Here is a 55,543-nt window from a genome sequence, read left to right as displayed (position 1 = left end):
GCCAACCGCGTGCTGCACCTGGAAACCAATCCCGGCAACGCCCGCGCACTGGTGCAGGCGCATGGCGAAGGCGCCACGGCGCGCGACGTGTGGATCACGCCGCCACCGATTCCGCTGACCATGGAAGAGATGGACTACGTCTTTGACCTGCCGTATGCCCGCTCGCCGCATCCGATCTATGCCGATGAAAACGGCAGCCACGACCACGCCACCAAGATTCCGGCGTGGGAGATGATCCGCTTTTCGGTCAACATCATGCGCGGCTGTTTTGGCGGCTGCACCTTCTGCTCCATCACCGAACACGAAGGCCGCATCATCCAGAGCCGGTCTGAGGATTCCGTGATCCGCGAGATTGAAGCCATCCGCGACAACGTCAAGGGTTTCACCGGCGCCATTTCAGATCTGGGCGGACCCACCGCCAACATGTACCGCATTGGCTGTAAAACGCCGGAGATCGAGGCCGCCTGCCGCAAGCCCAGCTGCGTGTACCCGGGCATCTGTCAGAACCTCAACACCAACCACAACCCGCTGATCAAGATGTACCGCCGCGCGCGTGCGCTCAAGGGCATCAAGAAGATTCTCATCAGCTCTGGCCTGCGCTACGACCTGGCCGTGCAAAGCCCCGAGTACGTGAAAGAGCTGGTCACCCACCATGTGGGCGGCTACCTCAAGATCGCGCCCGAGCACACCGAGCAGGGCCCGCTCACCAAGATGATGAAGCCGGGCATCGGCAGCTATGACAAGTTCAAGCAGATGTTCGACAAGTACAGTGCCGAGGCGGGTAAGAAGCAGTTTCTGATCCCGTACTTCATCGCCGCCCACCCGGGCACCAGCGACGAAGACATGATGAACCTCGCGGTCTGGCTCAAGAAAAACGGTTTCCGAGCCGACCAGGTGCAGACCTTCTACCCGAGCCCCATGGCCACGGCGACGGCGATGTATCACACCCAGCGCAACCCGCTGCGCAAGATCAGCCGCGACAGCGAAAAGGTCGACATCGTCCGTGGCGAGCGTCGCCGGCGCCTGCACAAGGCCTTTTTGCGCTACCACGACCCGAACAACTGGCCTGTGCTGCGTGAGGCATTGAAAGCGATGGGCCGGGCCGACCTGATTGGCAACGGCAAGCACCACCTGATCCCGACCTTTCAGCCGCTGACCGATGGCAGCTACCAGAGCGCACGTCGCAAGAACTCGACCACCGTCGCGCTCAAGACGACCACGCCGGTGAAAGGGCGCATCCTGACGCAACACACCGGTTTGCCGCCGCGTGATCACGGCGTGGGCAAGACACCCGGCGCCGCCGGAAAAACGGCGGGCAAACCCGTTCGGAAGCCGGGCAAACCAGGTCAGCCGCGCTGAGTCGGAGCGGCTCTACCCCTTGTCAGGGGCGAGCGTGTGCAAGGGGATGTCGTGGGCCAGCGCCAGCGCATCCAGCTGCCGTCGGGTCTTGCCGGCCAGCCAGTCGGCGATGGCTTGATGGGTCTCGGGTTTCCACATGCTTTTCATGTCAGATGCGGTGAGTCCCGCGGCCTTGCAAAGGCTGGCCGCGAAGTGGGGCTCGAGTGCAGCCAGTGCCACGCGACCGTCCTTGCAGGCGTAGATGCGGTAACCGGCGTGTCCACCACCGACCGCAGCGCTGGCCGTGGTCAGGCCCCACTGGCGCGGCAGGGCGATAAAGCCCGCCGCCGACGAGAGTGCGACTTCGAGATACACGCCCTTTTCATGGCTGCGCTGGTGCAACACCGCCTGCAGTACGGCTTCACTCGCCATCAATGACCCACCCATGTCGGCGTAGAGCGTCGCGGGCAGATCGAGCCCGGTGATGAGGTCGTTGGCCGCGAGATATGTCAGGTCATGCCCAGGCTCCTCGGCGGCCGCGCCAAGGCTGCCGACGATGGCCACCTGACTCAGCTTTGCGTACTGCTTGTGCAGCGCCTTCCAGGTGAGGCCGAGCTTGATCAGCGCCGAGGGGCGAAACGAGGTGAGCAGGATGTCGGCCCGCGCCAGTTGCCTGTGCAGCGCCTGCTGGCCTTTGTCGGATTTCAGATCGGCGGTGATGACTTTCACGCCCTCATGCAGGTCTGCATAGGCTGGCGGGCTGTAGTGACGCATCGGGTCGCCTGCGGGAGGCTCCAGCTTGATGCAGGTGGCGCCCATCTGCTGGCAGCGCATCAGCGCGGCCGGTCCGGGCAGGTTCAGCGCCAGGCTCAGCACGCGCACGCTGCGCAGGGGTTTAAGGGTTTTCGGCCGTGGTGGTGTGCGAACAGGGGGGGTGGCTGCAGCGGGCATGGCGATGGGTGTCATGGCTTGGCGGGCACCGGCGGCGCCTGCAACCAATCCAATTTACCTGAAAACCTACACAGGTAAGCCGACGTAGTTTTCTGCCAGCGATGTCGATGCGGCCTTGGAGTGAATCAGGTAATCCAGCTCGGCTTCCTGCACCTTCTGGCCGAAGCCGCCGTTATCGGGAAACTTGTGCATGAGTGAGGTGAACCACCAGGAAAAGCGCACCGCCTTCCAGACCCGGCGCAGGCAGGTGTCGGAATAGGCATTGATGCCAGCTTCGCTTCCGGCGTAAAACTCGGTGATGGCGCGCGACAGATAACGCACATCGCTCGCTGCGAGATTCAGGCCCTTGGCGCCAGTGGGCGGCACGATATGGGCCGCATCGCCCGCAAGAAACAGGCGGCCAAAGCGCATCGGCTCAGCCACAAAGCTGCGTAGCGGTGCAATACTTTTTTCAATCGATGGCCCGGTGACCAGACGCTCGGCCAACTCGGGCGCGAGGCGGCGGCGCAGCTCGTCCCAGAACGCGTTGTCACTCCAGTTCTCCACCTTGTCGTCCAGCGTGCACTGCACGTAGTAGCGACTGCGGGTGTGGCTGCGCATGCTGCACAGCGCAAAGCCGCGCTCGTGGTTGGCATACACCAGCTCATGGGAAACGGGTGGCGTGTCTGACAGCACACCCAGCCAGCCGAAGGGGTAGACCTTCTCGTAGGTCCTCAGTGCAGCCGACGGCACGCTGGCCCGACTCACGCCGTGGTAGCCATCGCAGCCGGCGATGAAGTCGCATTCAACTTCGTGCGCCACACCGTGCTGCACATAGCGCACCTTGGGGTGCGGCGTGTCGAAGTCGTGCACGCTCACGTTGTCTGCTTCATAGACCGTCGCCAGACCCTCGCGGGCGCGGGCGTCCATCAGGTCTTTGGTGACCTCGGTCTGACCGTACACCATGACCTGCTTGCCACCGGTGAGATGTTGCAGGTCGATGCGGTGGTGTGCGCCACCGAATCCGAGTGCAAAACCGCCGTGGACCAGCCCCTCCCGGCGCATGCGTTCGCCCACGCCAGCCTCGTCCAGCAGATCGGTGGTGCCTTGCTCCAGCACGCCGGCACGGATGCGCCCCAGCACGTAAGCCTGGCTGCGTTGCTCGATGACGAGAGCGTCAATGCCGGCCTTGAACAGCAGTTGGCCGAGCAGGTGTCCGGCGGGGCCTCCGCCAATGATGGCGACCTGTACGCGCATGGTGTGTCTCTGTCTGTGTGATTGAAGGAATCGCAGGCGCCGCCGATGCTTGCGTTGCGCCTTCTGTAGCAATAGTTGAGCGTGTCAGCTTAAGTGGCGCCGAATCCGGACGCCAGCGCTCGCCGTCTTCTTTTCATCACCTTTGCCCGATGATCGGTGAGCTTGTGCGATGATCGCGCAATGTCCACGCCACGACTCAACACCACCGCCAGCCCCTTCCCGATTGCCAAGGCCGACCGGATTGAAGGCATGGCCAAAGGCATGGCGGTGCTGGAGAGCTTCGACACCCAGCGCCAGCGGCTCAATGCGACCCTGGCCGCCGAGCGTGCCGGCATCACCCGGGCGGCTGCGCGGCGGCATTTGCTGACGCTGACCCATCTGGGCTACCTGGAGACCGACGGCAGCTATTTCTGGCTGGCGCCCAAGGTGCTGCGTTTTTCCGGCAGCTATCTGGCCACCGCGCGTTTGCCGCGCGCGGTGCAGCCCACGCTGAACCGGCTGGCGGCGCAAACCCAGGAGTCGTTTTCAGTGGCTGTGCTCGATGGCGATGAAGTGGTCATCATCGGGCGCAGCGGTTACGAATGGCGGACTGTGGCCGACGGCACAGGCCCGGCGCGGGTGCTGGCTTATGGCCTGCACCTCGGCGCGCGCCTGCCGGCGCATGCCACCTCCACCGGGCGCGTGCTGTTGGCTGCGTTGAGCCGCACGCAGTTCAACGAATGGCTCAATCAGCGCACCGCCACGGCGCCGTTGCCACGGCTGACCCTGCACACCACCACCGATCCGCGCAAGCTGAAGGCGGTGATGGACGAGGTTCGCACGCACGACTACTGCATCGCCAGCGAAGAGCATGAGCTGGGCGTGCAGGCACTGGCGGTGCCGCTGCGTGACATGCACGGGCGGACTGTGGCGGCGCTGAACGTCGTGGCCTCACCGCAGCGGCTGCCGGTGGCTGCCCTGCAGCGGGAGCTGTTGCCTTTGCTGCTGGATGCGGCGCATGAGTTGCGCCCCTTGCTTTAGGGATGCCTACCGCAGGGCGTTGCCACACTGGTCAGGCGTCGGGCGAGGGCAGGGTGAAGTAGAAGGTCGCGCCCATGCCGGGCGCTGACTCGGCCCATATCTTGCCGCCGTGGCGCGCGATGATGCGCGAGACGGTGGCCAGACCGATGCCTGTTCCGGCGAATTCGCTGGCGTCATGAAGTCGCTGGAAAGTGCCAAACAGCTTGTCGGCGTAGGCCATGTCAAAGCCCGCGCCGTTGTCGCGCACGAAGAACGCACCGCGTGGCTCGATACGCCCGACGGTGATCTCGGCGTGCTCCTGCTTCGCAGTGAATTTCCAGGCGTTGCCCAGCAGGTTTTCCATCACGGAGGCGAGCAGGCGGCCATCGCCCTGCACCATCAGGCCGGGTGCGACGTGGAAGGCCACCTGGCGTGTTTTCGCGGCAGCCTGAAGCCGCTCCAGCACCTCGCTGGCCAGTGCGCTCAAATCCACGGGCGACCGGCGCAGTTCCACCCGCGCCACCTGGGCGAGCGAGAGCAGGCCCTCGATCAGATGCCCCATGCGCGCCACGCCCTGCTGGATGCGGTCCAGGTAATGCTGCACCTTCTTGCTTTCATGGGCCTGCAGCTGCTTGGCCAGCAAGCGGCTGAAGCCGTCCACCGTGGTGAGCGGGGAACGCAGGTCGTGTGAGACTGAATAGGAGAAGGCTTCGAGCTCCGCATTGGACATCCGCAAGGCGTCTTCAATGGCCTTGGTTTCCGTCACGTCCACATCCAGCCCGACCCAGAAGTTGACCTTGCCGTTTTCGTCGAGCACGGGCGAGGCCTGGTAGGACATGGTGTGCCAGGCGCCGGTGCGTGAACGGATCCGCCGGATACCGGTGAACAGCGTCAGCGTCTTGCTGCAGCGTACCCAGTTCCTGCTCATCTCGGGCAGGTCGTCGGGGTGCATCACGTTGATCCAGCCCATGCCGTACCAGTCGGGCGGGGAGCCACCGGTGAGGTCATACCAGGCCTTGCTGAAGAAGGTGGCCGAACCCCTCGGGTCGACCGTCCAGATCGGCTGCGGCGCCCGCTCGGCCAATGTGCGGAACAGCGCCTCCTGCTGGATCAGTTCGCTGGTGCGCTGCGCAACTTTTTCCTCCAGACTGGTGTTGAACTCCCTGACCTGGGCCAGCAGGCGCACGTTGTCAATTGCGATGGCAGCCAGCTGGGTCAGCTCCGTCACCACGTACTCGTCTTCCTGGCTGAAGTGGCCATGCAGTTTGTCTGACAGGCGCAGTGTGCCGATGATGGATCCGGTGCGGCCCGTTAGGGGAATGGACAGCGAGCTGCCTTCTTCCAGCGAACCCGGAGCCGACGGCTCGTCGGCCTCAGAGACAGCAGACGAGCGGGCGGTATTGGCGCCGCGCCGGTTGTCGTGCAGCTCGATCACCGCCCGGCTTGCCCCGCTGATGAGACGGGTCTGTTCGGCCACCTCATGGAGCAGGCCGTCCAGACGCTGGTGCTGGGTGATGGCAACGGCCGCCTCGGCAGCGCGCTGCAAGGTCTGCAGAAAATCCTGAAGCCGCAGGTCGGTCAGCATGCGCGCCGTGATGTCCTGCTGTGCACCCTGAAGCCCTGTGATCCGACCTTCCGCATCCCGCACGGGCTGTGCAATGGAGTGAACCCAGAGCCGCCGCCCGTTCGACGACACCAGTTCCACCTCCATGTCCAGCGGGGTGCCATCGGTCAGGCAGCGATCCACCGCCTGTTCCACCACCTCGGGAGGGGGTGTCTTGCAAAGCTGGAGGATGTTGGCCAGCGTGTGGGGCTCCCCCGGCGGGAGGTTGAGGTCGGGCGCACCGTCATCTGTCCACACGATCACGCGGTCGCTGGCGCTCATCTGCCAGCCGCTGACGTTGGAGAGACGGCTGGCCAGCCGCAGCATGTCTGCCTGTGACTTGAGCTGCGCTTCGGCGGTCTTGAGGTCATCAATGTCCGTCGAGGTACCGTACCAGGAGCTGACGGTCCCGCTGCCATGGCGGTTAGGCACCGCCCGGACAAGCCGCCACCGGTAGGCGCCGTCGCTGCACAGCAGGCGATGCTCGTGCTGGATCTCAACTTCGGCCACCCGCATCTGCTGCATGCTCTCCAGCGTCTGCTGCCGGTCATCCGGGTGGATGAACCGGGCCCATCCGCCGTTCAGGGCGGCATCCACCGGCTGACCGGTCACCTTCTGCCACTGGTCGCTGATGTAGCTGACCTTGCCTTGCGGGTCGGCAATGAAGACGATCTGCGGCATGGCCTGGGCTAGCCTGTGAAAGCGGACTTCGTTGCGCCGGCGCTGGCGCGAGTAGGCATAGAGCTGCGCGGTGAGCAAGCCCACCGTTGCGGCAGCGGCCAGCCAGATCAGTCCGGCAAAGGTGGCGAAACGCCGCCAGGGGCTGAGGATGGCGTCGTTGGGGCTGCCGACCACCACAATCAGGTCCGGGTAGGCGGAAAGCGTCCGGTAGCCATTGAGCCGCTCCATGCCGTCAATCGGGCTGGTGATGGTGTAAGTGCCCTGGCGGCTTTGCGCGAGGTACTGCGTGAAAAGCGGCAGATCCAGAAACGATTTGCCCATCGCGGCATCGTCAGCCGGGCTGCGCATCATCAGCACCGCATCGCTGCGCAGCAATGCAATGGCGCCGCCGGGTCCCAGCTCGATACCGCGCCACAGCGTGTCGAAGTAGGGTGGCTCGACGGCGGCGACGATGACGCCTGTGACCTTGCCATCGGCTGCGCGAAGCGGATGCGATGCACTGATGAGCCAGTTGCCCGTGGTGCGACTGCGCACCGGTGCGCTGATGTGGAACTCGGTCGAGGGTGCGCGCTGGTAGATTTGGAAGTACTCGCGATCGCTGAGCAAAACCCCGAGGTTGCCGACGTCAGAATCGAAAACGATATGCCCCTGCGCATCCAGGATCCAGATGGCCCGAACAAAGGGTAGTGATTTGAGTTGCTCGCGCAGCAGTTCGCGGGCAGACACGACGTCAATGCTTTTCTCGGCCTGGCGTTTCTGGATCAGGCTGGCGGCCAGCAGCAGGCGCTGGTCCACCGTCTGCAAGGTCCGGCTGGTCTGCTCTTCGATCACGTGGACCAGCGACTGGGTCAGTCGCTCGCCGGCGCGCAAGGTTTCACCGCGGAAGTAGAGCAAGACGGCGATGACCGCAACGCCGGAAAGTACCACCAGCGCTGCGGTGAGCGCGACGATCAGCCGTGTGAAGGAATCCCGGCCGGTGTCAGGACCGAAGCCAGAGGGTTGGAACCGCGAATCAGGTGACCAGGGCCACGGCATGCATCAGCTCTTTCCGTAGTGCCTTTTGGGGGCCGCCGCCCGGAGAAGGGCGCAGCCTGCGATGGCAACATGATGCCATGCAGGGCGCGCGTTGTCGATTGCGCGCAGGCCCTGATGGCCCCACCTGCACCGGCTCAGACGCCCAGGTATTGCTGCAGCAGGCCGGGCTGGGCGTGCAGTTCCGGCGAGGTGCCTTCAAAGACCACTTCGCCCTTGACCAGGATCACGTTGCGGTCGGTGATCTGAGTGACGTGTTTCCAGTTCTTGTCGACGATCACGCTGCTGATGCCGGTCTCGCGCACCACCTGGCAAATGCGCCAGATTTCGCGCGCAATCAGTGGTGCCAGACCCTCGGTGGCCTCGTCAAGTATCAGTACGTCGGGGTTGGTCAGCAATGCGCGGCCGATGGTCAGCATCTGCTGCTCGCCGCCGCTCAGTTGCTGGCCGCCGTGGCCAAGCCGCTCTTTCAGGCGGGGGAAGGTGTCCAGCACGCGGTCGTACGTCCAGTCGCGCTGGCCGCGTGTGCCGGGCCGGGCCGCCATCTTGAGGTTTTCCACCACGCTCAGGTTGCCGAAAATGCCGCGCCCCTCGGGCACGTAGGCCACGCCCAGACGCGCAATCTCATAAGGCGCTGCACCCGTCATGGCACGGCCGGCAATGTGGACACTACCCGAGCGCGGCTTGACCAGGCCCATGATGCTTTTGAGCAGCGTGCTCTTGCCCATGCCGTTGCGGCCCATCAGGCCGATGGTTTCGCCACGGCCGACCGTGAAATCAATGCCGCGCAGGATGTGGCTGGCGCCGTAGTAAGTGTTCAGGTCCTGCGCGTGAATGAGTGTCTCAGCCGGGCTGTTGATGGTGCTCATGCTCAATGCTCCTCACCGAGGTACGCTGCTTGAACACCGGAGTCAGCCCGGACCTCGGCCGGTGTGCCACTGGCAATCACCTGGCCATTGACCATTACCGTCAGCCGGTCGGCGAGGGTGAATACGGCATCCATGTCGTGCTCCACCAGCAGCATGCCGTGCTGCTTCTTGATGGTCAGCAGCAGGGCCACCATGCGTTCAGCCTCAGCCACACCCATGCCGGCCAGCGGTTCGTCGAGCAGCAGCACCTGCGGCTCGGTGGCCAGTGTCATGGCAATCTCCAGCTGGCGCTGCTCGCCGTGGCTGGTGGCACCGGCCACACTGTGCCGCCGTGCAGTGAGGCCCGCCAGTTCCAGTGCTTTTTCGGCGCGCGTGTTGATGTCCTTCATGCGCGCGGCGGTCTGCAGCCAGCGCGCCGCGTGCGGGGTGCGGGACTGCGCGGCGAGCCGTACGTTCTCCCACACCGTGAAAGGCAGGAAGATATTGGTCTTCTGGTAGCTGCGGCCCAGACCCTGTGCCGATATTTTTTCCGGGCTCCAGCCGGTGATGTTGTGGCCACCGAGGTGAACGGTGCCAGAGGTCGGCGGCAGGTCGCCCGACAGCAGATTGGTCAATGTGGACTTGCCGGCACCGTTCGGTCCGATCACGGCGTGGATCTGGTCGCGCCACAGGTCCACCGACACATCGTTGACCGCTGCCAGACCGCCAAAGCGCTTCGTGAGGTTTTTGGCCGAGAGCAGAACCTCATTCATGGGGAGCTCCCCGGCGTTTCATGAATCTTTCTGCCAGACCCAGCAGACCGCGCGGTGCAAACACCACCAGCAGCACGATGAAAAAGCCCATCCACAGTTGCCAGTGCTTGCCCAGGTTGACGCTGCCAACCTGCGGCAGATCCTTGAACACGTGAAGCAGGTACTCAAACGCAAAGGCCCCGACGATGGCGCCCGCGAAGTTGCCCATGCCGCCGAGGATCACCATCATGATGGCGTGCGCGCTCATGTGAAAACCCATCAGCTCGGGGTTGATGTAGCCGGTCTGCGTGCCCCACAGGTAGCCGGCCAGCCCGGCCAGCGCGCCGGCCAGCGTAAAGGCGGTCAGCTTGTAGCCGAAGGTGCCGTAACCCATGGCACGCATGCGGTGCTCGTTCACACGAATGCCAGCCAGCGCCCGGCCGAAGGGGCTCCACAGCAGCCGGCGCAGAAAGACGTAAACCATCAAAAGGGCGCCCAGCGTGAAGTAGTACAGCGTGAGCTTGCTGTCGAGGTCAAACGGCACCCAGCCGCCAATCGCCGCGCTGGGCTTGAAGTTGATGTACAGGCCGTCCGAGCCGCCCAGGGCCTTGTTGTCGAAGAACAGGTAAAACACCATCTGCGCGAAGGCCATGGTGACCATGATGAAGTAGATGCCGTGGGTGCGCACCACGAAAAAGCCGATGACGAGCGCGGCCAGCCCGGAACCCAGAACGGCAACGGGCAGCGTCCACCACAGGCTCACGGCCTCGCCTTGAGGCGTGAGGAAGGCCAGCGCATAGCCTGCAAGGCCAAAGTAGGCGGCATGGCCCAGCGAGACCAGCCCGGTCACGCCCTGCAGCAAATCCAGGCTCATGGCAAAAATCGCCATGATCATCATGCGCGTGACCATCTGCATGTAGAAATCGCTGCCGACGAACGGGAATGCGACCAGCGCCACCAGGCCCAGCGCCAGCGTGACCTGCACGCCGCGTGGCAGCAGTTCAAGGTTTGCTTTTGTCATGCCCCAAGTCCAGAAAAAGCGGCCAGGTTGGACGAGAAGATTCCAGCCAAGCCGCGGGACTGGCTTAGCCAGACCGCAGGCGGAGCGGCCCCCTCGGGGGGCAGGGCGCTACACGCAGTGAGCAACCGTGGGGGCATCAATGCGCTCATTGTTTAAAAAGTCCCTCGGGCTTCCAGAGCAAGACTGCCGCCATCAGCATGTACACCAGCATGCCAGCCACCTGCGGCAGCAGCACCTTGCCGAAGGTATCGACCAAGCCCACCAGCAGCGCGGAGATGAGCGCGCCGCGCACCGAGCCAATGCCACCAATCACCACCACCACAAAGCACATGATCAGCACCTGCGAGCCCATGTTGGGGTAGACGCTGGCCACTGGCGCGGCGATCATGCCCGCCACCGCAGCCAGACCGACGCCGAGTGCGAACACGGTGGCGTGAATCAGCTTGATGTTGATGCCCAGCGATTCGGCCATGTCGCGGTTGAAGGCGCCGGCGCGGATCTTCATGCCCAGGCGGGTTTTCGAGATCAGAAGGTACAGACCCAGCGCCAGTGCAATGCACACGCCAGACATGAAGAGCCGGTACACCGGGTAGGAGAGATTGTCGGTCAGCGGAACAGAAGCGCTGAGCAGATCCGGGATGGTCACGCCATGCACGTCGTCGCCCCAGATGATGGAGCGCAGCTCTTCGAAGATATAGATCAGGCCAAAGGTGAGCAGCACCTGGTCGAGGTGGTCCCGTTTGTAGAAATGCCGGAACAGCAGCCACTCCAGCGCCAGACCGAATGCCACCGACAGCAGCGCGCCGACAATGATGGCCAGCGTCAGGCTGCCCAGCTGCGCGCTGAGCGACCAGGCCAGATAAGCCCCCAGCATGTAAAAGCTGCCATGGGCGAGGTTGACTACACCCATGATGCCGAAGATCAGCGTCAGGCCCGCTGCCAGCATAAACAGCAGCAGGCCGTACTGCACGCTGTTGAGCAGCTGGATCAGGAAGTTGGCGATGTCCATGGACGGTTCAGTGGGTCGATGCCAGTGGCGAGGCAGGCATCCTTCGACAGGCAAAGGACATGCCAGCGTAGTGGCGAGCAAGCGTGAGAGTCGTGAGAGTCTGGTCTTTCACCAGCATGAGCCGCGGGACTGGCTTTGCCAGACCGCAGGCGGGCGGCCCCCTCGGGGGGCAGGGCGCTACCCGAAGTGAGCAACCGTGGGGGCCACGTCTTCAGCCCATCCTGCAGCCGGCGCCGCTGTCGGCCAGTGCCTTCGCAGCCACGCCGATGACCTTGTTTTCCTTGTTCTCGACCACGCGCAGGTACATGTCCTGAATCGGGTTGTGCGACTTGCTCATGGTCCACTTGCCGCGCGGGCTGTCGATGACTGCGCCTTCCATGGACTTGTAAAGCGCTGCCTTGTTGGACAGGTCGCCCTTGACGGCATTCGCACCCTGGATCAGCAACAGGCCTGTGTCGTAGCCCTGTACCGCGTACACATCGGGCTGGGCCTTGTAGGTCTTGGCGTAGTCGAGGCGGAATTTCTTGTTGCGTGGCGTGTCCAGCGAATCGCTGTAGTGCATGGTGGTGACAATGCCATCCGCTGCAGGGCCGGCGGCTTCGAGCACGCCTTCGGTCAGGAAGCCTGAGCCGTAGAGCGGAATCTTGCCTTTCAGGCCTGCTGCAGCGTAGTCGCGGATGAACTTGGCTGCGCCGCCACCGGCAAAGAAGCAGGCCACAGCGTCAGGCTTGAGCGCAGCGATTTCGGTGAGCAGTGCCTGGAACTCGACCTGCGGGAAGGGCAGGCCCAGCTCCTTGACGATGGTGCCGCCTGCCTTGGTGTAGCTTTCCTTGAAGCCTTCGAAAGCCTCGTCGCCGGCGGCGTACTTCCAGGTGATCCAGACCGCCTTTTTGTGGCCCTTGGCGACCATGGCCTGGCCCAGTGCCAGCGTCGGCTGCGAATTGCTGAAGCTGGTGCGGAACACATTCGGTGCGCACAGGCCGCGCGTGGCGGCGTGTACACCGGCGTTGGGGATCAGGCTCAGCACGCCGCTGTCGCGGGCGACTTTCTGGATGCCCATCTGCACGCCGGAGTGCACGGTGCCGACCAGCACATCGACCTTGTCGCGCTGCACCAGCTTGTTGGCGTTCTCGATGCCTTTGGATGGCTCGGATTCGTCGTCCACCTTGAAGTATTCAATCTCGCGGCCACCGAGCTTGCCGCCTTGCTCATTGATGGCCAGGCGAAAGCCGTTTTCAATCGCCACGCCCAGCTGGGCGAATGTGCCGGTATAGGGCAGCATGAAGCCGACGCGCACCTTCCCGGACTGCGCACGCACGATTTCGGGGAGCAACAAGCCGGTGGAGGCAGCGCCAATGACGGCGGCACTGCGTGTCAGGACCAGACGGCGTGAAGTGAGGCGAGAAGTCATCGAAAGCTCCTTGGTGAACGGTGAGTGACGGCAGTGGGACAGATTGCCCGATGGTAAGGCGGCACCATGTGCAAAGCCCTAGTGTAAAACCCGAGATTGAAGATTGAATTGTTGAGATGTAAAGCAAATCCTGTACCGTCTGCGAATGGCGAAGACCTGGCGGTCATGCCTTCTGACGCAGCTTGAAGCGCTGGATTTTTCCGGTGGCGGTTTTGGGCAGCTCACCGACAAACTCGATCCACCGTGGGTATTTGTAGGGGGCCAGTTGCTGCTTGACGTGGCCCTGTAGTTCTTCTGCCGAAGCGGACTGTCCAGCCTTCAGCACCACATAGGCCTTGGGCTTGATGAGCTGGTCGGCATCGGCCACGCCAATCACTGCGACTTCCAGCACCGCCGGGTGCGTCATCAGGCTGGCCTCCACCTCGAATGGCGAGACATAAATACCGCCCACCTTGAGCATGTCGTCGCTGCGCCCGCCGTAGGTGTAGTAGCCATCGGCATCACGGATGTATTTGTCACCGCTGCGAGTCCATTCCCCGGCGAAGGTGGCCTTGGTCTTGGCGCGGTTGTTCCAGTACATGATGGCGGCACTGGGCCCCTTGATCTGCAGCTCGCCGATCTCGCCGTCGGCGCAATCCTGGCCGTCGTCGCCAACGATGCGCAGCTCATAACCGGGCACCGCCTGGCCAGTGGTGCCGTAGCGCACCTCGCCGGGCCGGTTCGACAGGAAGATGTGCAGCATCTCGGTCGAGCCAATGCCGTCGAGAATCTCGCAGCCGTATTGCGCCGTCCACTTCTTGCCGATTTCTGCGGGCAGCGCTTCGCCGGCGCTGGCGCATACGCGCAGCCGCAACTCGGCCTTCGCCGGCTTGGATGGGTCGGCGAGCAGGGCGGCGTAGAGCGTCGGAACGCCGTAGAAGATGGTCGGCTGGTATTTTTTGAGCACGCCAAACACATCGGCCGGTGTGGGCCGCGCGGGCAGCAGCACTGTGGTGGCACCCACGCTCATCGGGAAGGTGAGGGCGTTGCCGAGGCCATAGGCAAAGAACAGCTTGGCGGCCGAATACACCACATCGGTTTCGCGGATGCCGAGCACGCCGCGCCCATACAGCTCGGCGGTCTGGATCAGGTGGCTGTGCAGGTGCACCGTGCCCTTGGGCGTTCCGGTGGAGCCACTGGAGTAAAGCCAGAAACAGGCGTCATCGGCGCAGGTGTCGGCCACCTGCGGCGTGGCGGCTGCGGCGTCGATCATCCCGGCCAATGAGTGGTGCGCACCGGCATCAGCCACCCCGGCGACGATGACGGTGCGAAGCGTGGGGATCTGGCAAATCAGCGGTGCGAAGCTGGGCAGCAGCGCGCTCGACACAATCAAGCCCTGGGCACGTGAGTCGCGCAGCATGAAGTCAAAGTCGGGCGTGGTCAGCAGGGTGTTGGCCGCGACCGGCACCACACCCGCGAGGATGCAACCCAGAAACGCCACCGGCCATTGCGGTGTGTCCAGCATCGCCAGCATCACGCGGCTTTCCGGCGCAAAGCCTTGGTCGCGCAGGCTGTTGGCAAAGCGGTGGGCTCGGTCTGTCAGTTGGCCGTAGGTCAGTTGCTCGCCAGTGGTGGCGTCGATGAACGCTACTTTGTCCGGCCTCACTGCATTGCGGACCAGCAGGTCGTGCGCGGCGTTGTACTGTCTGGGAATCTCGACCCGCAGCGGGCGGGTGCTGTGGTCGGCGTGGCTGGTGGACATGCGGGCCGGCAAGCGTCAGGCGGTGGTTTGCGGGCTGGCCAGCGACTGCAGGGCACCTTCCAGCCACTGACGGCACCATTCGGTGCCTTCTGTCTCGGGCATGGTGCCGCTGCTGGCGTCGTGGCACCACACCTCGCCGATGCGTTGCGCGCCGAGGTCGGCAAGCCGCTCGTCGAATTTCTTGCCGCCAAAGCAGAAAGTCTGCAGGTAGGTGCGGTCACCCAATGCAATCACGCCGTAGCGCACATGCCCGAGAAACTGCGGGTTGGCGTCCAGCGATTCATAGAGCGCGCGGGCGTTGTCGGGCACGTCGCCAGAGCCGTAGGTGGAGGTGCAGATGAGATAAAGTGCATTTTCGGCCTGCTCAGGGCTGAACACCGTGTGGTCCAGATTGTCCATCAGCGTGACTTCGATGTCGCTCACCAGGTCGGCGCAATCCATCTGGATCGCCTGTGCCACATAGTCGGCGGTGCTGGTCATGGTACCCACCAGGATTTTGAGCTTCATCAACAAGTCTCCAGAAAAAGATGCAATAAACTGCTTGACATCGAGTTAAGCGGAAGTATACTGCAAATCGACGGAAATACAAACTGCGAAGGCAGGTGTTTTCCCGGCCCCTGGCGGTCATTGCAGGGCAGCCAGAACCCGAATCAGTTTTCACTTCAAGGTGCTTCTTGATCCACATGCCCGAACAGGACTCCAGAGCGACGGAATCCAACGCCACCCTCAGCGAGCTCGGTGCCCGCGTGCGCGCCTGGCGTGCCCGTCGCGGCATGACGCGCAAGGCGCTGGCGTCTGACTCGGGCCTTAGCGAGCGGTTTCTGGCCGACGTGGAGTCCGGCAAGGGCAATGTGTCCATCAATTCACTTGAGGCCGCAGCCCGTGCGCTCAACATCTCGATTCTGGAGCTGTTGCAGGACGCCCCCCGGCCCGCATTGGCCCGCGTGCAAGGCCTGTTGTCACGGCTGGACGATACGCAGCTCGACCAGGCTTACGGACTGCTGGGCAACACCTTCGGGCTGAGCGATGCCCAGGGCCGCGAGCAACGCATTGCGCTGATCGGGCTGCGCGGCGCTGGCAAGTCCACCCTGGGCAGCCAGCTTGCAGCCGAACGGGGCGTGCCTTTCATCGAACTGGACCGCGAGATTGAACGCGAAGCCGGCACCAGCATGAATGAAATCTTGTTGCTGCACGGGCAGGCGGGCTACCGCCGCTACGAGCGCCGCGCGCTGTTTCGCATCGCTGAAGAGAACCCGGGCGGCGTGGTCATGACCACCGGCGGCAGCATCGTCAGCGAGCGCGAAACCTTCGACCTGCTGCAAAGCCGCTTTTACTGCGTGTGGCTCAAGGCCAGCCCGGAAGAACACATGGCCCGTGTGGTCGCACAGGGCGACCTGCGGCCCTTCAATACCGGCGACTACAGCACGCGTGGTGCCACAAGCGAAGCCATGGGAGACCTGCGCCGTATTTTGGCCAGCCGCGAAAGCCTGTACGCGCGTGCCGATGCGGTGGTGGACACCGCCGCGCGCAGCATCAAGCAATCCCTGAAGGATCTTGGTCGAGCAGTGCCAACGCCCACCGTTCGGGCTGAGCCTGTCGAAGCCCTTTCTTCCCATACTCAAAATCCTCTTCGACCGGCTCAGGGCGAACGGAACCAAAAGGAGACGCTATGAACGCCATGACAGAACCCCTCTTGTTCAAGCAGGTCATCGAAGGCCAGGAGCGCGAGCTGGTCAGCTTTGCCACCCACCCCAGCAAGTACCAGCACTGGACGCTGAGCGTGGACGGTGATGTGGCGCGCCTAAAGCTCGACATCAATGAAGACGGTGGCATCAAGCCCGGCTACAAGCTCAAGCTCAACAGCTACGACCTGGGTGTGGACATCGAACTGCACGACGCCATCAACCGCATCCGTTTTGAGCACCCGTCCGTCAAGGTGGTGGTGTTTGAGTCTGCCAAGGAAAAAATCTGGTGCTCCGGTGCCAACATCTACATGCTGGGCCTCTCGACCCACGGCTGGAAGGTGAACTTCTGCAAGTTCACCAACGAAACCCGCAACGGGCTGGAAGACTCTTCGCGTCACGATGGGTTGAAGTCGGTCGCCGCCGTCACCGGCGCCTGCGCAGGCGGCGGCTATGAGCTGGCGCTGGCCTGTGACCGCATCATCATGGTGGACGACCGCTCCAGCACCGTGAGCCTGCCCGAGGTGCCGCTGCTGGGCGTGCTGCCCGGCACCGGCGGTCTGACCCGCGTGACTGACAAGCGCAAGGTGCGCCGCGACCTGGCCGACATCTTTTGCACCACCAGCGAAGGCGTGCGCGCCGACCGCGCCAAGGACTGGAAGCTGATCGACGCCCACGCCAAGCCGCAGCAGTTCGGCGCCTTGCTTGCCGCCGAGATTGAAGCGCTCCGCGCCCAGTCCACACGGGGTGCAGCGAAGGGCATTGAGCTCACGCCGCTGAAGGCGCAGATTGATGACGCGGGCTACCACTACAGCGTGGTCGATGTGCAGGTGGACCGCGAGAAGCGCATCGCCACCCTCACAGTCAAGGCGCCTTCTGCCGGCATCGAATCGACGCCAGAGACCATCGAGGCCGCAGGTGCAGCGTGGTACCCGCTCAAGCTGCAGCGTGAACTGGACGACGCCATCCTCAACCTGCGCACCAATGAGCTGGACGTCGGCACCTGGGTCATCAAGACCCAGGGTGACGCGGCACAGGTGGCCCGCATGGACCAGACGCTGGAGGCGCTCAAGAGCCACTGGCTGGTGAAAGAAACCACCGGGGCCCTGCGCCGCACGCTGGCGCGTCTCGACGTGACCAGCCGCTCGCTGATTGCGCTGGTCGAGGCGGGCTCCTGCTTCGCAGGCACCTTTTATGAACTGGCCCTGGCCTGCGACCGCATCTACATGCTGGACTTGCCCGATGCCCCCGACAGCGCACCTGCGCTGCAGCTGAGCCCGGCCAATTTCGGCTGGTTCCCGGCGGTCAACGGCCTCACGCGCCTGCAGACCCGCTTCTGCGAAGACGAGGCCACCATCGCCGAGCTGAAAAACCTGTGCGACAGCCCGCTGCGCGCTGACCAGGCGCTGGCGCTGGGCCTGGTGACCCTGACGCCAGACGATATCGACTGGGAAGACGAAATCCGCATCATGCTCGAAGAACGCGCCAGCCTGTCGCCCGACGCCATGACCGGTATGGAGGCTTCGTTGCGCTTCCCCGGCAAAGAGACGATGGAAACGCGCATCTTTGGCCGCCTGTCGGCTTGGCAAAACTGGATTTTCATTCGCCCGAATGCGGTCGGGGAAGAAGGTGCCTTGAAGCTGTTCGGCACTGGGAAGAAAGCGAAATTCGACTGGAAGAGGGTGTAACCCCCCCGAAGCGCCTGCGGCGCCTCCCCCGAGGGAGCGCCATCTGCGGCCCGGCAAAGCCGGCTCCGCGCTGGCCCTTGAAAGAGACATTCGATAAATAGAGTTGTGATGTATTGAAGGAAACAAAATGAGCAACATCGACCTGCAAGCCCTGATCCCCAACAACGTCCACCTCGGCGAAAACCGCCAGCTCCAGCGTGCGCTGGAGCACTGGCAGCCGGCCTTCCTCAATTGGTGGGACGAGATGGGCCCCAGCGATTTCAAAGCCAACGAGGTGTACCTGCGCACCGCCGTCGGCGTGGACGCGTCCGGCTGGGCGAGCTACGGCTACACCCCGATGCCCGACTACCGCTGGGGCATTTTTCTCGCCGACAAGGAAGAGGGTCGCAAGATCGGTTTTGGCGACCACATGGGGCAAGACGTCTGGCAGGAAGTGCCCGGCGAATACCGCAGCACCTTCCGCCGCCTCATCGTCACGCAGGGCGACACCGAGCCCGCCTCGGTGGAACAGCAGCGCCTGCTGGGCCACACCGCACCTTCGCTTTACGACCTGCGCAACCTGTTCCAGGTGAACGTGGAAGAAGGCCGCCACCTCTGGGCCATGGTCTACCTGCTGCACGCGCATTTCGGCCGTGACGGCCGCGAAGAGGCCGAGGAATTGCTGATGCGCCACAGCGGCGACGCCGACAAGCCGCGCATTCTGGGTACCTTCAACGAGCCCATGGACAACTGGTTGAGCTTCTTCATGTTCACCTACTTCACCGACCGTGACGGCAAGTTCCAGCTCAAATCGTTTGCCGAAAGCGCGTTCGACCCGCTGGCACGCACCACGCGCTTCATGCTGACTGAAGAGGCCCACCACATGTTCGTCGGCGAAACCGGCGTGGGCCGCGTCATCAAGCGCACGCTCGAAGTCATGAAAGAGCTGGACACCGACGACGTGGCCACGCTGCGCAAGGCCGGCGTCATCGATTTGCCCACCATCCAGAAATTCATGAACTTCTGGTTCACCTCCTCGCTGGACCTGTTCGGCTCCGAAGCCTCGTCCAACGCCGCCAACTACTTCAGTAACGGCATCAAGGGCCGTCCGGATGAAGCCAAGTTTGCCGACCATGTGGAACTCGAAACCGAGATGACGATTCAGGTGCCCGATGGCCAGGGCGGCACGAAGAACGAGACGATTTCCACCCGCAACGGCATGAACGAAATCACCCGGCTGGAATATGTGAAGGACTGCAACGTGGGCGTGACCCGCTGGAACATGGGCATCAAGCGCGCGGGCGTGGACTTCGCGCTGACGCTGCCTTCCACCCGTTTCCGCCGCAGCGTGGGCGCCTGGGCCGGTGTACACACCGATCCGCAGGGCAAGCCGATCAGCGCCGCTGAATTCGAGGCCAAGAAAGACGACTGGTTGCCGACCGAGGCCGACAAGAGTTTTGTGAAGAGCCTGATGCACCGTGTGACCGAGCCGGGCAAGATGGCCGCGTGGATTGCTCCGCCGGACCGCGGCATCAACGCGAATCCGGTGGAATACGAGTACGTCAAACTGTAAGCAGGGCCCCCACGGTCGCTCACTGCGTGTAGCTTCCTGCCCCACGAGTGGGCCGCTCCGCCTGCGGCCCTGCGAAGCCGGTTCCGCGGCTGCTGCCTGGCTTCAAATCGGATACAGCATGCAAGGAGATTTTTTACGCGGCGGCCGAGGTTTGCCCGCAGTCGGGTTAGAATAATGGTCTTCGGAGTGTGGCGCAGTCTGGTAGCGCACCTGGTTTGGGACCAGGGGGTCCAAGGTTCGAATCCTTGTACTCCGACCAAGAATCCAATCAAAAAAGCTCACTTTGTGGGCTTTTTTCATATCTGCCCGTAGCTCAGTTGGATAGAGCAACAGCCTTCTAAGCTGTGGGTCGGGGGTTCGATCCCCTCCGGGCAGGCCAGTGCCACCAGAGGTGGCAGGCCGCTGCGCAATGCAGACCGGCCCGGACAACCCCACGAACGGCTTCAGCGCTCTCAGTCTCAGCGTTTCTGGTACTGCGTCGCGCCAAACAAAATATCGCGGGTCTTGTCGTCGGTGAGCGGTCGGCGCAATCCGGCCAGCACTTCCACACCGCGCATCACGGCCGGGCGTGCGGCAATCAGGTCGAACCATTTTTTCAGATGCGGGTAGTCGGCCCAGTCGATGCCATGGTTGGCCCAGTTGCGCAGCCACGGGAAGATCGCGATGTCGGCAATGCTGTACTGGTTGCCGGCGATGAACTTGCTCTTTGAAAGTTGCTTGTCCATCACGCCATAGAGCCGCTTCGTCTCGTTGGTGTAGCGGTTAATGGCGTACTCAATCTTCTCGGGGGCGTACTGCCGGAAGTGGTGGGTTTGACCGATCATGGGGCCGACGCCGCCCATCTGGAACATCAGCCACTGCAGCACCTCGAATTTGGCGCGATCAGATTTAGGCAGGAATTTACCGGTCTTGGAGGCCAGATACAGCAGGATGGCGCCGGACTCAAAAAGCGAGATGGCTTTGCCGTCTGGACCGTTCGGGTCAATCAGCGCAGGAATCTTGTTGTTCGGGCTGATGGCGAGAAAGTCGGGCTTGAACTGGTCCCCGGTGCCGATGTTCACCGCATGGGCCTGCCAGTCGCGGCCCAGACGGTAGCCGCATTCCTCCAGCATGATGTGGACTTTGTGACCGTTGGGCGTGGGCCAGGAGTAGACGTCAATCATTGGTGTTTCCTTCACTTTCTACTACGATGTCTTGATCGCGATTTGTAACTGCTGCACTTTAAGAGAAAACGGCAAACCATGTTTGAACGCCTCAAGAAAGCATTGACGGGGGCCGCTCCCGCGGACACCACCCACTCGCGCGGTGACGCCGTCTCGGAATGGGCCGGCATGCAGGGGTTTGCCTACACCGGCTCGGGTGACGGCAAGGGCTTTGCGCTGCAGGGGCAGGTCAGTGGCCGGCCCTGGAAGCTGGAGCGTGGCGCCGCGTCGCGCCAGTACATCCGTGGCGAGGAAATCCGGGCACGCGCCGAACTCAAGGTCAATGAGGACGTGTCGGTGCTCATCATGAACCGGCCCATGAAAGACGTGCTGGAAAAGCGCGCCTACGCGATGTACACCGACACGCTGCAAACCACGGCAGACCCGAATCTGCCGGAAGAAATGCGCTGGCTCGCCATGTACGCCGAAGTGGGCTGGAGTAGTCTGCCTGACCCGTTCTGGGCCCGCTATGCGGTCATGGCCGACCAGCGTGAACACGCGCTGGCCTGGATCGACCCGAACCTGGCCAGTTTGATGCTGGCCTGGCCGGAGCCGGCGCCCCAGGCTGAGGTGCCCTTCATCCTGATGCTGATGCGCGGCAAGCTCTATTTGCGCATGCAGTACACGCCGGCCGACATGCCGACGCTGGAGCACGCGGCGACGGTGTTCACTAGTGCCTGCGAGGCGGCCATTGCCGGGCTTTCAACGGATATTCCGCTGTAATTGCCCATGAAAAAAGCGCTGGAACCCGACCAAGGGTTCCAGCGCTTTTTTGCGTGTTGATGTTGTGGTGTCGTTTAGCTGCCGCGCGTGATCGGCATCTCCACCTCACCGGGCATCAGCAGGTGCTTGGCCAGTTCCAGCTTGGCCAGAGAGGCGCGGTGCACCTCGTCGGGGCCGTCAGCCAGGCGCAGCGTGCGCTGGTGCGCGTAGGCGTAGGCCAGCGGGAAGTCGTCCGACACACCGCCGCCACCGTGGGCCTGGATCGCCCAGTCGATGATCTGGCAGGCCATGTTGGGCGCCACCACCTTGATCATCGCGATCTGCGCCTTGGCCACCTTGTTGCCTACGGTGTCCATCATGTAGGCGGCCTTCAGCGTCAGCAGGCGGGCCTGCTCGATCATGCAGCGGGCTTCAGCAATGCGCTCTTCCCACACTGACTGGCGCGCAATCGCTTTGCCGAATGCGATACGGCTGTTCAGGCGCTTGCACATCAGCTCCAGCGCGCGCTCGGCGCTGCCGATGCTGCGCATACAGTGGTGAATGCGTCCGGGGCCAAGGCGCCCCTGGGCGATCTCGAAGCCGCGGCCTTCGCCCAGCAGCAGGTTGCTGGCCGGCACGCGCACATTGGTCAGGCGCACTTCCATGTGGCCGTGCGGTGCGTCGTCGTAGCCGAACACCGACAGCGGGCGAATCACCTCGATGCCTGGCGTGTTGGCCGGCACCAGAATCATCGACTGCTGTTCGTGGCGCCCAGCATCGGGGTTGGTCTTGCCCATGACGATGTAGATGGCGCAGCGTGGATCGCCCGCGCCGGAAGACCACCATTTGGTGCCGTTGAGCACGTAGTCGTCACCATCGCGTGTGATGCTGCACTGGATGTTGGTGGCGTCGGACGAAGCCACGTCGGGCTCGGTCATCAGGAAGGCGGAGCGGATTTCACCGCGCAGCAGCGGCTCCAGCCACTGGTCCTTGTTGGCTTCCGTGCCATAGCGGGCAATGGTTTCCATGTTGCCGGTGTCGGGCGCATTGCAGTTGAACACCTCGGCCGCGAAGGGCACGCGGCCCATGATCTCGCACAGCGGCGCGTATTCGAGGTTGGACAGGCCTTCCGGCGCGCGGGGTGAGTGCGGCAGAAACAGGTTCCACAAGCCGGCAGCGCGTGCTTTGGGTTTGAGCTCTTCAATGACGGTGGTCGGAATCCACGCGTTGCCTTTGGCGCGGTTCTCTGCGATCTCGCGGAAGAAACGGGCTTCGTTCGGGTAGATGTGGTCGTCCATGAACTTCAGCAGGCGTGCCTGCATGTCCTGAACTTTGGGGGTGTAGCTGAAGTCCACGGTGTCTCCTGTGAGGGTTGTTTTGTTCGGGTGGTGTGGCGAATGCGGCGAATACGGTGCAGGGGCAGCGTCAGGTCTTGCGGGTGGCGAAGTCCCAGGCCATGCGGGCCAGGATGGGCGCGCCAGCGGCAGAGCTCACCGCCTGCGCGCTGGAGGCGGTACCCGTCTCGACCCGCTTGGCAATGCCCTGCAGGATGGCGGCAATGCGGAACAGGTTGTAGGCCATGTAGAAATTCCAGTCGGGCATCAGGGCCTCGGGGGTGGTCAGCCCGGTGCGCTGGCAGTAGCGATGGATGTATTCGGCCTCGGTGGGGATGCCCAGGCTCGCCACATCCATGCCACCAATGCCGCGGAAGGCGCCTGGCGGAATGTGCCACGCCATGCAGTGGTAGCTGAAGTCGGCCAGCGGATGACCCAGGGTGGAAAGCTCCCAGTCCAGCACCGCCAGCACACGCGGCTCGGTGGGGTGAAAGAGCAGGTTGTCGAGGCGGTAGTCACCGTGGACGATGGAGACCATGGACTCATCACGACCACTGAGCGGAATGTGCTGCGGCAGCCAATCGATCAGCCGGTCCATCTCGGGGATGGGTGTGGTGATGGAGGCGGCGTACTGCTTGCTCCAGCGTCCAATCTGGCGCTCGAAGTAATTGCCGGGCTTGCCGTAGTCGGCCAGGCCCTGGTCTGCGAAGCGGACCTTGTGCAGGGCTGAGATGACGCGGTTCATCTCATCGTAAATCTCGCCGCGCTGGGCCTGAGTCATGCCGGGCAGGGACTGGTCCCACAGCACGCGGCCCTCGACGAACTCCATCACGTAAAACGCCCGACCGATCACGGACTCGTCTTCGCATAGGCACAGCATGGCGGGAACCGGCACATCGGTGCCGGCCAGGCCACGCATCACCTTGAACTCGCGCTCAATCGCGTGGGCCGATGGCAGAAGCTTCGCCACCGGGCCGGGTTTGGCCCGCATCACGTAAGCCTTGCCAGGCGTCAGCAGCTTGTAGGTGGGATTGGATTGCCCGCCCTTGAACATTTCGGCCGTCAGCGGCCCCTTGAATCCCGGCAAATGCGCATTCAGGTAAGCCGAGAGCGCGTCGAGGTTGAAAAGATGGGCTTCTGATACGGCCCGGGTACCCACAAAGTGGTCGAAGTTGGTCATGCCGTGCGGAGGTGAGGAAGAGCGGGGTTCAAAGTTCGGCTTCTGCGATGCGCATCAGCGTCTCGCGGTTGCGCACCACCAGCCCGCCGGGCTCGATCCGGATGGCGTTCTCGCGCTCCATGGATTTGAGTTCCTGGTTCACGCGCTGGCGCGATGCACCCAGCAACTGGGCGAGCTCTTCCTGCGCCAGTTGCAGGCCGATGCGCATCTCGCCGCCATCTGCCAGGCACGGCACGCCGTAGCTGCGCACCAGATGCAGCAGCTGCTTGGCCAGACGCGCGCGCAGCGGCAGGGTGTTGAGGTCTTCCACGAGGCCGAAAAGCTGGCGGATGCGACGGGCATGCAGGCGCAGCAGGGCTTCGTACAGCTCCACATGCTGGCTGAGAATCTTGCGCAGGTCCGCGCGGGAGACGCACAGCAGCGTGGTTTCGCCATGCGCGTAGGAGTCGTGGGTACGGCGCTCGCCGTCGAAGATGGCCACATCGCCGACCCAGATGCCCGGCTCCACATAGGTCAGCGTGACCTGCTTGCCCGAGATCGACGTGGAACTGACCCGGATGGCGCCCTTGGCGCAGGACAGCCATTCTTCCGGTGCGTCGCCGCGTGCGCTGATCAGTTCGCCGTCCTTGTAGCGTTTGACGTAAGCGCATCGCAGAATGTCGTGTCTGAGGGAGGGGGACAGGGAAGAAAACCAGCGGCCGTTGTTGATCGCCTCGCGTTCTTCAATGGTAAGAATGGGATCGTCCATGGGCTGTCTTGTGAGTGACTAACGGGAAGTTGATTGTCGCTTGAGCGACCAGCCGCCACGGCCCCCGGTGTCACCTGCGGGTCGGGGATAAACCCTCATGGTTTGTCGCGGCAACCCGGGGTGAGGATCTCAGCGGTAGAGCGCCGGCCGCTTCTGCAGAAAGGCCTCTATGCCTTCGCCCCCGTTGGCATGGTGCAGGTTGCGAACGAAGTGATCGCGTTCGCTGGCCAGCTGTTGGCTCAGTGTGGCACCGGGAGCTTCATTGATGAGTTCTTTGACACTGGCCAGCGCGTTGGGTGCGCGCTCGTTCAGTCGCGCAGCCAGCTGGAGGGCTTCGCCGAGCGCCTGACCCGCCGACGTAACGCGGTTGAGTAAGCCCAGCGCGTGCAGCCGGGCTGCACCGATGCGTTCACCGCACATCAGCAACTCGCTGGCCAAGGCCCGGGGCAGGGCGCGTGCCAGTGCCCAGCTGCCCCCGCCATCGGGCGACAGCCCCACCGTGCTGTACGACATCACAAACACGGCGTTGTCGGCAGCCACGATGAAGTCACAGGCCAGTGCCAGTGAAAACCCGGCTCCGGCGGCGGCCCCTTCGACAGCGGCAATCACTGGCTTGGGGTAGGTGCGTATCGAGTCGATCCAGTTGTGCAGGCCTTCAATGCTCTGTGCCTGCACGTCGGGGTGCTCTGCGCGGTTGGCCTGCAGGCGCTGCAGGCTGCCACCGGCGCAGAACATGCTGCCTTCGCCGGTGATGATCACGCTGCGGATTTCCGGGTTGTTCTCGGCGGCATTAAGCGCCTCGATGCCCGCCGCGTAAATGTCGGGTCCCAGTGCATTGCGATGCTCGGGATTGCTGAGCGTGAGGATCAGCGTCGCGCCTTCGCTGGTGCTTTTGAGTGAGCCGGCCATGTCAGTTCTTTCCAAAATGTTGACACCCCCGTCGGATGCTCACTTCGTGTAGCACCTTCCCCCCTCGAGGGGGCGGCGCCTGCGGCCTGGCAAAGCCAGTTCCGCGGCGCCTGTTGGAGGAGAAACTGCAAAATCTCTCTTGGTATTGCTCCAGTCACTCTTCCAGGTGCATCAAGCTGAGGCCGATCGCCCCGCGGCGTCGCAGCCAGGGCGAAGGCCGGTAGCGCTGGTCGCCATACACCGTCTGCATGTTGAAGAGCACCTCCAGTACATTGGTGGGGCCGTAGCGGTCGCCCATGGCCAGAGGGCCCAACGGGTAGCCCAGACCGAGAGTGACGGCGGTTTCGAGGTCTTTCGGCGAGCAGATGCCCTGCTGGCAGATGTCGCTGGCGATGTTGACGATGGTGGCCACCACGCGCTGGGTGACGAATCCGCCGCTGTCACGGATCACGCTGACGGCCTTGCCATCGCGTGCGAACAGGGCGTGCGCCGCATCGCGCATGTCGGTGCGGGTGGCGGGGTTGGTGGCCAGCACGCGGCGCTTGGTGGCGGCATCGTCAATCAGCAGGTCGATGCCGATGGTGCGGGCCGGGTCCAGACGCTCCACCACGGCCACGGTGGTGATGTCAAAGCCCAGTGGCGCAACAATCATCAGTGCCTGCGGCGAGGCGGAGGCACCGGTTTCAATCTTGGCGCCAAGGTCCTTGAGCAGTTGCAGCAGCTCGGAGCGGCGCGAGGCGCGTGGCGACACCCAGACCGGTGGCAGGTTCTCGACCTGCGGGATGGCGGGTTCGGCAGGCGTCTGCATCGTGCCATCCACATAGCGATAAAACCCCTCGCCAGTCTTGCGGCCGAGCACGCCGCCGGCCAGCCGTTGCGCGGTGATGACGCTGGGGCGGTAACGGGCTTCTTCAAAGTACTGGTGATAAATCGATTCCATCACCGGATGCGACACATCCAGCGCGGTGAGGTCCATCAGTTCAAACGGACCCAGCTTGAAGCCGGCCTGGTCTTTCAGGATGCGGTCGATGGTGGCGAAATCGGCGATGCCTTCACTGACGATGCGCAAGGCTTCGGTGCCGTAGCCGCGCCCGGCGTGGTTGACGATGAATCCCGGCGTGTCCTGTGCCTGCACGGGCGTGTGGCCCATCTGCCGCGAATACGTGCAAAGCCCGGCGCAGACCGAAGGGTCGGTCTTCAGGCCTGCAATCACTTCCACCACCTTCATCACCGGGACCGGATTGAAGAAATGCAGGCCCGCCAGACGCTCTGGTCGCCTGAGCTTGGCGGCCATGGCCGTCACGGACAGCGACGAGGTGTTGGTGGCGAGGATGGTTGTGTCGGGCACGACCGCTTCAAGTTCGGCGAACAGGGCGCGCTTGACGTCCATTCGTTCCACCACGGCTTCGATCACCAGATCGCAGGCGGCCAGATCGGCCAGCGTGTTTCCGGCCGCCAGTGCCTTGGTGTAGCTGGCCACCTGTTCGGCCTGGAGCCGGCCTTTGCCGAGCAGCTTGTCCCACTGCGCCGTGATGTCTTTCAGGGCCTGGGAGGTGGCCATGATTTGTGAGTCAAAAAGTACTACACGGCTTCCGGCTTGTGCTGCGATTTGCGCGATGCCGCGACCCATGGCGCCGGCACCCACAACGCCGACTGTTTTATATTGTGGTTCCATGAGGTGCATTATTGCCCAGCGTCTTTCACAAGGCTGGTTCAAAATGGCGTCAGGAATCATTGCTTCCGTCCGAACAGGTTCGTCTTTCTGTGCACTATCGTTACTTTTCAACCGCTCTGCTGGCTGTCATGACGGTCACTGGGGCCCACGCCGTGACGCTGGGCTCCAATCTCCGGTCGGCTGTCAATGGTGAGCCGCTCGATCTTCTGATTCAGAGCCGGCTCGATGCCAGCGAAGATCCAGAGAAACTGTGTCTGCAGGCAGAGGTTTTTTACTCGGACCGCAAGGTAGACAGCCAGAACGTACAGCTGCAGTCGGAAAAAACCGCCGTAGCCGGAGAGGCTCTGATACGGGTCCGGACGAGTGTCCCGGTGGACGGGCCCGTGGTGACGGTTCACCTGAGCGGCGGTTGCCAGCAGAAGATGGTGCGACGCTACACCGTGCTGGCCTCTGTGGCGCCCCGGTTGGGCGGCCCCCGGTCTGACAACCCGGACCGTCTGCAGGCGCTGGAGACCAGCCTTCAGCGTGTCCAGGAACAGTTGCGTGAGAGCAATGCGGCACAGGCACAACTTCGCAATCAACTGGAGGTGGCCCGGGCTGAGCGCTACTTCAACGGCTGGGTCTTCACCTTGATGTCACTGTTGGCGCTGGCCTTGCTGGGCATTTTTTTCCTGCGTTCGCAATTGGGCAAGTTGCAGGCGGCGTCTTTGAGCGGTGCAGGAAGCAGGGCCGGAAGCAGGGCCCGAGGCCCGTCTGAAGCGGCGCCCAGTGCGGCGCAGGAATTCAGCTCCCGTTTTGGTGATCTGGTCGCGCCTGCACCGTCCAGACACACCGACTTTTCCGTTTTGTCGGCGCTTGAACCTGATGAGGATGTGTCGGTTCCTGTTCCCGCCCCTGCTGAAGCGGCACCAGAGGCCCCACGCAGCCAGACCCGCTCGAGTGGTCCGGCGACGCTGGCGCCCGGATCGCCTTTGCCGCGAAGGGACCGCAACCGGTTTTCAGTCAGCGTGCCACACGACATCGGCGGAGCCACTGCCGCCGAGCTGGTGGATTTGCAGCGTGAACTGGACCGTCTGGCCCGGCGCGGAGAGCAGGGCAGGGCGGTGGAATTGTTGCTGCGCCACCTGGCCAAGAACGTCAATACTGGCATGGTGGTGTACCTGAACCTGTTTCACCTGTACCAGCAGCTTGACCGTCCGCAGGACTACGAGAAGCTCAGGGCCGATTTCAATCAGGTCTACAACGCGTCCATTCCGCCCTTTGGCGATTTTGTGAGCAGTGGGCCGGGCATTGAGGGAGCACCCGCCCTGCTTGAAAAGATACAGGCGCTCTGGCCGCAGCCAGTCGTTCTTCAGGTGATTGAGTCCGCCTTGTTCAAGCCGGTGGATGGACAGCCCGCCATGGTGGATTTACGCACCTGCACCGACCTGCTGAGCCTCTACGAGTTCGCCAAATTCATGAGCGAGAGCGCTGTTGATCTGCTCGATGGCGTGACGGGCGTGGATGCCCTGCAGCGCGCCATGACCCCGCCCGCATCGCGCCGTTTAGGGATTGACATTGATCTCACCGAACCCGGTGAACTCAAGCGCAAACCTGCAAGCAGTCGTGTGGAAGGGGGGCGTGCCCTGGCGGGGGCTCACGGCGCTCAGTCCGGCGATTCAGCGCAGTCGAACGAAGTGTCTTTCGAGCCCACGCTTCTGGACAACCTGGTGGATTTCGACGACAACGACACCGGCTACGGCACCGGCGATTTTCCGAAGCCCGCCTGAGTTGTGCGGCGCGGGTCGAGGGGACCGCCGCCAGTTGCCCCCGAAGACGCTGCAGTGGCTTAGCGGCGCACCTGCAAGGCACCCGGATTGACAATGTTGGTCGGGGTTCCCTTGATGAAGTTCACCACGTTGTCAAACGCTGCGCCAAAATACAGCTCATAGCTGTCCTGCTCGACATAGCCGATGTGCGGCGTGCAGATGCAGTTCTCCAGCCTCAGCAAGGCGTGGCCCTGCAAAATGGGTTCCGACTCAAACACATCAATGGCCGCCATGCCAGGCCGCCCACGGTTGAGACCGGCAATCAACGCTTCTGGCTCAATCAGCTCGGCCCGGGAGGTATTGACCAGCAGTGAAGTCGGCTTCATGCGCGAAAGGTCTTCGAGGGTGACGATGCCGCGTGTCTCCTCGTGCAGGCGCAAATGCAGACTGATCACATCGCACTGCTCGAAAAACTCGCTCTTGCTGGCGGCGACTTCAAAACCGTCTGCGAGTGCGCGTGCGCGCGATGCCTCCCGCCCCCAGACGACCACACGCATGCCGAATGCGCGGCCATAGCCAGCCATCAGTTGGCCTATCTTGCCGTAGCTCCAGATGCCCAGCGTTTTGCCCTTGAGCACATAGCCAATACCGAAATTGGGTGGCATCGCTCCTGATTTGAGGCCCGCTTGCTGCCAGGCGCCATGCTTGAGATGCGCCACGTACTGGGGAATCCGCCGCATCGCCGCCATCAGCAGCGCCCAGGTCAGTTCAGCTGGAGCGACGGGCGAGCCGACACCCTCTGCCACAGCGATGCCGCGCTCCGTGCAGGCTGCCACGTCAATGTGGCTGCCGACCTTGCCGGTCTGCGCCACCAGCTTGAGCTTGGGCAGCTTCTCGATCACCTGACGGCTCAGGTGGGTGCGCTCCCGGATCAGCACGATCACGTCGGCCTCCTTGAGGCGGACGGACAGCTGGCCAATGCCCTTGACCGTGTTGGTATAGACCTTGGCGGGGTAGGCGTCGAGCTTTGCCGCGCACTGCAGCTTGCGAACCGCATCCTGGTAGTCGTCGAGGATCACAATATTCATGCCAATATTGTGCCTGCAACGTCCCCCAGTACAGCGATAACACGCGCGGACCGCCCGCGCCTTTCTGGCGTGGGTCGTCGCAGAATGCCTCTGCAGCGGCGCGAACGGGTACCTGCCTCGGGCAGGGCGGCCCGTATCAGCCGCCGGCTGACTCCAGTCGTGCCATGCGGTCCAGTTCGGCACAGACATCGGCCATGCGGCCGGTGATGACCATGCGGCCGGCGCAGGAAGCGCCAACGCTGGCGTCAAATTCGCGAACGATTTTCAGCCGACTCTGGCGCGAGGCGCGCGCCATGCCGCCACAGGCCCGAGGCGTGTTGCCGCCCTGCGTATTCACACTGTGCGCCCTGCGTCGCGGCAAATGGTCAGACGAGGGCTGCATCTGCACGGACCCGCTGGCCCGCGGTGCGGCGTGGTGTGCCGGAACAAACCAGCCCGCCAGCGCCTGTACGGGCGCAAGAAGGATCGACAACAAAGGTGAAGAAGAAAAACTGATGATTCCCATGATGAACTCCTGTTGGAAAGAAGGTTTACACAGGCAGGATTCAGGCTGACAGTGTTGCCAGCGGAGCCGCCACGGCAGGGTGTTGGTCTTCACGAACCAAACGCCCGCCACCTGCCGTGCGGCTGGATGCGGGTTACGCTACATCAGCATGGTGTTGCGGATCAATCCGACCGCGAGGCCTTCGAGCTCAAACGGCTCGCCAGGCTCCACCACAATGGTTTTGAAATCGGGGTTTTCGGGCAGCAGCTCAATGAGGTGCTTGTTGCGGCGGAAGCGCTTGACGGTGACCTCGTCGCCCAGTCGGGCCACCACGATCTGTCCGTTTTTGGCTTCCTTGGCCTGTTTCACGGCCAGCAGGTCGCCGTCCATGATGCCGACATCGCGCATGCTCATGCCGCGCACCTTCAGCAGGTAGTCGGGCTGGCGCTGGAACAGGCTGCTTTCGAAATAGTAGGTCTGGTCGATATGCTCCTGCGCGAGAATCGGACTGCCAGCAGCAACCCGCCCCACCAGCGGCAGGGCGAGTTGGGCTAGGCTTTGCAACGGCAGGGAAAACTGTTTGATGCGCGATTCGTTCAGTGAGCGCAGGGTGTCGCTGCGCAGCCGGATGCCGCGAGAGGTACCGCTGACCAGCTCGATCACGCCCTTGCGGGCAAGGGCCTGCAAATGCTCTTCAGCCGCATTGGCGGACTTGAAGCCGAGTTCGGTGGCGATTTCAGCGCGTGTGGGTGGTGCGCCGGTGCGGGCGATGGCGCTTTGAATCAGCTCAAGGATTTGCTGCTGGCGCGCCGTGAGTTTGGGGCCTTCAGACGACAGATGGGGAAATTCATTCGTGTTCATGGGCAAAACTCCGTTGTCTCAGAGGTGGTGCAGCGATGGGGCGGCGCCGCGTGGCTGCGGGTCTTTCGGCGGTCTCTGTGTAAAGTGCTCGAAGGGCATAAGGGACATAAAGGGCATGTTGACCGTTTGAGTGACCTGAACCAATTACTTTTCGGGGTGTGTTGCGCTGGTAGTCCACCGCTGTCTTGTTCCCAATTTGTTCCCGATGATTCTCTGCTGAACTGTTTTAATATCCAGTAACTGTATTTTCATCCAGTTTTTCTCAAAATGCAAGTCACCACACCATGACGCCTTCCAAACTCGTGATTCTGGGGACCGGCGGGACGATTGCCGGTCTTTCGTCCAGCGCCACCGACAACATCGGCTACACCGCGGCGCAGGTGGGTGTGGCCCAACTGGTCGAGGCGATTCCGGCCCTGCTGGCGGGCGGTGCGGTGGTCACCGAGCAGGTCGCGCAGCTTGACAGCAAGGACATGGATTTCGCCGTCTGGGCGGCATTGGCCTCGCGGATCAACGACTTTCTGGCCCAGACCGACGTGTGCGGGATCGTCATCACCCACGGAACCGACACGCTGGAAGAAACCGCTTTTTTCTTGCAGGCGGTCTGCCAGCCGGCCAAGCCGGTGGTGCTGACCTGCGCCATGCGGCCGGCCAGCGCACTGACGCCCGACGGTCCGCAGAACGTGCTCGACGCAGCTGCGGTGGCGCGCCATCCGGGCGCGCAGGGCGTGGTCGTGGTGTGCGCGGGAACCATTCACGGTGCCATCGATGTGCAGAAGGCGCACACCTACCGCCTCAATGCCTTCACGCCGGGCGATGCCGGTCCGGTAGGCTATGTGGAGGAAGGGTGCGTCCGGCAGCTGCGCGACTGGCCTGCCGGCTCTGGCAGTGGCGACCACTTGGCAGCAGTTGCTTCGGGTACGGCTACCTCTTGGCCACAGGTTGAAATCGTGATGAGTCATGCCGGTGCCCGCGGCAAAGTAGTCGATGCGCTGGTGTCCAGTGGCGTGCAGGGGATTGTGGTTGCCGCCACCGGCAACGGCACGGTACACCACGCGCTGGAGCAGGCCCTGTTGCGGGCTCAGGCCGCGGGTGTCCAGGTTCGTCGCAGCACGCGTTGTGCAGAGGGCCATGTGCTGCCTCGACCGGACGACGCGATACCCGACTCCAAAGGTCTTTCCCCGGTCAAGGCCCGCATCGCGCTCATGCTGGAGCTGATGGGCTGGCCTGGGACGAGGTAAGCGCCGCATGTTTGCCGGAATCAATTTGCCCTGGGACTGGGCCTATCCTGCGCTAGAGGTGCTCCACCTGATCGGCGTGGCGCTGCTGCTCGGTAATCTGGTGCTCCTGGAACTGCGCGTGTTTGGCCGCGGTGCGGCGCTGCCTGTGGTTGAGCTGGCGAGGCTGAGCCTCACACTGGTGGCCATCGGTTTCACCATGGCGGCACTGTCAGGCACGCTGATGTTCGCCACCCAGCCGTCGGAACTACTCGGCAACCGCGCATTTACCCTGAAGATGTTGTTGCTATTCATCGCAGGTTCCAATGCAGCCATGTTCCACGCGCGCCAGTCCCTGACGAAGATGGATGGAGTGGCCCGCGTGCACATGGTGGTGTCCACCGTGCTCTGGCTGGCGATCATCGCCCTGGGCCGCTGGATTGCGTATGTCTGAATAAGGAGTTTCCATGAAACGACGTGAAGTCATGTTCGCGGCGCTTGCCGTGCCCACACTGAGCCTGCCGATGCTGGCGCGTGCCCACCACGGGTGGAGCAGTTTCGACCAGGACCGCCCGATCTATCTGGAGGGCAAGGTCACGAAGTCCAAATGGCAAAACCCCCATGCTGAACTGGAGCTCGAAGTGCCCGCCGGGCTCAAGCTGCCGGGCGATCTGGCCCAGCGTTCCGTGCCTGCGCAATCGGCCGGCATCGACGGCAAGGCGCTGCTGACCAAAGCCGTGGTGCCGAACCGCAAAGACCGCCGCTGGGAGATTGAACTGGCCCCGCTGACCCGCATGAACGCCTGGAAAGTCAACGAAATCAAGGTCGGTGACAGTGTGTCCATGGTGGGCTTCATCTTCAAGGAAGAAAAGGGCGAGCCCATCCTGCGGGTGGAATACCTGTTTGTAGGCAACCAGGCCTACGGCCTGCGGTCCAGCCCGGTCTGAAGCAGAAAAAAAGGCCCGCGAGGGCCTTTTTTCAGGGGACGGTCAGCGCTTCAGGAGGCTGGTTGCGTTCCAGTCATCCCTTGTAGCCGGCCAGACGCGGCAGGGCCAGCGTCAGATCCGGCCAGACTGTCACAAGGGCCAGCGCCCCCAGCATCACCAGCAGGAAGGGCATGACCTCGCGCATCAGCACGCCGAGCGAGACGTTGGCGATTTTCATCATCATGAACAGTAGCAGTCCGTAAGGGGGCGTGATGAGACCAATCATGATGTTGAGTACCGCCATCACGCCAAAGTGAACCGGGTCGATGCCCAGTGCGACAGCGGTGGGCAGCAGCACCGGCAGGATGATCAGGATGATGGTCGAGCCTTCAAGGAAGGCGCCCAGCACCAGAAGCACCAGGTTGACCAGCAACAGAAAACCCAGCGGCGAGAGCTCCAGCCCCTTGAGTTGCACGCTGAGTGCTGCAGGGATGTTCTCGGATGTGATGACATAGTTGAACACCAGCGCGCCGGCAATCAACATGCCGATGGAGATGCTCATGCGCGCACTGGACAGCAGGGAGTCGTAAAGGTCTGCCCAGCGCATGCTGCGGTAAAGACCTGCCGAGATCAGCAGGGCGTAAGCGGCGGCCACGCCTGCCGCCTCGGTGGGCGTGGTGATGCCGCTGTAGAGGCAGCCCAGCAGGATAACGGGCAGCATGAGCGCCGGGAACGCCTCGCGCGTGATGCGCGGCATGTCCCGCAGCGGTACCCGTGGTTCCAGCGGAAAGCCACGGCTCTTGGCGAGGTAGTAGATCAGGCCCATCTGTACGGCGCCCAGCATCAGCCCGGGCAGTACACCGCCGATGAACAGATAGCCAATCGAGGTGCCCGACACCAGCGCGTACAGCACCAGCGGGATCGACGGCGGCAGGATGGGCCCGATGACAGAAGACACGGCACTGAGTGCCGCTGCGAAGCCTGGGGTGTATTTGCCGTCCCGGGTCATCATCGTTTGCATCACCTTGCCTGAACCGGCGGCGTCGGCCAGCGCGCTGCCCGACATGCTGGCGAAGACCACGCTTTGCAGCACATTCACCTGTGCGAGGCCACCCGGAAAGCGGCCAACGATGGCATTACAGAAACGCAGCAGCCTGTCCATGACGCTGCCCGTGCTCATGATGGTGGCAGCGAAGATGAACAACGGTATGGCCAGCAGCAGGAAGCTGGAATAGGTGCCGTTGAGCAGTTGCTCGGCAGCGGTGCCCATGTCCATGCCCTTGAGGTAGAGGTACAGCACGGAGCCACCGATCATGGCGTGGCCAATGGGCACGCCGAGCAGGCTCAGGGCCACGATGACGACAAGCGCCATGGAGAAAGGGCTGGTGAAATTCACGATAGGTTCACAGTGCGGATCCCGAGACGGGCAAGTCGTCGGTTTTTGGTGCCGGTCCACGGATGAGCTGACGCAGGCAACGGGCAATCACCGCCACGACAAAGACCACGTAGATGGAATAGGTGATGTCCATGCGAATGCCGAGATAGGAGCTTTTCTCGACCTTCATGAAGCTCACATAAGACCAGGTCGCGGGCAGCGACATGCCAAACAGCACAATCAGGCTGAGGGCGCCAATCGCGTGAACCACGCGCCGCCTGCGCGGCCCGCCCGCGTCGGCAAACGAGTCAATGCGGATTTCCTCGTTGTCCTTCAGCACAAAGGCCGCGCCCCAGAGCACCAGCCACAGCCATGCGGCCAGCGACAGCTCGGTCGTCCAGCCGACGGGCCAGTTGAGCAGATAGCGCATGACGATCTGCACAATGAAGGCGACGAAGATCACCGCCAGCAGCGCTGCCGCCACCGCTTCGGCGAAGCGGTGGAGTGGCCGGGTGATCCGGTCAAACATCGGCAGCGCCTTATTTCAGCGCGTTGATCTTGTCCACCATGCCAGCTGGCCAGCCCTTGGCTTCGTCCGAAGCCAGGTACATCTTCTGTGCATGCTCGCGGAAGGCATTGACGTTGGGCGCGTATACGTCCAGCCCCTGCTTGCGGAAGGATTCCGCCAGCTCTGCCTCGCGCTTGGTGTGCTCGGCGGCGCTCCAGGCGATGGCCTTGTCCGCCGCTGCCTGGAAGGCCTTCTGTTTGGCCGGTGACATGCTGTTCCAAGTTTTCATGTTGACCGTGAGCAGGTCGTAGCCCACCAGGTGGGATGTCAGCACGATCTGGTTCATCACCTCGTTGAACTTCATGTTCTGCACGTTGGGCAGCGGGTTGTCCTGGCCGTCAATCGCGCCGGTCTGCAGGCCGGTGTAGGTCTCGGCGTAGGCCATCGGCGTGGGGTTGGCACCCAGGGACTTGCCAAGCATCTGCCAGGCATCGCCGGGGGGCATGCGCAGCTTCACGCCAGCCAGGTCGGCTGGCACGGCAATCTTCTTTTTGCCCTTCAGGCCGACGTGACGCGTGCCGAAGAACGTGGGGCCCAGAATCTTGATCTTCAGCTGGTCTTCAGCCATTTTCTTCATCTGCGCACCCAGGTCGCTGGAGAAGAACGCGGTCAGGTGATTGGCGTCACGGAACAGGTAGGCCGAGGTCAGCATCGACCAGGCTTGCACCTGCTTGGAAATGTCCTGCGGCGAGATATTGCCCATCTCCAGGTTGTCGCGCTGCAGGGCCACGAGCTCGGTGCCCTGACGGAATAGCGTGGAGTTCAGGTACATCTCGACCTTGAAGTCGGCGGCGACGTCCTTGGCGAACATGTTCATCATTTCCGCGCGGATGTCCTTGTCCGAGAAAACGGCGGCAAAGCGCAGAGTGGGCGCAGCCTGGGCCCAGACGGGCAGGGCGCTGCCTGCGGCGAGCGTGGCGCCAGTGAGCAGCAGGGTGCGGCGTGCGATGGAAGTGGTCATGGTTTGTCTCCTGTGATGTGGTGAGTGAAAAAACGCTTTAGTACTCGGTCGAAATCGATATTCAAAAACTGGTGTTCAGACAAGCCTTCAGGTCGGTATTTGAAGGGGTGTTAAAGGGGCATTCAAAAGGATTTTCAGGCGCCTGCCAGTCGCTGTGCCACGGCGCGGATGGCCAGTTCATAGCCAAACGGTCCGAAGCCGCAGATCACGCCGGTGGCAGCCAGCGACACCAGCGAATTTTGATACAACGGATCGCGCTTGTGGATATTGGTGACGTGAACCTCGGCAATCGGCTGGTCCAGCGTCTTGAGGGCATCCAGCACCGGGATGGAGCGGAACGACAATCCGGCCGGGTTGATGATGACACCAGCTGACTTTTCCCGCGCTTCCTGAATCCAGTCAACCATCACGCCTTCGTGGTTGGTCTGGCGAAATTCGCAGCCCAGGCCCAGTTCGCCAGTGACACGGCGGCAAAGCTGCTCGACTTGCGCCAGCGTGGTGCTGCCGTAAAGGTGCGGCTCGCGGATGCCCAGCAGGTTCAGATTGGGTCCGTTGAGGATGTAGAGGGTAGCGCTCATGCAGCAGATTCTTTCGCCATCACCGAAAGCGGTTTCCAGACTGGAAACATGTTTCATAATATGAAGAATGAGTATTGCACTGGACCGCGGCCTGTCTGTGCTGGAGCACCTCGCCCAGCACCCTCAAGGCCTTCCCATCACCCTGATTTCGCATGAGCTGGACATTCCGCTCAGCGCCTGCCATCGTCTGCTGGCTGACTTGCAACGCTGCGGGTATGTGCGGCAGGCGCGCCGACAGGGCGACTACGTGCTGACGACGAAGATGGTATCGCTGGGCCTCGGGTTCCTGAGCAGTGCCGGTATTGTGGACGTGGCAGAGCCGCTGCTGGAGCGGCTTGCGCAAACCTCGGGAGAGCTGGTACGCCTGTCCATCGTCGACGAAGACCGCCTGACCTGGGTCGCGAAATCGCAGGGCATACGGCAGACCGGTCTGCGATACGACCCTGACATGGGCCAGGACGCACGGCTGTCGTGCACTGCCTCCGGCCACGCGTGGTTGATGACGATGAGCGACGAACGCGCGCTGGAGCTGGTCTCGCGCCAGGGATTTGGCACCCCGGCCGAGTACGGACCGAAGGCACCCACCACGATCAAGGCCCTGACGGGTTTTCTGCATGCGGCGCGGGTGCGTGGCTACGCGATGATTGATGAAGTGTTTGCCCCCGGCATGGCGGCCATGGCCGCGCCGGTGATGCGGCGCCGCGAGGTGATCGGGGTGATCAGCATTGCCGGTCCGCTCAGCCGGTGTAGCACTGCGCGTATGCATGAACTCTCTGCGCCGCTGCTGGCGGCCGCTGCCGAACTTGGACCGGTCAGCAACGCTTCCAACCTGTTTGGGCGTCCTCCGCTGGGCAAGGGCTGATACCGCCCACCCGTGCTGCTGCAGGACTGTCAGCTTGCCAGCGCCTGCAAGGCGCGGGAGGTAATTTCGTCCACGCTGCCGGTTCCGCTGATAGCGCGGTATTTGGGGGCATTGAGCGGGTCGGTTTTGGCCCAGCCAGAGTAGTAGTCGACCAGGGGGCGTGTTTGCGCGCTGTAGACCTCGAGGCGTTTCTTCACGGTCTCTTCCTTGTCGTCGTCGCGCTGGATCAGCGGCTCGCCAGTCACATCGTCCTTGCCTTCCACTTTGGGCGGGTTGAACTTGACGTGGTAGGTGCGACCAGATGCCGTGTGCGAGCGGCGGCCGCTCATGCGCTCAATGATGGCCTCGAAGGGCACATCGATTTCCAGCACGTAATCGAGCTTCACGCCGGCAGCCTTCATGGCGTCGGCCTGGGGGATGGTGCGCGGAAAACCGTCGAACAGGAAACCCTTGGCGCAATCGTTCTGGGCGATGCGTTCCTTGACCAGGTTGATGATCAGGTCGTCGCTGACCAGCCCGCCAGAGTCCATGACTTTCTTGGCTTCCACGCCGAGCGGGGTGCCCGCCTTGACGGCGGCACGCAGCATATCACCGGTCGAAATTTGCGGAATGCCGTATTTCTGGCAAAGAAAGGTGGCTTGCGTGCCTTTGCCGGCGCCTGGTGCGCCCAACAGAATCAGTCTCATGGATGTCCTCGGATTTTTTATGGATTCGAAAAATCAGACCGGGCGGCCCCTGCGTCATGGCCCATGGCCTTGATGCGAAGCGTTTCGGGATGCCGCGCGTCCGGTTTGCGGAACCCATGTCTGTCTGGCGTCGAGAGTAGCATATGCACCTCCCCGGTGCCTTACAGGATGGGCTTGGTTTAGTGGGGTGGCAGGACAAACAGTTTTCTAATTCTGTCCAGGTCCTCGGGCGTGTCCACACCGGCTGCCGGAGCATGCTCCGTGACGTGCACCGCGATCCGGTGGCCGTGCCACAGCACCCGCAGCTGCTCCAGGCATTCCAGCTGTTCCAGCGGCGACGGTGGCAAGGCCGGAAACTGCTTTAGGAAGCCGACGCGATAGCCGTAAACGCCGACGTGCCGCAGGGGCGCTGGCAGGCCGCTGCCGGTCTGCCACCACGCCTGGCCCGGCAGATCGCGCGCGGCAGGAATGGGCGAGCGGCTGAAGTAAAGCGCGGTCTGGCGCGCGTCCAGAACCACCTTGACGACATTCGGGTTGTGCAGGTCAGCCAGATCACTGATGGCGTGCGCGGCCGTGCTCATGGCGCAATCAGGCCGGTCGGTGAGCTGGCGGGCCACGGCGTCGATCAGCGCCGGGTCGATCAGCGGCTCGTCACCCTGCACATTGACCACGGTATCGGCGTCGGACAACCCGAGCGCAGTGCAGGCTTCAGCCAGGCGGTCGCTGCCGCTGGGGTGATCGGTTCGCGTCAGAACCGCGGCTATGCCAAAGGTCGCGCATTGATCGACGATGGCGGCGCTGTCTGCTGCGACCACCGTGCGGGTGGCGCTGCTCTTTAGCGCCTGCTGCGCCACCCTGACGACCATGGGCACGCCGTGGATGTCTGCCAATGGCTTGTTGGGAAGCCGCGTGGATGCCAGGCGGGCCGGAATGAGAACGGTGAAACTCATCGCTGCTTGCCGGGTGCCATCAAAGGCCAAGCTCCTCGTCGGTCAGGGTTCGCGCTTCGTTCTCGAGCAGGATGGGCAGGCCATCACGCACAGGGTAGGCCAGCCGCGCACTGCGGGAGATGAGTTCCTGTTTCTCGCGGTCGTATTCCAGTGGCCCCTTGGTCACGGGGCAGACGAGCAGTTCAAGCAGTTTGGTGTCCATGGGTCACGATGGTAAGGGAGAAACAGCCGATGTCAGATGGGGTGCCAGCAGCCTGTCGAGTGCCGCGAAGAAGGCCGGCTCAGGCGTGAACGCCAGTGGCACGGCGAGCACACGAACCCCAAGAGCAGCCGGCAGGCGGAACAGCTTGACGGCATCTTTCTGTGTGCACAGCACCGTCCGGCCGGAATGTACAGAAAGCAAGCGAACGATGTCGGGTGTGTCCAGCGGATGATGGTCTGGCAGCGCAAGCGCCTCATCCAGCTGCAGGCCGCGCGCCCGCAGCATCGTGAAAAAAGCCTCGGGATGGGCGATGGCTGCCATGGCGACCAAAGGCTGCCCGGCAAGTTCTGCGAGCGGCGTAACATGGCCATCGGCGGCCACGCCATGCGGCATCAAGTCTCTGGACGATGTGAATCCGTCAAAGGCAGGCCGCTGGCCGGTGTGCAGCACAAGGTCAATTCGTCCCGGGCCCTTCAATGGCCAGGACTCCCGCAGCGGACCAGCAGGCAGCAACCAGCCATTGCCCAGACCGCGGTCATCAAAGACGGCGATGTTGATGTCACGTCCCATCGCCAGATGCTGCAGGCCATCGTCACTGACCACGACCTGCGTGTGCGGGTGTGCCTTGAGCAGCGACTCCACGGCCTGCGCCCGGTTTGCAGCCACAACAACCGGGGCGCCTGTCGCCTGATGGATCAGCGCAGGCTCGTCGCCTGAATCGCGCAGCGGCGTGCTGGCAGTGACTTCGGTCATCGCGGCGCTGGTGCGACCGTAGCCCCGCGACACCACGCCCACTTTCAGCCCTTTCGATTGCAGGTGGTGCACCACGCTGATCACCACCGGCGTTTTGCCGGCGCCACCGGCCACCACATTGCCGACGACGATCACAGGCACCGGAAAGCGCGTGGTGTGCAGCAGACCGCTGCGGTAAAGCCATGCACGAGCGGCCACTAGTATTGCGTAAACGCATGACAGGGGCCACAGCAGGCAGGCAAGCCAGCCGCGGCGGGTCCAGGCCTGCAGCAGCAGATGTTTCATGGATGTCGCCTGGTCGCCGCTGGGTGGCCCGGGCTGGCGCTACTGCGCCGAGCTTTGGGTGGCGAAGGTGATCTGCGCCAGACCTTCTCGCCGCGCGGCTTCCATCACCGTCACCACCGACTGGTGTGTGGCTGTGGCGTCCGCGCTGATGATGATCACGCTGTCCGGACCGGCTTTTGCAGCGCCCGTGAGTGCAGCGCCCAGTGCCTGCACGCTGCGGCCTTCAACAGGCGTCTTGTTGACCATATACCGCCCATCGTTGCTGACAGCCACGATCACTTCGCGTGCGTAGTCGCGCTGTTTGTCGGCATCGGCCACCGGAAGCTTGACCTGCAGTTCGGTGAATTTGCTGTAGGTGGTCGACAGCATCAGGAAGATGAGCACCACCAGCAGAACATCGATGAACGGAATCAGGTTGATTTCCGGCTCGTCGTGGGGGCGAGGGCGGAAGTTCATTTGCGGAGCGTATTGAGATGCCGCACAAACCGCTCTGCGGCCAGCTCCATGGTCAGCAGATAACCATCGACGCGGGCGCGGAAATAGCGCCAGAAAATCAGGGCGGGAATGGCCACAATCAGGCCGAAAGCGGTGTTGTAAAGCGCGATTGAAATACCCTGTGCCAGCTGGGCCGGGTTGCCCGCGCCGCTGGCGTTGACACCGCCACCGCCAGGCTGGGAGCCGAAGATTTCAATCATGCCAATCACCGTGCCGAGCAGGCCGAGCAGTGGCGCTGCCGAGGCGATGGTGGCCAGCGCTGCCAGGTAGCGTTCGAGCTTGTGTGCGGCTTTCCGGCCGGCGCCCTCCATGGCAGATCGTAAATCGTCTTCGCTGACGCGCGGGTTGGTGTTGAGTGTGCGCAGACCAGTGGCGAGTACTTCACCGAGCACCGAGTTCTGCTCCAGCTGCGTCACCACGTCGGGCGTGGGCACGCTGGCACGGGATACGGTGATGGCCTCATCGAGCAGTTGGGGAGGAGCGACCTTTGAAGTTTTGAGGCTGGCAAAGCGCTCGATGACCAGTGCGAGCGCCAGAATGGAGCAGGCAATCAAGGGCCAGATGGGCCAGCCTGCGGCTTGTATGATCGAAAACAATCGGCTTCTCCGTACGGATAAATTCTGTTGGATTATGGACCACCGGCGAGCCGCAGAGGGTGCTCGCACGAGGCGTGCCTCCGGCCTTTCGGCTGGCCCGGAACAAGTGCGCAAACCCACAGAACGTGTGGATAACTTTGTGGGCAAGTCGGTGTGCAGCGCCCGGCGAGCCGCGCCAATTCGTCCTTGTGACAAATCGATGAAATTTTGAGCAGAATTAAGTCATTCAAAATCAATGAGTTACACGAATTTATCGCGCTATGCGCGCCAAAGCGCACTGGCAAGCCGCACCAGGGGCTCCTCTGTGGAGTATTACCCCCGCCAAATCAGGGGCTTTGACCTTGTTTGAGGAGTCCGCTCCGGACGAACTGGCCCCCGATGCGGTACGCGGTGCACGGGGCCGCGTGTGGCCGGTGGGTTCGCTGCTGCGGGCGATTGCCGACAGCCTGGAGGCCCGTTTCAATCCGGTGTCGGTGCAGGGGGAGGTCAGCGGCTTTTCGCGTGCAGCCAGTGGGCACTGCTACTTTTCCCTGAAAGACCCGCAGGGTCAGGTGCGCTGTGCCATGTTCCGGCGCGCCGCCAGTCTGCTGGACTTTACGCCGCGCGACGGTCAGCTGGTCGAAGTGCGCGGCCGTCTGGGTGTTTACGAGCCGCGTGGCGAGCTTCAACTGGTGGTCGAATCCATGCGCCAGGCGGGGCAGGGCAATCTTTTCGAGCAGTTTTTGCTGCTCAAGGCCCGGCTTGAAGCCGAAGGTTTGTTTGACAGCGCCAGAAAGCGCGAGCTTCCGCTGATGCCGCGAGGCATCGCACTGGTGACCTCGCTGGGCGCCGCCGCCCTGCACGATGTGGTGAGCGCCCTCGAGCGCAGGGCACCGCACATCCCCGTGGTGATCTATCCGGCCAGTGTGCAGGGCGCGCAGGCCGCAGGCGAACTGGTCAGGGCCATGAACACCGCTTTCGCGCGGCGCGACGAAGACCAGACCGACGTGTTGCTGCTGGTGCGCGGCGGCGGCGCGATGGAAGACCTGTGGGCGTTCAACGACGAGCAACTGGCCCGCACCATCGTGGCCTCACCCATGCCGGTCGTGAGCGGCGTCGGCCATGAAACCGACTTCACGATTGCCGACTTCTGCGCTGATGTGCGGGCACCGACGCCCACTGCGGCCGCCGAGCTGTGCGCCCAGCCGCAAGCCGTGTGGATGGGTGTTCTGGGGCAGGTGGCCGATCGCCTGCAGAGGGGTGTGGACCGCCAGCTGCAGGCACAGAACCAGCGACTCGACTGGGCCGCATCCCGGCTGAGCCAGCCTTCGCATGGGGTCACCCGACACAAGGCGCAGCTCGACTCGGTCGCCCAGTCGCTGCACCACGCGGTGCAGCGGCGGCTGCTTTCCGAGCGGGGGGAACTGCAGAGCCTAGGCGCGACCTTGCCGCTGCGGCTGGCCAGCTGCATGCAGCATCACAGCCAGCGGCTGGAACGCGCGCGCCTGCGGCTCGGGCTGCTCGATCCCCAGCTGGCGCTGCAGCGCGGTTACGCATGGCTGGCCGATTTGGAGGGCAAGCCTGTGACAGGCGTGGCCCAGACCCGAACAGGCCAGGCTTTGCGCGCTACCCTTGCCGACGGCGAGGTCGATTTGACGGTCTCCGCGCCACGCCTGATTTAGTTTTTACAATTGCAGGCGCGGAACGCTGCGGCGTATCCCTACACTGTCCATCCCACATCACGAGGAAAATCATGGAACACCAACTCCCAGCCCTGCCATACGCGATCGACGCTCTGGTACCCCATTACAGCCAGGAAGCTTTCGAGTACCACCACGGCAAGCACCACAACGCCTATGTGGTGAACCTCAATAACCTGCAAAAAGGCACGGAGTTTGAGTCGATGACGCTGGAGGAGATCGTCAAGAAGTCCAGCGGCGGCGTGTACAACAACGCGGCGCAGATCTGGAATCACACCTTTTTCTGGAGCTGCATGAAGCCGGCCGGCGGTGGTGAGCCCAGCGGCGCGCTGGCGGCCGCCATCAACGCCAAGTTCGGTTCCTACGCTGCCTTCAAGGAAGCGTTTGTGAAATCGGCGGTCGGCAATTTCGGCTCGGGCTGGACCTGGCTGGTCAAGAAGCCTGACGGCAGCGTGGACATCGTGAACACTGGCCCGGCTGGCACGCCGTTGACCACCGCCGACAAGGCCCTGCTGACCGTTGACGTGTGGGAACACGCCTATTACATCGACTACCGCAACATGCGCCCCAAGTTCGTTGAAACCTTCCTGTCCAATCTGGTGAACTGGAGCTTTGCCGAGGCCAACTTCGCCTGATGCTGTTGCCACGGCCCTTGCACATTGCGGCAAGGGCGCCATGAAAAAAGCCGGTCATTGACCGGCTTTTTGCTTTGTTGCAAGGTGTGTGTCTGATGCTTTGCGGGGCGTCTTGCCGCGTCTTGTGGTCAGCGCTTGCCGTCAAACGGTGGACCTCCAAGCTTGACGCCGGCCTTGATGCCGCGTTTGGCAAACCAGCCCTGGTTCATTTCGAGAACATAGCGCACCGGCCTGGCGGAGCAGTGGGCATCGGTGGTCAGCGGCTTCATGTCGGCCAGATTGACGATGGTTCCGTCGTCAGCCACGAAGGCGGCTGTCAATGAAAGGGGGGTGTTCTTCATCCAGAAGCATTGCTTTGCGGCTTGCTCGAAGACAAACAGCATGCCCTCTTGCTGCGGCATGTCCTTGCGGAACATCAGGCCGATCTGCCGCTGCTCTGGCGTCAACGCCACCTGGGCGTCAATCAGATGCATGCCGGCCGACAGCTGAACCCGCTGCAGGTTGAGCTGTGGGCCTTCCTGTGCCGACGCATAGAAGGGCAGCACAAAGACGATCAACGCTGCGCGGCGCGCGATCCGGGAAACGAGTGAGTGAGTCATCGCGGCGGATGATCGCTGCACGACAAGGAAGGAATTCAACAGCATGGGTGGCTACCGTGGGAGTTCATTCGAGAGCATAAACGACAGGTGACAGAGTGGGCAGGCCCATGAAAAATGCCCGCAGAAGCGGGCATCTTTACGAAAGTCACCAGGAATTACTTCTTGGCTTCGGCTTTCTTGGCGGCAGCGGCATCGGCCTTTGCTTTTTTGGCAGCGTCAGCTTTGGCTTTCTTGGCAGCTTTGGCATCTGCTTTTGCGTCAGGCTTGGCTTCTGCCTTGGCTGCAGGAGCAGCAGGGGTGGCTGGCGTGGCAGCAGCTGCAGGAGCGGTGGCCGTTGCAGGGGTTGCAGGCGTGGCTGGTTTGGCAGGCGTAGCGGCCATGGGAGCGCCAGCGTGCGAAGCGGCAAAGGCGCCGGTGGTGAAGAGGCCAGCGATCAGAACGGCGAGGATCTTGTTCATTTGATATTTCCTTGATGTTTGATAGAAAAAGTACCCCGAACCTTTCGGAGGCCCTCCTGTAACGGCGTGCCATTGCTGCGCGTTGACACAAGGCTGCAAATTGATTTGTTCGAAAGTTTTACAGATAGACTTTAGGGGTTATTACTTAACTGCTGATTCAGGCGGCACGGTCGTCCGTGACGTCTGTTCCTCGTCAGCACACTGCGGAGATTCCCCCATGTACCAGCACATCCAAGTACCTGCCCAAGGCCAGAAAATCACCGTCAATGCCGATAACTCGTTGAACGTGCCCGATGAGCCAGTCATCCCGTTCATCGAAGGTGATGGCACTGGCGCCGACATCACGCCGGTGATGCTGAAGGTGGTGGACGCGGCCGTGGCCAAGGCGTACGGTGGCAAGAAAAAAATCCACTGGATGGAAGTGTTCGCCGGCGAGAAATCGACCCGAGTCTATGGTCCGGACGTCTGGCTTCCGGAAGAAACGCTGCATGCGGTGCGCGACTACGTGGTGTCCATCAAGGGGCCATTGACCACGCCCGTCGGTGGCGGCATTCGCAGCCTGAATGTGGCGCTACGCCAGCAGCTGGACCTGTATGTCTGCCTGCGCCCCATCCGTTACTTTCCGGGCGTTCCATCGCCGGTGAAAGAGCCGCACAAGACCAACATGGTCATCTTCCGCGAGAACTCGGAAGACATTTATGCCGGTATCGAATTCGAGTCTGGCAGCGACAAGGCGAGAAAGCTGATCAAGTTCCTGCAGGATGACATGGGCGTGAAGAAAATCCGCTTCCCCGATACCTCAGCCATCGCCATCAAGCCGGTTTCAATCGAAGGCACCGAGCGCCTGGTGCGCAAGGCTTTCCAGTACGCCATTGACAACGACAAGCCCAGCGTGACCATCGTGCACAAGGGCAACATCATGAAGTTCACCGAGGGTGGCTTCCGGGACTGGGCCTACGCGTTGGCGAAGAAGGAATTCGGCGCGGTGGAGATCGATGGCGGCCCGTGGATGAAGTTCAGAAACCCGAAAACCGGCAAGGACATTACCGTCAAGGACAGCATTGCCGACGCCTTCCTGCAGCAGATCCTGCTGCGCCCCGCCGAATACAGCGTGATTGCCACGCTGAACCTGAATGGCGACTATGTCTCCGACGCGCTGGCCGCCCAGGTGGGTGGCATCGGCATTGCCCCCGGTGCCAACATGAGCGACACGGTGGCCATGTTCGAGGCCACGCATGGCACGGCGCCCAAATATGCGGGCAAGGACTACGTCAACCCCGGCTCCGAAATCCTGTCGGCCGAGATGATGCTGCGCCACATGGGCTGGAAGGAGGCGGCGGACCTGATCATCAGTTCGATGGAGAGATCCATTGAATCGAAAAAAGTCACCTACGACTTTGCCCGGCTGATGGAGGGCGCCACCCAGGTCAGCTGCTCAGGATTTGGGCAGGTGATGATCGACCAGATGTGAAGGGACGTTGCGGCTCCAGCACGCCTGCTGCCTGGCGTGGCTGCGTGTTGCGTTCGCCTGGATCCATCCGACATGGTCCGACACCGCCCGGAAGGGATTCCGTGGCGGTTTTTCTTTCTGGCGGGTGGAAATCCAGGGCCGGAAATGCGAAATATCACGGACGAATGTCGCGTTCCTGCCACCAAAGCCCATGACGGACACACTGTCGGACAGTGGTCGCTAGAATGAATTCCATGGCAACCAAGTCTCCCAAAATCCCGGCGCCGCCCTCTCAGCCCGCCGTGCCGGGTGTGCGGCCCGGCGACACCGGTGGCTCAGACTCCGTGGTGCTCGAAAGACGCCCCCAGAAGACCAAGCCACCGCAGATGCATCAGGTGGTGCTGCTCAACGATGACTACACCCCGATGGAGTTCGTGGTGGTGGTGATTCAAGAGTTCTTCAACAAGGACCGCGAAACCGCCACGCAGATCATGCTCAAGATCCACCTCGACGGCAAAGGCGTTTGCGGCGTGTTCTCCAAGGACGTGGCCGCCACCAAGGTCGACCAGGTCACCGAGGCAGCCCGGAAAAACGGGCACCCGCTTCAGTGCGTCAGCGAACCCATTGAATAACCGGAAATCCGGCCAATATTGTCTTCAGTTGTCAGTCAATTAACCGCAGCAAGCCGAAAGGAAGATCAATGATTGCCCAGGAACTAGAAGTCAGCTTGCACATGGCGTTTGTCGAGGCGCGTCAGCAGCGCCACGAATTCATCACCGTTGAGCACCTTTTGCTTGCCCTGCTGGACAACCCCAGTGCCGCCGAAGTGCTGCGCGCCTGCTCCGCGAATGTGGACGACCTGCGCAAGGCGCTCAGCAACTTCATCAAGGACAACACGCCGCAGGTCGCCGGCACCGATGATGTCGACACGCAGCCGACGTTGGGCTTTCAGCGCGTGATCCAGCGCGCCATCATGCATGTGCAGTCCACCGGCAATGGCAAGAAGGAAGTCACCGGCGCCAATGTGCTGGTCGCCATTTTTGGCGAGAAGGACTCGCACGCTGTGTACTACCTGCACCAGCAGGGCGTGACACGCCTTGACGTGGTGAACTTCATCGCCCACGGCATCAAGAAAAGCGACCCGCCCGAGCCTGCCAAGGCCGGCGAGAGCGCAGCCGAGAACGAAGAGGGCGGCGAGAAGAACGAGAAGGCTTCGCCGCTGGAGCAGTACACCGTCAACCTGAACCAGCTCGCCAAGGACGGCAAGATTGATCCGCTGATCGGCCGGCAGTACGAGGTCGAGCGCGTGATCCAGATTCTCTGCCGCCGCCGCAAAAACAACCCGCTGCTGGTGGGCGAGGCCGGCGTGGGCAAGACCGCGATTGCCGAGGGCTTGGCCTGGCGCATCACGCAAAAGGACGTACCTGAAATCCTGGCCGAGGCCAATGTCTACTCGCTGGACATGGGCGCGTTGCTGGCTGGCACCAAGTACCGGGGTGACTTCGAGCAACGCCTCAAAGGCGTTCTGAAGGCGCTCAAGGACAAGCCCAACGGCATCCTGTTCATCGACGAGATTCACACGCTGATTGGGGCAGGTGCTGCCTCGGGTGGCACGCTGGATGCGTCCAACCTGCTCAAGCCTGCCCTCAGCTCTGGTCAGCTCAAGTGCATTGGCGCCACCACCTTCACCGAGTACCGCGGCATCTTCGAGAAAGATGCGGCCCTGTCGCGTCGCTTCCAGAAGGTCGATGTGGTCGAACCCACCGTGCAGGAAACGGTGGACATTCTCAAGGGCCTGAAGTCGCGCTTTGAAGAGCACCACAGCGTCAAGTACGCCGTGGCGGCCTTGCAGGCGGCGGCGGAACTCAGTGCCAAGTACATCAACGACCGTCATTTGCCCGACAAGGCCATTGACGTGATTGACGAGGCGGGCGCTGCCCAGCGCATCCTGCCAGCGTCCAAGCGCAAGAAAATCATCACCAAGGCCGAGGTCGAGGAGATCGTGGCCAAGATCGCCCGCATTCCGCCCGCCAACGTCTCCAACGACGACCGCGGCAAGCTGCAGACGCTGGAGCGCGACCTGAAAAGCGTGGTGTTCGGCCAGGACAAGGCGCTGGAAGTGCTCGCCTCGGCCGTCAAGATGGCACGCTCGGGCCTGGGCAAGGACGACAAGCCGATCGGTTCCTTCCTGTTCTCCGGCCCCACCGGTGTCGGCAAGACGGAAGCAGCCAAGCAACTGGCTTACATCATGGGCATCGAGCTGATCCGCTTTGACATGTCGGAGTACATGGAGCGCCATGCAGTGAGCCGCCTGATTGGTGCGCCTCCGGGCTATGTGGGTTTTGACCAGGGTGGCCTGCTGACCGAGGCTGTGACCAAGAAGCCGCATTGCGTGCTGCTGCTCGACGAGATTGAGAAGGCGCACCCGGACATCTTCAACGTGCTGCTGCAGGTCATGGACCACGGCACGCTGACGGACAACAACGGGCGCAAGGCCGACTTCCGCAACGTGATCATTGTTATGACGACCAATGCTGGCGCCGAGACGATGAACAAGGCGACCATCGGCTTCACCAACCCGCGCGAGTCGGGCGACGAGATGGCCGACATCAAGCGCCTGTTCACGCCGGAGTTCCGCAACCGCCTGGACGCCACCGTGAGCTTCAAGGCGCTGGACGAGACGGTCATCCTCCGGGTGGTCGACAAGTTCCTGCTGCAGCTTGAAACACAGTTGGCCGAGAAGAAGGTGGAAGTCACCTTCACCGACACGCTGCGCAAGTACCTCGGCAAGAAGGGCTTCGATCCGCTGATGGGCGCGCGCCCGATGCAGCGCCTGATTCAGGACACCATCCGCCGTGCGCTGGCCGACGAACTGCTCTTCGGTCGCCTGACCGAAGGCGGTCGCCTGACGGTGGACATGAAGGTGACCACCGACGAGAAGGGTGTGGAGACCGGCGAAGTCCAGCTCGACATCCAGCCCCTGCCGAAGAAGGAAGGCAAGGCCAAGCCGGAAGCGGAGCCCGCAGAAACCAACTGACGCAGGGAGGGGATGCGGGGACGGTAAAAAGTCCCTGTGCCCGCTGTCAAGTTGTCACCCAAAGGCCGGTAGCATCGCGCTACCGGCTTTTTCATTTCTGCACCGCGTTTCGCTCTGTCTTTTGCACCGACCCTTCTCACCATGACACCCCACGCGTCGCACACGTTTCTCTGGCACGACTACGAGACCTTCGGCATCAACCCCCGGCGCGACCGACCGGCGCAGTTTGCCGCCATTCGCACCGACGCGGAGCTCAATGAAATCGGCGAGCCGCTGATGATCTACTGCCGGCCCGCCAACGACTACCTGCCTGATGCGGAGTCCTGTCTCATCACCGGCATCACGCCCCAGCTGTGTTTGGCGCGTGGCCTGCCCGAGTACGAATTTGCCGCGCAGATTGAAGCGCAGCTCGCCCAACCCGGAACGATTGGCGTGGGCTACAACACCATCCGCTTCGATGATGAAGTGACCCGCTTCATGTTCTGGCGCAACCTGATCGACCCATACGCCCGCGAGTGGCAGAACGACTGCGGTCGTTGGGACCTGCTTGACGTGGTGCGCATGGCTTATGCGCTCAGGCCGCAGGGCATCCAGTGGCCGCTCAAGGCCGATGGCCGTCCCAGCTTCAAGCTGACGGATCTCACGGCGGCCAACGGCCTGGCGCATGAGGCGGCGCACGATGCGCTGTCCGATGTGCGCGCCACCATTGCACTGGCCCGGCTGGTGCGCACGGCGCAGCCCAAGCTGTTCGATTTTTGCTTGGGCCTGCACAAGAAGGACCGTGTGCTCGCAGAGCTCGGCTTGCCAGCCACGACGCAGGCGGCCCAGCCTTTCCTGCATGTGTCGGGCATGTTTCCGCCCGAGCGCGGCTGCCTGGCGGTGATGTGGCCCCTGGCGACGCATCCGACCAACAAAAACGAAATCCTCGCCTGGGATTTGTCGCAGGACCCGACCGAGCTGCCGTCTCTCGACGCGGCCACGCTGCGGCAGCGCCTCTTCACCAGGTCGGCCGACTTGCCTGAAGGCGTTCAGCGCCTGCCGATCAAGTCGGTGCATGTGAACAAGTCGCCGATGGTCGTGAGCAAGCTCAAGACACTCACGCCCGAGATGGCGGCCAAATGGGGTGTGGACATCGAGGCCGCCTTGCGCCACGCGGAAAAAGCCGCCGTATTGCCCGACATGAGCGCGATCTGGCCCGAAGTCTTCAAGCGGCCGCCCGAGCCGCAGCCCGATGTGGACGAAGACCTGTACGGTGGCTTCGTGGGCAACGCCGACCGCCGGCGCCTGAACCAGCTGCGCGACATGTCGCCCGCTGAACTGGCCCATGCGCGCATTGGCTTTGACGACGAACGGCTTGAAGAAATCGTCTTTCGCTACCGCGCCCGCAACTTCACCGACACGCTTTCGCCCGAAGACGCCGAGCGGTGGGAGGCACATCGCGTGGCACGCCTGCTCGAAGGCGAGGGTGGTGCACGCAATGTCGATGCACTGTTCGCGCAGATCGACACGCTGCAGGAAAGTGCTGACGAGCGCGGTGAAGAAATTCTGGGCGCGCTTTACGACTACGCGGAGCTGATCGCACCGGTAATGTGAGCCGCTTCCCCCGGCCGCCAGGCCGGATGCTTTTCCATGATCTGTGCGAAGAGCGGGCTCGCTTCAAATGCTGCCAGCCATTGCTGGAGCGCCGGCCAGTTCTGGGCGGCAAACCATGCCGGGTCGGTGTGCGCGAACTGGCGCACAAAGGGCCGCAGGGCCATGTCGGCCAGGGTGGCGCGTGGTCCGCACAGCCAGCCATGCGGCTTCAGGCGCACTTCAAGCTGACCCAGCCATTCGCTGCATGCCCGACGGTGTTCGGCGGCAAAACCGGACAGATCGGTAAGAGCGCTGCCTTGAGCCTCGTGCGAGTAGCGGTGCGGGTATTTGTAGCGGTCCAGGTGGTGTTTGAAGGCGCCATCGTTCTGTTCAATCAAGGCAAGCATGTCGGCCATGACGCTTGCATCCTCACTCAACCAGCCCTCAGGGTCGTGTTGGGCCAGGGCCCATCGCATCACGTCGAGGCTCTCGTCAATCACCGACGAATCAGGCAACACCAGCACGGGGACCGTGCCCTTGGGCGAGGCGGCCAGCATGTCCGCAGGTTTCTCGCGCAACACCACTTCGCGGAGTTCATAGGGCGTGGCACTGACCGCCAGCGCCAGCCGCGCCCGCATCGCATACGGGCAGCGCCGGAACGAATACAGCACGGGCAACGCCGGGGCCATCAATTCCCCTCATCGGGCGGCTCGCCCGCGCCCGGCTGCCGCACGCCAATGTGGGCTTGCTGCCGGGCTTCGGCCAGCGTCACCTGGCGCTGACGCTCGCGGTAGCCCGCCTTCTGTTCGTCGGTGGTGCTGGCATGGCAGCGTGCGCAGCTTACGCCCAGTTCATAGAGCGGCGACTGGCGGTCTTGCGCGCTCAGCGGGTGGCGGCACGAACGGCACAGCGTGAAGTCGCCCGGCTGCAGGCCATGGCCCACCGACACGCGCTCGTCAAACACAAAGCATTCACCTTCCCACAGGCTCTGGGCGGGCGGCACGGTCTCCAGATACTTGAGGATGCCGCCTTGCAGGTGATAGACCTCCTCAAAGCCCTTGGAACGCAGCAACGCGGTCGATTTTTCGCAGCGGATACCGCCGGTGCAGAACATGGCCACGCGCGGCTTCTTGCCGTTGGCCGGCGCGAGCTTGCCGCCTTTGGCCATTTCACGCTCGACCCAGCCCGGCAGCTCGGAGAAGCTGGTGGTCGCCGGGTTGATCGCGCCTTCAAACGTGCCGATGGACACCTCGTAGTCGTTGCGCGTGTCCACCAGCACCACGTCGGGTTCGCTGATGAGCTGGTTCCAGTCCTGCGGTTTGACGTACTCGCCAGCCATCAGGGCAGGGTGCACCTCGGGCACGCCCATGGTGACGATTTCGCGTTTGAGGCGTACCTTCATGCGGTAGAAGGGCATCTCTTGCGCCCAGGCTTCCTTGTGCTCCAGCTGTGCCAAGCGCGCATCGGAGCGCAGATAAGCGAGTACAGCGCGCACGCCTGTCTCGGGACCCGCGATGGTGCCGTTGATGCCCTCTGCTGCAAGCAGCAACGTGCCCTTCACGCCCTTCGCCTCGCAGCAGGCGAGCAGTGGCGCACGCAGGTCGGCAAAGTCGGGTAACTCCACAAACTGGTAGAGCGCGGCGGTCAAAAAGGGGGTGGAAAGTGGCGAGAGGGAGGGCATGAAAAGGAAAGGCAGGGCGAAACGGGGACGATCTGACAGACGCGATTCGAGAGCGCGGCATTGGCTGACAGTTTACTTTGCTGCGCTGCAGCAAAATAGGGCGTATGCTGTGTCCCATGTGTTGTATTGAGCGCGGATGGGCCCCCCATCGCTGCCTGTTCAAGGTCTGTCCATGCGCAAGAGCCTGAGCAGCCTCTGGCTCCAGAGCGTCCGTCAATTGGGCAAGCTGGGCAAGGTGCAGGCCCGACAAGGCCGAAAGCTGCTTAAAAACCTGCTGCCTGCGACCCCCCGGGCGACGGCCAAGGGACGCAATCACACACCACCACAGCAAGCACTGATTGATCCACTCAGCGGTGTGGCCAGCGTACCGCCGCTCATAGAACGTGCCATACGCCGTACCACCCGGCCAGCAGGGCAGTGGAGCAAGGCGTACTTTCACCCACCGGCTGAGTCATTGCCTGCGGGTACTGTGGCTAAACGGATGGGCTACTGGCTCTATCTGCCGTCGCGTCACGCATCAGTTGCGCAAGGCGATGCGGATGAACCCATGCCGCTCGTGGTGATGCTGCACGGCTGCAAACAAACGGCTACAGACATCGCCACGGCGACCCGGCTCAATGCGCTGGCCGACCGCAAGGGTTTTGCCGTGCTGTATCCGCAGCAATCTGTGGCGACTGACGCCCACCGCTGCTGGCACTGGTACCAACGCGACACTCAACAGGGTGGGGGCGATGTGGCGCTCATTGCCAGTCTTATTGATCGGGTGCGGGAGCAGCATGGGCTGGACGCCTCGCGGATTTACCTCGCAGGTCTGTCGGCGGGTGCTGCGCTGGCCAACCTGATCGCGCTGCACCACCCGGCACTGATCGCGGCGGTTGGCCTGCACTCGGCTCCGGTGTTCGGCACCACCGATTCCCCCGTCAGCGCCTACCGCGCCATGCAGCACGGTGCCATGCTGCTTAACAGTGAAGCAGCTCGGGAGTTTGCGCGCGCCGCGCCGCAGTTTCCGGGCATGCCGACCATTGTCATCCACGGCGACGGAGATTCGGTGGTCAGGCGCATCAATGCCAGACAGCTGGTCGAGCAGATGCATATCGTCAATGCGCCGTGGATCAGCAGTGAGCATCCGGTCGCGCGTCACCATGCCGGCCGCGCGGGCGGACGCAGCCCGCGCCACGGCTACCGCAGTCTGACTTATTACGCAGGTCGAAAGCCTTACCTGGTTCAGTGCGACATCGAATCGCTTGGCCACGCCTGGAGCGGCGGCGACGGCAGTGTGGACTACAGCACGCCTGCTGGTCCGAATGCCACCTTGATGATGTGGAACTTCTTCGCACTTCACAGGCGCCTGCCAGCAGCTTCACCGCCTCAGGCCGGCGCCGGGGCACCGGTGGAAATGCGAGCCGTGTCCCCAGTGACAGCGACTGAGGCCACCGCCTGAAAGCACGGCACGGGGCAGGCAGTCTGCGGGCTATCATCATTGGTGATTTCAACCCCGGACCCTCTGCCATGACCAGCTCCAGCACATCTCCTGCAAACACCGCGACTGCAACGCCGATGAAGGTGGCCGTCATGGGTGCCGGCGCCGTGGGCGGCTACTACGGCGCCATGCTGGCCCGCGCAGGTCATCCGGTGGTGATGATTGCGCGGCCGCAGCATGTGGAGGCCATCGAGCGTCAGGGTTTGCGCCTGCAGACCTCTGCATTCGATGAGCAGGTGGCAGTGGTTGCCAGCGCAGACGCCAGCGCGGTGCAGGGCGCCGACCTGGTGCTGTTCTGTGTCAAGTCCACCGATACCGAATCGGCAGGCGCCCAGATGCGGCCGTATCTGGCGCCTGGCGCGCTGGTGCTGACCTTGCAGAACGGTGTGGACAACGCCGACCGCTTGCGGACAGTGCTGCCCCACCACGAGGTGGCGGCTGCCGTCGTTTATGTCGCTACTGAAATGGCCAGCCCCGGGCATGTGCAGCACCACGGCCGCGGCGAGCTGGTGATTGAGCCCTCCAGCCGCAGCGAAGTGGTGGTGCAGGCGCTGATCGCGGCCCATGTGCCGACCGAGATTTCAGTCAATGTGCGCGGCGCGCTGTGGGCCAAGCTGATCCTCAATTGCGCCTACAACGCGGTATCGGCCATCACGCAGCTGCCCTACGGCAAAACCGTGGTCGGTGAGGGCGTGCAGGACCTGATGCGTGACGTGGTGGCCGAATGCATGGCGGTGGCGCAGGCTGACGGCGTGCAGGTGGCGGGCGACGTGAATGCCGCCATTCGCAAGATTGCCGAAACCATGCCAAGCCAGTTTTCGTCGACCGCACAGGACATGGCGCGCGGCAAACGCACAGAGATTGATTACCTCAACGGCCTGATCGTGCGGCGCGGTGAAGCGCTGGGCATTGCCACGCCGGCCAATCGCGTGCTGTGGGCGCTGGTGAAACTGCTGGAGCAGAAAGCGGCTTGAGTCGTTTTCCGGTGTGTCGTCACAGCCCGGTTGTCGTGAGCTGCAGTGT

53 protein-coding genes and 2 tRNA genes (2 of these 55 running past the window's edge) are annotated in these 55,543 nt (G+C 62.9%); 21 read left to right on the top strand and 34 right to left on the bottom strand.

Annotated elements, in window-relative coordinates:
• On the top strand, window positions 1-1,359 hold the 3' portion of the coding sequence (locus AAG793_RS04315) for a YgiQ family radical SAM protein (protein ID WP_341904498.1). The gene continues 1,050 nt to the left of window position 1, outside the view; only the last 1,359 of its 2,409 coding nucleotides appear in the window; its start codon lies off the left edge, out of view; it ends in the stop codon at window positions 1,357-1,359.
• 12 nt (window positions 1,360-1,371) lie between these two features.
• Here the strand turns inward: AAG793_RS04315 and AAG793_RS04310 are convergent, their stop codons facing one another.
• Together AAG793_RS04310 and pobA are read right to left on the bottom strand one after the other, a co-directional pair.
• Window positions 1,372-2,289, bottom strand: a complete 918-nt coding sequence (locus tag AAG793_RS04310) for a CoA transferase (RefSeq protein WP_341905410.1) — start codon at window positions 2,287-2,289, stop codon at window positions 1,372-1,374.
• A 66-nt stretch (window positions 2,290-2,355) separates the two neighbouring features.
• Window positions 2,356-3,525, bottom strand: coding sequence for a 4-hydroxybenzoate 3-monooxygenase (pobA, locus tag AAG793_RS04305; RefSeq protein ID WP_341904496.1), 1,170 nt, complete (start codon window positions 3,523-3,525; stop codon window positions 2,356-2,358).
• 180 nt (window positions 3,526-3,705) lie between these two features.
• Here pobA and AAG793_RS04300 point away from each other — a divergent pair, with 180 nt between their 5' ends.
• The gene (locus tag AAG793_RS04300) at window positions 3,706-4,545 is read left to right on the top strand and encodes an IclR family transcriptional regulator C-terminal domain-containing protein (RefSeq protein WP_341904493.1); all 840 of its coding nucleotides are present in this window, start codon (window positions 3,706-3,708) and stop codon (window positions 4,543-4,545) included.
• A gap of 31 nt (window positions 4,546-4,576) precedes the next feature.
• On the opposite strand, the gene AAG793_RS04295 is transcribed toward AAG793_RS04300, so the two are convergent.
• The 8 genes from AAG793_RS04295 to AAG793_RS04260 all read right to left on the bottom strand — a co-directional run bounded on the left by AAG793_RS04295 (window position 4,577) and on the right by AAG793_RS04260 (window position 15,129).
• On the bottom strand, window positions 4,577-7,843 hold the full coding sequence (locus AAG793_RS04295) for a PAS domain S-box protein (RefSeq protein WP_341904491.1): 3,267 nt from the start codon (window positions 7,841-7,843) through the stop codon (window positions 4,577-4,579).
• 134 nt (window positions 7,844-7,977) lie between these two features.
• A complete protein-coding gene (locus AAG793_RS04290; RefSeq protein ID WP_341904489.1) occupies window positions 7,978-8,709 on the bottom strand; it encodes an ABC transporter ATP-binding protein in 732 nt (243 codons plus the stop codon).
• A gap of 2 nt (window positions 8,710-8,711) precedes the next feature.
• A complete protein-coding gene (locus AAG793_RS04285) occupies window positions 8,712-9,461 on the bottom strand; it encodes an ABC transporter ATP-binding protein (RefSeq protein ID WP_341904484.1) in 750 nt (249 codons plus the stop codon).
• A complete protein-coding gene (locus AAG793_RS04280; protein WP_341904482.1) occupies window positions 9,454-10,461 on the bottom strand; it encodes a branched-chain amino acid ABC transporter permease in 1,008 nt (335 codons plus the stop codon). The genes AAG793_RS04285 and AAG793_RS04280 overlap by 8 nt, the downstream gene beginning before the upstream one ends.
• 145 nt (window positions 10,462-10,606) lie before the next feature.
• Window positions 10,607-11,470, bottom strand: a complete 864-nt coding sequence (locus tag AAG793_RS04275) for a branched-chain amino acid ABC transporter permease (RefSeq protein WP_341904479.1) — start codon at window positions 11,468-11,470, stop codon at window positions 10,607-10,609.
• 211 nt (window positions 11,471-11,681) lie between these two features.
• Window positions 11,682-12,881, bottom strand: coding sequence for an ABC transporter substrate-binding protein (locus AAG793_RS04270; RefSeq protein ID WP_341904476.1), 1,200 nt, complete (start codon window positions 12,879-12,881; stop codon window positions 11,682-11,684).
• Window positions 12,882-13,044: 163 nt separating this feature from the next.
• Window positions 13,045-14,622, bottom strand: a complete 1,578-nt coding sequence (locus AAG793_RS04265; protein ID WP_341904474.1) for a benzoate-CoA ligase family protein — start codon at window positions 14,620-14,622, stop codon at window positions 13,045-13,047.
• A gap of 15 nt (window positions 14,623-14,637) precedes the next feature.
• Window positions 14,638-15,129 (bottom strand): flavodoxin domain-containing protein, encoded by a 492-nt coding sequence (locus AAG793_RS04260; RefSeq protein WP_341904471.1) that lies wholly within the window; start codon window positions 15,127-15,129, stop codon window positions 14,638-14,640.
• Between the two features lie 176 nt (window positions 15,130-15,305).
• Here AAG793_RS04260 and AAG793_RS04255 point away from each other — a divergent pair, with 176 nt between their 5' ends.
• From AAG793_RS04255 to AAG793_RS04235, 5 genes are all read left to right on the top strand, one after another.
• Complete coding sequence (locus AAG793_RS04255; protein ID WP_341904468.1) at window positions 15,306-16,295, top strand: helix-turn-helix transcriptional regulator; 990 nt, start codon at window positions 15,306-15,308, stop codon at window positions 16,293-16,295.
• Complete coding sequence (gene boxC, locus AAG793_RS04250) at window positions 16,292-17,992, top strand: 2,3-epoxybenzoyl-CoA dihydrolase (protein ID WP_341904465.1); 1,701 nt, start codon at window positions 16,292-16,294, stop codon at window positions 17,990-17,992. Before AAG793_RS04255 ends, boxC begins: the two co-directional genes overlap by 4 nt.
• 127 nt (window positions 17,993-18,119) lie before the next feature.
• On the top strand, window positions 18,120-19,544 hold the full coding sequence (gene boxB, locus AAG793_RS04245; protein ID WP_341904464.1) for a benzoyl-CoA 2,3-epoxidase subunit BoxB: 1,425 nt from the start codon (window positions 18,120-18,122) through the stop codon (window positions 19,542-19,544).
• Between the two features lie 182 nt (window positions 19,545-19,726).
• A tRNA-Pro gene (locus AAG793_RS04240) sits at window positions 19,727-19,803 on the top strand.
• A 43-nt stretch (window positions 19,804-19,846) separates the two neighbouring features.
• Window positions 19,847-19,923 (top strand) — tRNA-Arg (locus AAG793_RS04235).
• 79 nt (window positions 19,924-20,002) lie between these two features.
• Here AAG793_RS04235 and AAG793_RS04230 read toward each other — a convergent pair.
• Entirely contained in the window at window positions 20,003-20,707 is a 705-nt protein-coding gene (locus AAG793_RS04230) for a glutathione binding-like protein (RefSeq protein WP_341904461.1), read from the bottom strand.
• Window positions 20,708-20,785: 78 nt separating this feature from the next.
• Between AAG793_RS04230 and AAG793_RS04225 the strand changes: the two genes are divergently transcribed.
• Window positions 20,786-21,469, top strand: coding sequence for a hypothetical protein (locus tag AAG793_RS04225; protein ID WP_341904458.1), 684 nt, complete (start codon window positions 20,786-20,788; stop codon window positions 21,467-21,469).
• 74 nt (window positions 21,470-21,543) lie between these two features.
• On the opposite strand, the gene AAG793_RS04220 is transcribed toward AAG793_RS04225, so the two are convergent.
• From AAG793_RS04220 to AAG793_RS04200, 5 genes are all read right to left on the bottom strand, one after another.
• Window positions 21,544-22,803 carry an acyl-CoA dehydrogenase family protein gene (locus AAG793_RS04220; protein WP_341904454.1) on the bottom strand — a complete coding sequence of 420 codons (1,260 nt, stop codon included), beginning with the start codon at window positions 22,801-22,803 and terminating at the stop codon, window positions 21,544-21,546.
• Between the two features lie 70 nt (window positions 22,804-22,873).
• Entirely contained in the window at window positions 22,874-23,962 is a 1,089-nt protein-coding gene (locus AAG793_RS04215) for a phosphotransferase (protein WP_341904451.1), read from the bottom strand.
• Window positions 23,963-23,990: 28 nt separating this feature from the next.
• A complete protein-coding gene (locus AAG793_RS04210) occupies window positions 23,991-24,710 on the bottom strand; it encodes a Crp/Fnr family transcriptional regulator (RefSeq protein WP_341904447.1) in 720 nt (239 codons plus the stop codon).
• Window positions 24,711-24,839: 129 nt separating this feature from the next.
• Entirely contained in the window at window positions 24,840-25,619 is a 780-nt protein-coding gene (locus tag AAG793_RS04205; protein ID WP_341904444.1) for an enoyl-CoA hydratase, read from the bottom strand.
• 154 nt (window positions 25,620-25,773) lie between these two features.
• A complete protein-coding gene (locus AAG793_RS04200) occupies window positions 25,774-27,294 on the bottom strand; it encodes a 3-hydroxyacyl-CoA dehydrogenase (RefSeq protein ID WP_341904441.1) in 1,521 nt (506 codons plus the stop codon).
• A gap of 128 nt (window positions 27,295-27,422) precedes the next feature.
• On the opposite strand from AAG793_RS04200, the gene AAG793_RS04195 reads away from it, so the two are divergent.
• On the top strand, window positions 27,423-29,063 hold the full coding sequence (locus tag AAG793_RS04195; RefSeq protein ID WP_341904437.1) for a hypothetical protein: 1,641 nt from the start codon (window positions 27,423-27,425) through the stop codon (window positions 29,061-29,063).
• Window positions 29,064-29,122: 59 nt separating this feature from the next.
• On the opposite strand, the gene AAG793_RS04190 is transcribed toward AAG793_RS04195, so the two are convergent.
• The 3 genes from AAG793_RS04190 to lexA all read right to left on the bottom strand — a co-directional run bounded on the left by AAG793_RS04190 (window position 29,123) and on the right by lexA (window position 31,475).
• Window positions 29,123-30,130: a D-2-hydroxyacid dehydrogenase family protein gene (locus AAG793_RS04190; RefSeq protein ID WP_341904435.1), complete on the bottom strand. Its 1,008-nt coding sequence runs from the start codon at window positions 30,128-30,130 to the stop codon at window positions 29,123-29,125.
• Between the two features lie 136 nt (window positions 30,131-30,266).
• Entirely contained in the window at window positions 30,267-30,635 is a 369-nt protein-coding gene (locus AAG793_RS04185; RefSeq protein ID WP_341904431.1) for a hypothetical protein, read from the bottom strand.
• A 138-nt stretch (window positions 30,636-30,773) separates the two neighbouring features.
• On the bottom strand, window positions 30,774-31,475 hold the full coding sequence (gene lexA / locus AAG793_RS04180) for a transcriptional repressor LexA (protein ID WP_341904428.1): 702 nt from the start codon (window positions 31,473-31,475) through the stop codon (window positions 30,774-30,776).
• Window positions 31,476-31,759: 284 nt separating this feature from the next.
• Between lexA and AAG793_RS04175 the strand changes: the two genes are divergently transcribed.
• From AAG793_RS04175 to AAG793_RS04165, 3 genes are read left to right on the top strand one after another with little or no spacing between them, the layout of a single operon-like run.
• On the top strand, window positions 31,760-32,716 hold the full coding sequence (locus AAG793_RS04175; protein WP_341904426.1) for an asparaginase: 957 nt from the start codon (window positions 31,760-31,762) through the stop codon (window positions 32,714-32,716).
• A 7-nt stretch (window positions 32,717-32,723) separates the two neighbouring features.
• Window positions 32,724-33,146: a hypothetical protein gene (locus AAG793_RS04170; protein WP_341904423.1), complete on the top strand. Its 423-nt coding sequence runs from the start codon at window positions 32,724-32,726 to the stop codon at window positions 33,144-33,146.
• A 13-nt stretch (window positions 33,147-33,159) separates the two neighbouring features.
• Window positions 33,160-33,639, top strand: a complete 480-nt coding sequence (locus AAG793_RS04165) for a DUF6152 family protein (protein WP_341904420.1) — start codon at window positions 33,160-33,162, stop codon at window positions 33,637-33,639.
• Between the two features lie 73 nt (window positions 33,640-33,712).
• Here AAG793_RS04165 and AAG793_RS04160 read toward each other — a convergent pair whose 3' ends face one another.
• From AAG793_RS04160 to AAG793_RS04145, 4 genes are all read right to left on the bottom strand, one after another.
• The gene (locus tag AAG793_RS04160) at window positions 33,713-34,990 is read right to left on the bottom strand and encodes a TRAP transporter large permease (protein WP_341904417.1); all 1,278 of its coding nucleotides are present in this window, start codon (window positions 34,988-34,990) and stop codon (window positions 33,713-33,715) included.
• Window positions 34,991-35,021: 31 nt separating this feature from the next.
• Window positions 35,022-35,522, bottom strand: a complete 501-nt coding sequence (locus AAG793_RS04155; RefSeq protein WP_341904415.1) for a TRAP transporter small permease — start codon at window positions 35,520-35,522, stop codon at window positions 35,022-35,024.
• Window positions 35,523-35,532: 10 nt separating this feature from the next.
• Window positions 35,533-36,522 carry a TRAP transporter substrate-binding protein DctP gene (gene dctP / locus AAG793_RS04150; protein ID WP_341904412.1) on the bottom strand — a complete coding sequence of 330 codons (990 nt, stop codon included), beginning with the start codon at window positions 36,520-36,522 and terminating at the stop codon, window positions 35,533-35,535.
• Between the two features lie 134 nt (window positions 36,523-36,656).
• Window positions 36,657-37,100 carry a type II 3-dehydroquinate dehydratase gene (locus AAG793_RS04145; RefSeq protein WP_341904410.1) on the bottom strand — a complete coding sequence of 148 codons (444 nt, stop codon included), beginning with the start codon at window positions 37,098-37,100 and terminating at the stop codon, window positions 36,657-36,659.
• A 67-nt stretch (window positions 37,101-37,167) separates the two neighbouring features.
• Here AAG793_RS04145 and AAG793_RS04140 point away from each other — a divergent pair, with 67 nt between their 5' ends.
• On the top strand, window positions 37,168-37,962 hold the full coding sequence (locus tag AAG793_RS04140) for an IclR family transcriptional regulator (protein WP_341904407.1): 795 nt from the start codon (window positions 37,168-37,170) through the stop codon (window positions 37,960-37,962).
• Window positions 37,963-37,991: 29 nt separating this feature from the next.
• Here the strand turns inward: AAG793_RS04140 and adk are convergent, their stop codons facing one another.
• From adk to AAG793_RS04110, 6 genes are all read right to left on the bottom strand, one after another.
• Entirely contained in the window at window positions 37,992-38,648 is a 657-nt protein-coding gene (adk, locus tag AAG793_RS04135) for an adenylate kinase (RefSeq protein WP_341904404.1), read from the bottom strand.
• A 179-nt stretch (window positions 38,649-38,827) separates the two neighbouring features.
• Window positions 38,828-39,598, bottom strand: a complete 771-nt coding sequence (kdsB, locus tag AAG793_RS04130; protein WP_341904402.1) for a 3-deoxy-manno-octulosonate cytidylyltransferase — start codon at window positions 39,596-39,598, stop codon at window positions 38,828-38,830.
• 19 nt (window positions 39,599-39,617) lie between these two features.
• Window positions 39,618-39,800, bottom strand: a complete 183-nt coding sequence (locus tag AAG793_RS04125) for a Trm112 family protein (RefSeq protein WP_341904400.1) — start codon at window positions 39,798-39,800, stop codon at window positions 39,618-39,620.
• Between the two features lie 3 nt (window positions 39,801-39,803).
• Window positions 39,804-40,838 carry a tetraacyldisaccharide 4'-kinase gene (gene lpxK / locus AAG793_RS04120; RefSeq protein WP_341904397.1) on the bottom strand — a complete coding sequence of 345 codons (1,035 nt, stop codon included), beginning with the start codon at window positions 40,836-40,838 and terminating at the stop codon, window positions 39,804-39,806.
• A 39-nt stretch (window positions 40,839-40,877) separates the two neighbouring features.
• Window positions 40,878-41,294, bottom strand: coding sequence for a biopolymer transporter ExbD (locus AAG793_RS04115; protein WP_341904394.1), 417 nt, complete (start codon window positions 41,292-41,294; stop codon window positions 40,878-40,880).
• Window positions 41,291-41,929, bottom strand: a complete 639-nt coding sequence (locus tag AAG793_RS04110; protein WP_341904391.1) for a MotA/TolQ/ExbB proton channel family protein — start codon at window positions 41,927-41,929, stop codon at window positions 41,291-41,293. Before AAG793_RS04110 ends, AAG793_RS04115 begins: the two co-directional genes overlap by 4 nt.
• Before the next feature lie 341 nt (window positions 41,930-42,270).
• Between AAG793_RS04110 and xseA the strand changes: the two genes are divergently transcribed.
• Window positions 42,271-43,590: an exodeoxyribonuclease VII large subunit gene (gene xseA / locus AAG793_RS04105; protein WP_341904389.1), complete on the top strand. Its 1,320-nt coding sequence runs from the start codon at window positions 42,271-42,273 to the stop codon at window positions 43,588-43,590.
• A gap of 71 nt (window positions 43,591-43,661) precedes the next feature.
• Window positions 43,662-44,243, top strand: a complete 582-nt coding sequence (locus AAG793_RS04100) for a Fe-Mn family superoxide dismutase (RefSeq protein ID WP_341904387.1) — start codon at window positions 43,662-43,664, stop codon at window positions 44,241-44,243.
• Between the two features lie 128 nt (window positions 44,244-44,371).
• Here the strand turns inward: AAG793_RS04100 and AAG793_RS04095 are convergent, their stop codons facing one another.
• Together AAG793_RS04095 and AAG793_RS04090 are read right to left on the bottom strand one after the other, a co-directional pair.
• Window positions 44,372-44,842 (bottom strand): DUF192 domain-containing protein, encoded by a 471-nt coding sequence (locus AAG793_RS04095; protein WP_341904385.1) that lies wholly within the window; start codon window positions 44,840-44,842, stop codon window positions 44,372-44,374.
• Between the two features lie 155 nt (window positions 44,843-44,997).
• On the bottom strand, window positions 44,998-45,300 hold the full coding sequence (locus AAG793_RS04090; RefSeq protein WP_341904382.1) for a cell envelope biogenesis protein TolA: 303 nt from the start codon (window positions 45,298-45,300) through the stop codon (window positions 44,998-45,000).
• Window positions 45,301-45,517: 217 nt separating this feature from the next.
• Between AAG793_RS04090 and icd the strand changes: the two genes are divergently transcribed.
• The 4 genes from icd (at window position 45,518) to sbcB (ending at window position 51,380) form a co-directional block, all read left to right on the top strand.
• The gene (gene icd, locus AAG793_RS04085; protein WP_341904380.1) at window positions 45,518-46,771 is read left to right on the top strand and encodes an NADP-dependent isocitrate dehydrogenase; all 1,254 of its coding nucleotides are present in this window, start codon (window positions 45,518-45,520) and stop codon (window positions 46,769-46,771) included.
• Between the two features lie 233 nt (window positions 46,772-47,004).
• Window positions 47,005-47,382 (top strand): ATP-dependent Clp protease adapter ClpS, encoded by a 378-nt coding sequence (gene clpS / locus AAG793_RS04080; RefSeq protein WP_341904377.1) that lies wholly within the window; start codon window positions 47,005-47,007, stop codon window positions 47,380-47,382.
• A gap of 68 nt (window positions 47,383-47,450) precedes the next feature.
• Window positions 47,451-49,787, top strand: coding sequence for an ATP-dependent Clp protease ATP-binding subunit ClpA (gene clpA / locus AAG793_RS04075; RefSeq protein WP_341904374.1), 2,337 nt, complete (start codon window positions 47,451-47,453; stop codon window positions 49,785-49,787).
• A 141-nt stretch (window positions 49,788-49,928) separates the two neighbouring features.
• Window positions 49,929-51,380, top strand: a complete 1,452-nt coding sequence (sbcB, locus tag AAG793_RS04070; RefSeq protein ID WP_341904372.1) for an exodeoxyribonuclease I — start codon at window positions 49,929-49,931, stop codon at window positions 51,378-51,380.
• On the opposite strand, the gene AAG793_RS04065 is transcribed toward sbcB, so the two are convergent.
• On the bottom strand, window positions 51,350-52,048 hold the full coding sequence (locus AAG793_RS04065) for a glutathione S-transferase (protein WP_341904370.1): 699 nt from the start codon (window positions 52,046-52,048) through the stop codon (window positions 51,350-51,352). The genes sbcB and AAG793_RS04065 overlap by 31 nt on opposite strands.
• Window positions 52,048-53,040 (bottom strand): rhodanese-related sulfurtransferase, encoded by a 993-nt coding sequence (locus AAG793_RS04060; RefSeq protein WP_341904368.1) that lies wholly within the window; start codon window positions 53,038-53,040, stop codon window positions 52,048-52,050. Before AAG793_RS04060 ends, AAG793_RS04065 begins: the two co-directional genes overlap by 1 nt.
• Window positions 53,041-53,212: 172 nt before the next feature.
• Between AAG793_RS04060 and AAG793_RS04055 the strand changes: the two genes are divergently transcribed.
• Entirely contained in the window at window positions 53,213-54,481 is a 1,269-nt protein-coding gene (locus tag AAG793_RS04055; RefSeq protein ID WP_341904365.1) for a PHB depolymerase family esterase, read from the top strand.
• A 116-nt stretch (window positions 54,482-54,597) separates the two neighbouring features.
• Window positions 54,598-55,494, top strand: a complete 897-nt coding sequence (locus AAG793_RS04050) for a 2-dehydropantoate 2-reductase (RefSeq protein WP_341905408.1) — start codon at window positions 54,598-54,600, stop codon at window positions 55,492-55,494.
• A gap of 19 nt (window positions 55,495-55,513) precedes the next feature.
• On the opposite strand, the gene AAG793_RS04045 is transcribed toward AAG793_RS04050, so the two are convergent.
• Window positions 55,514-55,543, bottom strand: partial view of a sulfite exporter TauE/SafE family protein gene (locus AAG793_RS04045; RefSeq protein ID WP_341904362.1) — the 3' end only. 741 nt of this gene lie beyond the right edge of the window; 30 of the gene's 771 nt are visible here — the last part of the coding sequence; the start codon falls outside the window, past its right edge; its stop codon occupies window positions 55,514-55,516.

This window comes from Polaromonas sp. YR568 (assembly GCF_943372955.1).
Classification (GTDB): Bacteria; Pseudomonadota; Gammaproteobacteria; order Burkholderiales; family Burkholderiaceae_C; genus Polaromonas.
The sequence above is the reverse complement of the archived record's forward strand: the minus strand, read 5'-3'. Positions and strand labels throughout refer to the sequence as shown.

What these genes read in the sequence shown, in the direction of transcription:
- AAG793_RS04310 (WP_341905410.1), bottom strand. Translation starts at nt 2,289, where the DNA reads ATGCCCGCTGCAGCCACCCCCCCTGTTCGCACACCACCACGGCCGAAA.
- pobA (WP_341904496.1), bottom strand. Translation starts at nt 3,525, where the DNA reads ATGCGCGTACAGGTCGCCATCATTGGCGGAGGCCCCGCCGGACACCTG.
- AAG793_RS04300 (WP_341904493.1), top strand. Translation starts at nt 3,706, where the DNA reads ATGTCCACGCCACGACTCAACACCACCGCCAGCCCCTTCCCGATTGCC.
- AAG793_RS04295 (WP_341904491.1), bottom strand. Translation starts at nt 7,843, where the DNA reads ATGCCGTGGCCCTGGTCACCTGATTCGCGGTTCCAACCCTCTGGCTTC.
- AAG793_RS04290 (WP_341904489.1), bottom strand. Translation starts at nt 8,709, where the DNA reads ATGAGCACCATCAACAGCCCGGCTGAGACACTCATTCACGCGCAGGAC.
- AAG793_RS04285 (WP_341904484.1), bottom strand. Translation starts at nt 9,461, where the DNA reads ATGAATGAGGTTCTGCTCTCGGCCAAAAACCTCACGAAGCGCTTTGGC.
- AAG793_RS04280 (WP_341904482.1), bottom strand. Translation starts at nt 10,461, where the DNA reads ATGACAAAAGCAAACCTTGAACTGCTGCCACGCGGCGTGCAGGTCACG.
- AAG793_RS04275 (WP_341904479.1), bottom strand. Translation starts at nt 11,470, where the DNA reads ATGGACATCGCCAACTTCCTGATCCAGCTGCTCAACAGCGTGCAGTAC.
- AAG793_RS04270 (WP_341904476.1), bottom strand. Translation starts at nt 12,881, where the DNA reads ATGACTTCTCGCCTCACTTCACGCCGTCTGGTCCTGACACGCAGTGCC.
- AAG793_RS04265 (WP_341904474.1), bottom strand. Translation starts at nt 14,622, where the DNA reads ATGTCCACCAGCCACGCCGACCACAGCACCCGCCCGCTGCGGGTCGAG.
- AAG793_RS04260 (WP_341904471.1), bottom strand. Translation starts at nt 15,129, where the DNA reads ATGAAGCTCAAAATCCTGGTGGGTACCATGACCAGCACCGCCGACTAT.
- AAG793_RS04255 (WP_341904468.1), top strand. Translation starts at nt 15,306, where the DNA reads ATGCCCGAACAGGACTCCAGAGCGACGGAATCCAACGCCACCCTCAGC.
- boxC (WP_341904465.1), top strand. Translation starts at nt 16,292, where the DNA reads ATGAACGCCATGACAGAACCCCTCTTGTTCAAGCAGGTCATCGAAGGC.
- boxB (WP_341904464.1), top strand. Translation starts at nt 18,120, where the DNA reads ATGAGCAACATCGACCTGCAAGCCCTGATCCCCAACAACGTCCACCTC.
- AAG793_RS04230 (WP_341904461.1), bottom strand. Translation starts at nt 20,707, where the DNA reads ATGATTGACGTCTACTCCTGGCCCACGCCCAACGGTCACAAAGTCCAC.
- AAG793_RS04225 (WP_341904458.1), top strand. Translation starts at nt 20,786, where the DNA reads ATGTTTGAACGCCTCAAGAAAGCATTGACGGGGGCCGCTCCCGCGGAC.
- AAG793_RS04215 (WP_341904451.1), bottom strand. Translation starts at nt 23,962, where the DNA reads ATGACCAACTTCGACCACTTTGTGGGTACCCGGGCCGTATCAGAAGCC.
- AAG793_RS04210 (WP_341904447.1), bottom strand. Translation starts at nt 24,710, where the DNA reads ATGGACGATCCCATTCTTACCATTGAAGAACGCGAGGCGATCAACAAC.
- AAG793_RS04205 (WP_341904444.1), bottom strand. Translation starts at nt 25,619, where the DNA reads ATGGCCGGCTCACTCAAAAGCACCAGCGAAGGCGCGACGCTGATCCTC.
- AAG793_RS04200 (WP_341904441.1), bottom strand. Translation starts at nt 27,294, where the DNA reads ATGGAACCACAATATAAAACAGTCGGCGTTGTGGGTGCCGGCGCCATG.
- AAG793_RS04195 (WP_341904437.1), top strand. Translation starts at nt 27,423, where the DNA reads ATGACGGTCACTGGGGCCCACGCCGTGACGCTGGGCTCCAATCTCCGG.
- AAG793_RS04190 (WP_341904435.1), bottom strand. Translation starts at nt 30,130, where the DNA reads ATGAATATTGTGATCCTCGACGACTACCAGGATGCGGTTCGCAAGCTG.
- AAG793_RS04185 (WP_341904431.1), bottom strand. Translation starts at nt 30,635, where the DNA reads ATGGGAATCATCAGTTTTTCTTCTTCACCTTTGTTGTCGATCCTTCTT.
- lexA (WP_341904428.1), bottom strand. Translation starts at nt 31,475, where the DNA reads ATGAACACGAATGAATTTCCCCATCTGTCGTCTGAAGGCCCCAAACTC.
- AAG793_RS04175 (WP_341904426.1), top strand. Translation starts at nt 31,760, where the DNA reads ATGACGCCTTCCAAACTCGTGATTCTGGGGACCGGCGGGACGATTGCC.
- AAG793_RS04170 (WP_341904423.1), top strand. Translation starts at nt 32,724, where the DNA reads ATGTTTGCCGGAATCAATTTGCCCTGGGACTGGGCCTATCCTGCGCTA.
- AAG793_RS04165 (WP_341904420.1), top strand. Translation starts at nt 33,160, where the DNA reads ATGAAACGACGTGAAGTCATGTTCGCGGCGCTTGCCGTGCCCACACTG.
- AAG793_RS04160 (WP_341904417.1), bottom strand. Translation starts at nt 34,990, where the DNA reads ATGGCGCTTGTCGTCATCGTGGCCCTGAGCCTGCTCGGCGTGCCCATT.
- AAG793_RS04155 (WP_341904415.1), bottom strand. Translation starts at nt 35,522, where the DNA reads ATGTTTGACCGGATCACCCGGCCACTCCACCGCTTCGCCGAAGCGGTG.
- dctP (WP_341904412.1), bottom strand. Translation starts at nt 36,522, where the DNA reads ATGACCACTTCCATCGCACGCCGCACCCTGCTGCTCACTGGCGCCACG.
- AAG793_RS04145 (WP_341904410.1), bottom strand. Translation starts at nt 37,100, where the DNA reads ATGAGCGCTACCCTCTACATCCTCAACGGACCCAATCTGAACCTGCTG.
- AAG793_RS04140 (WP_341904407.1), top strand. Translation starts at nt 37,168, where the DNA reads ATGAGTATTGCACTGGACCGCGGCCTGTCTGTGCTGGAGCACCTCGCC.
- adk (WP_341904404.1), bottom strand. Translation starts at nt 38,648, where the DNA reads ATGAGACTGATTCTGTTGGGCGCACCAGGCGCCGGCAAAGGCACGCAA.
- kdsB (WP_341904402.1), bottom strand. Translation starts at nt 39,598, where the DNA reads ATGAGTTTCACCGTTCTCATTCCGGCCCGCCTGGCATCCACGCGGCTT.
- AAG793_RS04125 (WP_341904400.1), bottom strand. Translation starts at nt 39,800, where the DNA reads ATGGACACCAAACTGCTTGAACTGCTCGTCTGCCCCGTGACCAAGGGG.
- lpxK (WP_341904397.1), bottom strand. Translation starts at nt 40,838, where the DNA reads ATGAAACATCTGCTGCTGCAGGCCTGGACCCGCCGCGGCTGGCTTGCC.
- AAG793_RS04115 (WP_341904394.1), bottom strand. Translation starts at nt 41,294, where the DNA reads ATGAACTTCCGCCCTCGCCCCCACGACGAGCCGGAAATCAACCTGATT.
- AAG793_RS04100 (WP_341904387.1), top strand. Translation starts at nt 43,662, where the DNA reads ATGGAACACCAACTCCCAGCCCTGCCATACGCGATCGACGCTCTGGTA.
- AAG793_RS04095 (WP_341904385.1), bottom strand. Translation starts at nt 44,842, where the DNA reads ATGACTCACTCACTCGTTTCCCGGATCGCGCGCCGCGCAGCGTTGATC.
- AAG793_RS04090 (WP_341904382.1), bottom strand. Translation starts at nt 45,300, where the DNA reads ATGAACAAGATCCTCGCCGTTCTGATCGCTGGCCTCTTCACCACCGGC.
- icd (WP_341904380.1), top strand. Translation starts at nt 45,518, where the DNA reads ATGTACCAGCACATCCAAGTACCTGCCCAAGGCCAGAAAATCACCGTC.
- clpS (WP_341904377.1), top strand. Translation starts at nt 47,005, where the DNA reads ATGGCAACCAAGTCTCCCAAAATCCCGGCGCCGCCCTCTCAGCCCGCC.
- clpA (WP_341904374.1), top strand. Translation starts at nt 47,451, where the DNA reads ATGATTGCCCAGGAACTAGAAGTCAGCTTGCACATGGCGTTTGTCGAG.
- sbcB (WP_341904372.1), top strand. Translation starts at nt 49,929, where the DNA reads ATGACACCCCACGCGTCGCACACGTTTCTCTGGCACGACTACGAGACC.
- AAG793_RS04065 (WP_341904370.1), bottom strand. Translation starts at nt 52,048, where the DNA reads ATGGCCCCGGCGTTGCCCGTGCTGTATTCGTTCCGGCGCTGCCCGTAT.
- AAG793_RS04060 (WP_341904368.1), bottom strand. Translation starts at nt 53,040, where the DNA reads ATGCCCTCCCTCTCGCCACTTTCCACCCCCTTTTTGACCGCCGCGCTC.
- AAG793_RS04055 (WP_341904365.1), top strand. Translation starts at nt 53,213, where the DNA reads ATGCGCAAGAGCCTGAGCAGCCTCTGGCTCCAGAGCGTCCGTCAATTG.
- AAG793_RS04050 (WP_341905408.1), top strand. Translation starts at nt 54,598, where the DNA reads ATGAAGGTGGCCGTCATGGGTGCCGGCGCCGTGGGCGGCTACTACGGC.